Source organism: Paracidovorax oryzae ATCC 19882 (assembly GCF_000687165.1).
Lineage (GTDB): Bacteria > Pseudomonadota > Gammaproteobacteria > Burkholderiales > Burkholderiaceae_C > Paracidovorax > Paracidovorax oryzae.
Genome location: NZ_JMKU01000014.1, coordinates 57,672 through 112,569, shown reverse-complemented (window position 1 = coordinate 112,569; position 54,898 = coordinate 57,672). Strand labels below are relative to the sequence as shown.

Genomic DNA, 54,898 nt, shown 5'->3' with positions numbered 1-54,898 from the left:
GAAAGAAGTTTCTTCATACCGGCCGACGATACTCCGGAAACCGCAGTCAGGGCGCGAGGCGCTCTCGCACCCAGGCGCCGGGAGTTTCCTCCCGGTAGCAGAGCCGGTCGTGCAGGCGGCTCTTGCGGCCCTGCCAGAACTCCCAGCGGTCGGGCTTCAGCCGGTAGCCGCCCCAGTGCGGCGGGCGGGGCGGCTGCAGCAGGAACTGCGCACCGTACTTCGCGGCATTGGCCACCAGCACGCCCCGGCCGGAGATCACCTCGCTCTGCGGGCTCGCCCAGGCGCCGATGCGCGAATCCAGCGGCCGGCTTGCAAAGTACGCGTCGCTCTCCGCATCGCTCACTTTCTCCACCCGGCCCTCGATGCGCACCACGCGCTCGAGCTCGACCCAGTGGAACTGCAGTGCCGCGTACGGGTTGCCGGCCAGCTGCCGGCCCTTGCGGCTCTCGTAGTTGGTGTACCAGACGATGCCGCGCTCGTCGTAGCCCTTGATGAGCACGATGCGCGAGCTCGGACGCAGGTCGGCGCCCACCGTGGCCAGCGTCATGGCATTGGGTTCGGGCACCTGCGCAGCCATCGCTTCCTGCAGCCACTGGTCGAACTGCCGCAGCGGATCGGCATGGGAGGCCTCCTCGCCGAGTTCAGCGCGCTCGTAGCTCTTGCGCAGGTCGGCGATGGAGGACGACAACGGGGAGGAGGGGGAAGACATGCCGCGATTGTGCATGCCTTCCGCCCGCCGCCGTGCCGCGCAGGGGATGCCTGCGTCACACCGGCGCGGAATGGCGGCCCTGGCCTGCCATGCGCTGCAGCAGCGCGCCCGTGTCCACCTGCTCCCCGGGGCGCTCGTCGGGCACGCCGCGCAGGGCGCCCCAGCAGCGCGACACCATGTCGGCCACGCCGTTCATCGTGTTGACGATGGTCCGCCCGGCCGGGAAAGTGAGCGCCAGGGAGGGGTGTTCGATGGCTTGCAGTTCCGCCTCGGTGATCTCGATGCCCCGGGCCCCGCCCGGCTGCGCCTGCCCGAGCCGCTCGACCGCCTTGTGGGCGATGAGCTCGATGATGCGGCGGTTCTTCTCGGCATCCGTGGTGAGCTTGCCGCCGATGCCGCCGAGGTGGTTGCCGGTCAGGATGCCTGCGCCCAGGCTGAGCACTTCCGTGGGCGTGTTGACCATGATGGTGACGATCTTCTGCACCACGGTCGGCAGCACGTGGGCTCGGGCCATGGTGTCGAACGGCAGGAAGCCCGTGAGCAGGCTGATCACCGAGCCGATGCCCATCGAGTTGATGGCCAGCCCGTGCCCAGGCGCCGCCTCCAGCGCGCCCCGCGTGTCCGCCATGGCGTGGTCGGCCAGCGCGCGCCGGGCCTGGGCCTCGCTGGCTTCGGCGGCCGGCTCCAGGCCGGGGGCCGGGAAGAAGCCCTCGTTCATGCGCTCCAGGACCCCCGTCGCCATCTCGCCATGGGCCGCCGCGATTTCCCGCGGTACCATGGCACCCGAGGTGGAGACGGCGATCTGGTTGGTGACCATGCTGACGGGCTCCATGGCCCAGCGCTGTGTCAGGCCGGCCACATTGTTTGGAATGGAGCCGAGGGCCGCGATGGTGCCGGAAATCGCGGAGTCCTTCAGGTCGTCCATGAATTCCGCGAAGGTTTCCGGCAGCAGGGGCTCGTTCTGGAACGTGCCGAGCAGGCGCTTGATGACGAGGGAGTCCACGGTTTCCGCGAACAGGGGCGTGAGCGATGCCAGCAGCACTTCCGTCATGCGGGTCGCGGGATGGTCCTCGCCGAGGGCGGCGGAGACCTGGCCCATCACCGCGCCCCAGGCCACGACGTCCAGCGCATAGGCCAGGCCGCCGCTGCCCACCAGGCTCGCCAGCATGCTCCAGCCCAGGGCGGGCGTGAACTGCTTCTGGGTCAGCACGGCATTGACGGCCTGTGCGCCCATGCGACCGCGGAGCTCGAGGGTGACGGGATCGCTGGCTCCCAAACACCGGTTGACCAGTGCCTGCAGGTCCGCATGGTCCGACTCTGCCTGGTAGCGCACGCCCTGCAGGAAGGCGAACGGGTGCTTTTCCGGGTTCCCTTCCAGCCCGGGAGCCGGCGTGAGGTGCGCGTCCTCCGCTTCGCTGGAGGGCTCCACGTCCTTGAGGCTGACCGGGCGCAGCCGGGCCTCTTCGCCGAAAGCCGCCGCCCCCTTCTTGATCGCCTCGCGCGCCGCATAGGTGGAGAGATCGATGTCGGCTTCCTCCGTGCCGCCGTCGGCCAGGTGGATTTCCCGTACCTTGCAGCCTGCGGAGAACTCCCAGGCGTTCAGGAGGATGTCGGCCTCCAGCGGCAACCGCAGTTCGGTGGTGCCCTGCAGGTCGAGGCGGGCGGCCTCTTGCGGATGCTTCGCCTGCACATAGTCGAGCACGGCCTGGATGGCCTTGTCCGGGGAGGCCAGGCGCTGGTCCGGTCCGCGGCCGACGGCGCCCTTGAGCGCCATGGGGTGCTGGAACTGGTCGGTGGAAATCACTTCCTTGAGCCGTGCGACGTAGGCATCCCGCTGCACGCGGTTCAGCCGCACCTGCAGCACGGCCTGGCGCGCCAGCGTGGCCAGGTTCGCCTGCGTGCGGGCGTCGCGGCGGGCCTGGGTGCCGTGCAATGCATCCGCCTGCGCGAGGCGGTGGCCCGCGCGGGTGCGCTCTGCGGCGAGCATCTGCCGCAGCACCGCGCCACGCAGCCGCGCATTGCGGTGCGGCGCACTGGCCGCAGCAGCCGGGGGCGCGCCGTCCGGCTCTTCAGCCGCGCGCTGGCGCAGCAGCGGCTCCGTCAGGCCGCCGGAAGCGTGCCGGCGGCTGCCGGATGACACCGGAGACTGCGAAGGCGAGGCGGCGCCGGAAGACGAGGCTTCTCCGGCGGAGCTGCTGCGGCGGAGAGAGGGGAATTGCAGAAAGGTCATGGTTTTCTTATCGGAAGGATCAGGTTGCGGGGCCGGCCTCGTGCGAGGCGCCGGGGAACGGCCGGACAGGCCGCCACAGCCTTCTGGATGGCCGTTTGCCCCAATCTATTCCGATAGGTGAAATCGCCCCGCAGGCCGGCGAAGCGATGGCCGCCGGAGCGAATGGCGCCGGTGGCGCAGGCCGGTCAGCCGCGGCTGGAATCCTGCGGGGAAAACCGCAGCAGCCGCGCCAGCGCGCGGTCCTCGATGCCCAGGCGGCGCAGGCCGTCGTAGGTGGCCTGGGCATAGTGCAGCGTCGTGCCGTACCGGCCGGTCGCTTCCGAGAAGATGCGCCGGTACTCGGCCTCCGACAGCTCCCCCGTATGGTTGGGGCTGCTGCGCGAGAGCGTGAACGCCAGCGCCCGCACGGTGCCCAGGGGCGTGGAGCAGGGCAGCCAGCGCGGGTCGTACACGCCCGTGGGCATCTCGCGCTGCCAGAGGTCGATCATCACCTGCCGGGCATGCGCGCGCTCCACGCGGAAGACCATGCCCCGGCAGCTGCCGCCGGGGAACATGCCCAGCACCAGGCCCGGGCATTCGGGCGTGCCGCGGTTCACGCGGCTCCACATCTTCAGCGCGCGGTGCCAGCCGTGCACGCGCGCGAGGCGCTGTTCGGCGAACTCGAAATCGGGGCGCCAGATGAGCGAGCCATACCCGAAGATCCAGAGGTCCTGCGTGCCGCCCCATTCGGCGAGGGCGCGCTCCAGCATGGGCGCCGGATCGCGCACCGGCGAGGGCAGGGCGGCCGGGGCCGCGCCACTACAATTCGCGGTTTCGTCCATTCCACCATTATTCATCTACGGAGTTTCCCATCATGGCCTTCAGTTCTTCCGACGACGACAGCCAGCAACGCTTCGCCCTCGGCTTCCTGTTCGCGATCATCGCGATCGTGGTGTCCGCCGTGGTGGGCACCGTGGTGGTCCAGCGCGGCATCGCCCGTCCGGCTGCGGAACCCGCGCCCGCCGCGGAAGTGGTGGCTCCGGCCGGTACGCTCGACATCGCCGGCAACGAGGTCGCACGCGTGGTCGTGGCCGGCAGCGTGGTGAAGTTCTACTTCGCGTCCGGCCGTGCCGACCTCACGGCCGATGCGGCCCCGGCCATCGCCGACGTGGTGCGCGCAGTGAAGGACGGCAACCGCCGCGTGGTGATCTCGGGCTTCCATGACGCCACGGGCGACGCCGCTGCCAACGCCGAGCTGGCCAAGCAGCGCGCCCAGGCCGTGCGCGATGCGCTGGTGGCGGCCGGCGCGCCCGAAGACCGCATCGAGCTGCGCAAGCCCGAACTCGCCCAGGGCGACGGCAATGCCGCCGAAGCCCGCCGCGTGGAAGTGACGCTGGACGCGGCTTGATCAGCCCCGGCCGGCGCGGGAAGCGATCGCGATGATCGCCCTCAGGGCCTCGAAAGCGCTCCTGGTGCTGCTGGTGGCGCTGTTCTGCCTGCTCGTCGGCTACAACAACATCGTCGATTACGGGTCGAACTTCGAGTTCACCCGGCACGTCCTGCTCATGGACACGACGTTTCCGGGCAACCGGCTCATGGGGCGTGCGATCTCCTCGCCGCTCCTGCACCATGCCGCCTACTGGCTCATCATCGCCGGGGAACTGGTGACCGGAGCGTTGTGCCTGGCCGGTGCCATCGCGCTCTTGCGGCAACTGCGCAGCGCAACTGCGGCCTTCGCGCGGGCCAAGACGCTCGCGGTCTGCGGCCTGACACTCTTCCTGCTCGTCTGGTTCTTCGGATTCATGACCGTCGCGGGCGAATGGTTCCTGATGTGGCAGTCGCCGCAGTGGAACGGCGTCGAATCCGCCTTCCGCTTCATCGTGTGCATCGGCGTGGTGCTCATCTACGTCGCGCAGAACGAAAATACCTAGCGGTACGGCCGCCAGAGCAGAGTCGTGAACACCACAGCCCGGTCCGCCGGGCTTTTTCTTTTCCGCGCCCGAAGCGAAGGCTCCGGCCTCGATCCGATCAAGTGCTCGGGATGAACGGCCGACGCGGAAGCGCTTCTGGTACGCCTGTGCCAAGCTGGCAGTGGGACTCGGCAGGGCGTATCTATTTTTTGCAACCATCCGAGCAGATCAGTACCGCCGCCATGACCGCCGTTCAGCAGTGAGCGGCGTATGATGTGATTAAATCCTATCGAACGGAAAGGAATGGCCATGCGGACGACGCAACAGATGAGCATCACACTGCCTATCAGCATAGCGGCAGTGGTAAAGGAAAAAGTTGCCAGCGGGGCATATGCCAGCGAGAGCGAGGTGATTCGAGAAGGATTGCGTGCGCTGCTGGCGCGTGATCGCGCTGTCGAGAGCTGGCTTCATGGCCAAGTCGGCACGGCCTACGATGCGCTGGCCGCAGATCCGGGGCGCGGACTCTCCGCTGACAGCATCCGCGCGCGCCTTGCTGCGGAACGCCTCAAGGAATGACGCACCAAGTTGTTTTCTCTCCAGAGTCGCAGACCCAGCTGCTGGAGCTGTACCGCTACATCGCCCGTGTTGCATCCCTCGAGGTTGCCGCGCGCTACACCGATGCCATCGTCGACTATTGCGAGGGCCTCGCGCAGTTTCCACTGCGGGGAACGAAGCGCGATGATGTGCGTCCCGGCCTCAGAGTTACCCACTACCGGAAGCGCTCCGTTATCGCGTTCTCCGTGGACTCGTCACGCGTCTCGATATTGGGAATTTTCTACGGCGGGCAGGATTATGAGAGCTTGCTCCAGGAGGAGCCTGATGACGCCCATCTTGGGCACTAAAAGCGTGGTGAGCGTAGAGGACTTGGCGATAACGAAATCCCAGTGTCCAGCAGCTTTTTTGCAGCACCGGACCAGCGTCAGGTGCTGCCGCGAACAATGAGCTCGTAGTCGAGCGACACACAGTGCCGTGCGGGCGGCGTCCCGTGCATCAACCCCAGCAGCATCGCAGCGCCGGCCCGGCCGACCTCGCCGCGCGGGGTGCGCACCGTGGTGAGGGGCGGCACCATCTGGTCGCTGCCGGCAAGGTCGTTGAAACCGGCGACGGCCACCCGTTCAGGCACCGGCACGCCGCAGCGGCTGGCGGCCAGCAGGCCGCCCTGCGCGATGTCGTCGTTGCAGAAGAAGATCGCATCCACGTCCGGCGCGCGCCGCAGCGTTTCCTCGAACAGGCGCGCCCCGAGCGCGATGGAAGAGCCCTCGGGGCTCAGCGTTTCCAGTTGCGGGTCGTACAGCCCGGCCTCGCGCAGCGTGCGGCGGTAGCCCTCGGCGCGCTGCAGCGTGCGCGGGTCGAGCTGGGCAGCGCAGAACGCGATGCGCCGCCGGCCGCGCTCCAGCAGGTGGCGCGTGATGGCGGCGCCCGCCTCCAGCTGCGAAAACCCCACGCAGTACACGCCGGGCGCTTCGCTGGTCTCCATCAGGTGCACGCAGGGCACGCCACTGCGCGCGATGAGCTGGCGCGCAGCCTCGCTGCGGTCGAATCCGGTCACGAGCAGGCCGGCGGGCCGGTGCGGCAGGTAGGTGCGCAGCAGCACCTCTTCCTCGGCCGCATCGTAGTGGGTCACGCCGATCAGCGGCAAAAAGCCCTGCGGGAACAGCGTGCGGTGCACGGCCTCGAGCAGGTCCACGAACAGCGTGTTCGACAGCATGGGCACCAGCACGAGCACCTGGGTGCTGCGCTGCGAGGCGAGGGCGCGTGCGGCCGGATCGGGCACATAGCCCAGTTCCTGTGCGGCGGCCTGCACGCGCTCGGCCAGGGCCGGGTCCACGCTGCGCTCGCGGCGCAGCGCGCGCGAGACGGTGATCGGGCTCACACCCGCGAGCCGGGCCACGTCATCCAGGGTGACCCGGCCGCTGGCGCGGCGGGCCCGTCGGGGGCGGGGCAGGGCGGAATCGTTCAAGGGTTAATCCGGATCGGTCTGGCCGCCATTGTGTTCTAGGATAGCGCTATCTTGCTCAGGGTTAACGACAGGGCAAGGCGATTTACCTCATCCATTCGACGGAGACGACGCGGCTGGCTTCCGAAAAGAGGCCTTCGCGATTTTTATGAACTCAACGGATAGCGCTATCCAAAGCAAAACGCTGCCCGCCGTGGTGGTGATGGGCGTTTCCGGCTGCGGCAAGTCCAGCGTCGCGGCCGAGGCCGCCGCACTGCTGGGCTGGACCCTGCACGAAGGCGACGCCTACCATTCCCCCGAAAGCGTCGCCAAGATGCGCGCCGGCCAGCCCCTCACCGACGAGGACCGGGCCGGCTGGCTGGACCGGCTTGCCCACCTCCTGGCCCATGCCGTCCACCCCGGCGATGGAGCGGGGCAGGGCGGCATCGTGCTGACCTGCTCGGCCCTGCGCAGCCGCTACCGCGACCACCTGCGTGCCGCGGCACCCGGGCTCCGATTCGCGTTCCTGGAGCTGGACTACGACCATGCGCTCGCGCGCGTCAGCCACCGGCCGGGCCATTTCTTCTCGCCCACGCTGGTCGCCAACCAGTTCGCCACGCTGGAATCCCCGCGTGGCGAGGCCGGCGTGCTGGCGCTGGACGCCACGCGGCCCATCCATGACCTGGGCACCTCCATCGCACACTGGATGCACGGCGACGGCGGCGCAGAGGCTGCCGAGCCATCCCCCCACGCCCCAGGCGCCTCCCGTGCGCCGGCCCCTTCCGGAGACACCGCATGACCGACCACCCCGGCGCTGGCGCACCCGCGCGCCGCAAACCCGCGCTCCAGCGCATCGCGGAGCATTTCATGGTGCTGGCCCTGGCCGGCATGGTCGTGGCCGTGTTCGTCAACGTGGTGCTGCGCTACGCCTTCGGCACCAGCATCGTGTCGTACGAAGAGATCTCGCGGCTGCTGTTCGTCTGGCTGGTGGCCGTGGGCACCATCGTGGCCGCGTTCGAGGGCAAGCACCTGGGTTTCGACATGCTCACCGCGCGCCTTTCGGGCGCGCCGCGCAAGCTGCTCTTCTGGGTGAGCCAGGCGCTGGTGGCGCTCTGCATGGTGCTGCTGCTCAAGGGATCGTGGGCGCAGGTGGTGGCCGGCATGGAGAGCTACAGCACCGTGCTGGGCTACCCGCTCGCCCTCGGCGCGGCGGCCACGCTGGTGCTGGCCGTGGGCCTGCTGGTGGCGCTGGTGCTGGACCTGGTGCGCGGCCGGCCGGCCGGCGACGATGCGGGCGGCGACGCCACCATCGAGTGAAGGAGCCGCCATGGTCGTGACCCTTATCTTCCTCGGCGTGCTGATCGGCGGCATGGCCATCGGCATGCCGATCGCCCAGTCGCTGATCCTGACCGGCGTTGCCCTGATGTGGCACCTGGATTTCTTCGATTCCCAGCTGCTGGCGCAGAACCTGCAGGCGGGCTTCGACAACTTCCCGCTGCTGGCGGTGCCCTTCTTCATCCTGGCAGGCGAGCTGATGAATGCGGGCGGGCTCTCGCGCCGCATCATCGACCTGGCGCGCGCCTTCGTCGGCCACATCCGCGGCGGGCTGGGCTTCGTGGCCATCGGCGCGGCGGTGCTGCTCGCGTCGATGAGCGGATCGGCCATCGCCGACACGGCGGCGCTCGCCACCATCCTGCTGCCGATGATGCGGCAGCAGAACTACCCGTCCAGCTACAGCGCCGGCCTGCTGGCATCGGGCGGCATCATCGCGCCGATCATCCCGCCCTCGATGCCGTTCGTGATCTATGGCGTGACCACCAACACCTCGATCAGCAAGCTGTTCCTGGCGGGCGTGTTCCCCGGGCTGATGATGGGCATCTTCCTCATCGCCGCCTGGTGGTGGATCGCGCGCAAGCACCAGCTGGCGGCGATGGAGCGCGTGGCATGGGGCGCCCGGATGCGCGCACTGCTGCACAGCTTCTGGGCCATGATGATGCCGGTCATCATCCTGGGCGGGCTCAAGGGCGGCATCTTCACGCCCACCGAAGCCGCCGTGGTGGCAGCCGTGTATGCGCTCATCGTCTCGATGTTCGTCTATCGCGAAATGACGTGGGCCCGGCTCTACGAGGTGTTCCTGGCAGCAGGCAAGACCACCGCGGTGGTGATGTTCCTCTGCGGCGCGGCCACCGTCACCGCCTACATGATCACCCTGGCCGACCTGCCCAACCTGCTGGCCGGCAGCTTCGCCGGCGTCATGGGCAACCCCGTGCTGTTCATGGCGCTCATGATGGTGTTCCTGCTGGTGGTGGGCACGGCCATGGACCTCACGCCCACCATCCTGATCTTCGGCCCCGTGTGCGTGCCGCTCGCCGTCAAGGCCGGCATAGACCCGGTGTACTTCGGCTTCATGTTCATCTATGTGGGCTGCATCGGCCTCATCACGCCGCCCGTGGGCACCGTGCAGAACGTGGTGGCCGGCGTGGGCCGGCTGCGCATGGAGACCGTCATCCGCGGCACCACGCCGTTCCTGCTGGTGTACGTGCTGCTGCTGGTCCTGTTCGTCATCTTCCCGCAGATGATCACCGCCCCGCTGGGCTGGCTGCACTGAGCCTGCATGCCGTCCATCACGCGTAACGATCCGCTTTTCCCGTTTTCGCTGCTTTCCCACTTTCATCCAGGAGACAAACACCATGCGCATCCGTTTCGCCCTCGCCACGCTCGTGGCCGCCATCGCCGCCAGCGGCGCGTCCGTCGCCCAGGCCCAGGATTTCAAGCCGCGCATCGTGCGCTTCGGCTACGGCCTGGTGGACAACTCCAACCAGGGGCGCGCCGTGCGCTTCTTCGCCCAGGAGGTCGAGAAGGCCACGGGCGGCAAGATGAAGGTGCGCGCCATCGGCAACGCCTCGCTGGGTTCCGACACGCAGATGCAGCAGGCGCTCATCGGCGGCGCGCAGGAGATGATGGTCGGCTCCACCGCCACACTGGTCGGCATCGTGCCCGAGATGGCCGTGTGGGACACCCCCTTCCTCTTCGCCAACGTGAAGGAGGCCGACGCAGTGCTCGACGGCCCCGTCGGCGAGAAGGTGAAGGCCAGGCTCGAACCCAAGGGCCTGGTCGGCCTGGTCTATTGGGAGAACGGCTTCCGCAACCTCACCAACAGCAAGCGTCCCGTCACCAAGCTGGAAGACATGGGCGACATCAAGCTGCGCGTGATGCAGAACAACGTGTTCCTCGACAGCTTCAAGGCCCTGGGTGCCAACGCCGTGCCGCTGCCGTTCTCCGAACTGTTCACCGCGCTGGAGACGCGCGCCGTCGATGGCCAGGAAAACCCGTTCAACACGGTGGTGTCGAGCAAGTTCTACGAAGTGCAGAAGTACCTCACCGTCACCAACCACGTCTACAGCCCGTGGATCGTCACGGTGAGCAAGAAGTGGTGGGACACCCTCAGCCCCGCAGAGAAGAAGGTGCTGCAGGATGCCGCCGTGAAGAGCCGCGATTTCGAGCGCAAGGATACGCGCGAGGAAGCCGCCAAGGCCCTGGCCGACCTGAAAACCAAGGGCATGCAGGTCAACGAACTGCCCGCGGCCGAGGCCAACCGCATGCGCGAGAAGCTCACCTCGGTGAACGCCGGCATCGCCAAGTCGGTGGGCCAGGAGACCTGGGACGCGGTGCAGGCCGCCGTCAAGCAGGCCCGCGGCGGCCAGTAAGGCGCGGGGCGCAGGCGGGGCAGGGCGCGCGCGAACCAGCCATGCGGCCGACCCCGGCCGCATGCGTCCGCGGCCCTCGCCTCGGCCTACACTCGCGGGTCACACGAAAGGCGTACGATTCCAGCCATGGGAGCCGCGGCCCCGCCTGCGTTCTCCCGCCCCCCCTCCCACGTCGATCCTGCAAGGCACCGCCCCACACACCGCCATGCCACTCCACGATACCGTCCACTCCGTCACCGAACGCATCCGCGAGCGCAGCGCGCCCACGCGCGCGGCCTATCTCGCCCAGCTCGATTTCCATGCGCAGCGCGACCGCGGCGCCGACCGCCTGGGCTGCGCCAACGTCGCCCACGCCTTCGCGGGCATGCCGGGCAACGACAAGTTCCGCGTCGTCGCCGAGCGCGCGCGCAACATCGGCATCGTCAATGCCTACAACGACATGCTGTCGGCCCACGCGCCGCTGCGCCACTACCCCGACCTGATCAAGGAGGTGGCCCGCCAGCACGGCGCCACGGCCCAGGTGGCCGGTGGCGTGCCGGCCATGTGCGACGGCGTCACGCAGGGCACGCCCGGCATGGAGCTGTCGCTCTTCAGCCGCGACGTGATCGCCATGGCCACCGCCGTCTCGCTGTCGCACGACGTCTATGACGCCGCGCTCATGCTCGGCGTGTGCGACAAGATCGTGCCCGGCCTGCTGATCGGCGCGCTGCACTTCGGCCACCTGCCCACGGTGTTCGTGCCGGCCGGGCCCATGACCTCGGGCCTCTCGAACAGCGCCAAGGCCAAGGTGCGCGAGCAGGCCGCCCAGGGCCTGGTCGGCCGCGAAGAGCTGCTCGCCGCCGAATCCGCCGCCTACCACGGCGAAGGCACCTGCACCTTCTACGGTACCGCCAACAGCAACCAGATGCTGATGGAAGCCATGGGCCTGCACGTGCCCGGCACCGCCTTCGTCAACCCCGGCGAGGCACTGCGCACCGAACTCACGCGCGAGGCCGCCCGCACCGTGCTCGGCCAGCCCGGTGCGCCGTGCGCGCCCATCGGCCGCATCGTGGACGAGCGCTGCATCGTCAACGCCATGGCGGCGCTGCTCGCCACCGGCGGGTCCACCAACCACCTGATCCACTGGGTGGCCGTTGCCCGCGCCGCGGGCATCGCCATCGGCTGGGACGATTTCGCGGCACTGTCGGCGGTGGTGCCGCTGCTCGCGCGCGTCTATCCCAACGGCAGCGCCGACGTGAACCAGTTCCAGGCGGCCGGCGGCCCCGGCTACGTGATCCGCGAACTGCTGGACGCCGGCCTGATGCACGAGGACGTGCTCACCGTGCGGCCTGGCGGCCTGCGCGAATACACCCGGCTACCGGTGGAAGACGCCGCTGCCCCCGGCACCGGAAAACTCACCTGGGCCCCCATCGGCGCCAGCGGCGACGACGGCGTACTGCGCCCGGCGGATGCACCGTTCAGCCCGATCGGCGGGCTCAAGCTGCTCGACGGCAACCTGGGCCGCAGCGTGATCAAGGTCTCGGCAGTGCCAGAAGACCACCACGTGATCGAGGCGCCTGCGCGCGTCTTCGCCTCGCAGGCCGAGCTGCAGCAGGCCTTCCAGGCCGGCGAGCTGGACCGGGCCTGCGAAGCGCACCCGTCGAAGGGGCTGGTCTGCGTGGTGCGCTGGCAAGGCCCGCGCGCCAACGGCATGCCCGAGCTGCACAAGCTCACGCCGCCGCTGGCCGTGTTGCAGGGCAAGGGCTACCGCGTGGCGCTGGTCACGGACGGACGCATGAGCGGCGCCTCCGGCAAGGTGCCGGCCGCCATCCACGTCTCGCCCGAAGCGCTGGCAGGCGGGCCGCTGGCGCGCGTGCAGGACGGCGACATCGTGCGGTTGGATGCCGTGGCCGGCACGCTGAATGCACTGGTCGATCCGGCCGAGTGGGCGGTCCGCGTGCCGGCCACCCAGCCCGAGGAACTGGCCCGTGCCGACGGACACGGCTGGGGCCGCGAACTGTTTGCCGGATTCCGGCGCAATGCGCTCAGCGCGGAAGAGGGGGCCTGCTCATGGCTGTGAACGGACAAGGGACTTTGACCGCGCAGGACGTGATGCGCGACGCGCCGGTGATTCCGGTGATCGTCCTGACCGACGTGGCGCATGCCGTGCCCATGGCGCGCGCGCTGGTGGCCGGCGGCATCCGCATGCTGGAAGTGACGCTGCGCACGCCCCAGGCCCTGGCCTGCATGGAAGCCATTGCCAAAGACGTGCCCGAGGCCGTGGTCGGCGCCGGCACCGTGCGCAGCGCGGCCGATGCCCAGGCCGCCGTCAGCGCGGGCGCGCGCTTCGCCGTGAGCCCGGGCTTCACGCCCGCCGTGGGCCGCGCCTGCCGCGACCTGGGCCTGCCGCTTTTGCCCGGCGTGGCCACCGGCAGCGAGATCATGATGGCGCAGGAAGAAGGTTTCAACGCCCTGAAGTTCTTTCCGGCCGTGCAGGCCGGCGGCTTGGCCATGCTCAAGGCATGGCAGGGGCCATTCGGCGACGTGGTGTTCTGCCCCACGGGCGGCATCCAGCCGGGCAATGCTGCGGACTTCCTGGCGCTGGGCAACGTGGCCTGCGTGGGCGGCTCGTGGCTGGTGCCCGGCGACGCGCTGGCCGCGGGCGACTGGGCACGCGTCACCGAACTGGCCCGGGCCGCTGCGGCACTGCGTCCGGCACGCTGACGACAGGAAAGGAAATGTCGCCAGCCCGCGCGGTTGGCGATACTGTCGCCATGAAGACCATCGACGAGATGCTGAACCTCGAGTTGCTCACCCCAGAGCAGCACCACCAGATCGACGCCTGGATCGCCCAGGCCGATTCGCCGGAGGACATCCTGCGCATGCCGGCGCCGCTCTGGCAGGCGGTCGAGCGCGCCAGCGAGGCCATGGGGGTCAATGCGGACCTGCTGCGCCCGCCGGCGCTCGACGCGGGGCACACCCTGTGAAGCGTGCCCCGCGGCGATAGAGCGGCTAACACGACCCAGCGAAGCGGTTCTGGCTAGGCGCCGTATCGCAGGCAGTACGGGTAGTACGACAAGATGCGGCAACGACGCCAGAAGGGTCGTGTTAGCCGCTCCTGGAGACCGCGTCAGCGCAGGCCGGTGCCAGCGCCCACGTCGCTCTTGCGCTCGATCAACTCGATCTTGTAGCCGTCCGGGTCCGTCACGAAGGCGATCACTGTCGTGCCGCCCTTGACCGGACCGGCCTCGCGCGTGACATTGCCGCCCGCGGCCTTGATCTTCTCGCAGGCCGCATAGGCGTCCGGCACGCCCAGGGCGATGTGTCCGTAGGCCGTGCCCATGTCGTAGCTCTCGGTGCCCCAGTTGTAAGTGAGTTCGATCTCGGCCTGGCCCGGGTTGCCGCCGTCGAAGCCCAGGAACGCCAGCGAGTACTTGTACTCGGGGTTCTCGGATGTGCGCAGCAGTTGCATGCCCAGCACCTGGGTGTAGAAGTCAATCGAGCGCTGGAGATTGCCAACGCGCAGCATCGTGTGGAGGAATCGCATGCGCCGATTGTGCCGCGAGATCGAAAACCTGGCGCTCAGCCGCCCACGGGCACGGTGTAGTTGAGCGTCATGCGCCCGCCGTCCACCGTGACGATCTCGCCCGTCACATAGCTGGCGGCATCGCTGGCCAGCCAGGCCACCACATCGGCGATTTCGCCGGGCTCGCCCAGCCGGCCCATGGGCGTGCGGCTCATGATGCGGGCGCGGGCATCGTCGCTGGTGAGCACGGCCTGCGCGGCCAGCTCCGTCGCGATGGTGCCCGGGGCCACCGCATTCACCCGCACGCCGCGGCCTGCCAGCGCCAGGGCCATCACGCGCGTGAGCTGGTTGATGCCGCCCTTGCTCACGTTGTAGCTGGCGATGGTGGGGATGGCCAGCACGCCGTTCACCGAGCTCATGTTCACGATGGCACCGCGGCCCGCCGCCGCCATCGCACGGGCCACCGCCTGGCCCACCAGGAACGAGCCCTTGAGGTTCACGCGCAGCACCGCGTCGAAGTCTTCCTCGCTCACGTCCAGGAAATCCGCCGCCCGGAAGATGCCGGCGTTGTTCACCAGCACGTCGATGCGGCCGTGGGCCTCCAGCACGCGGGCGACCAGCGCATCCACCTGGGCCTTGTCGCCCACGTCGCAGCGCACGTACAGCGCCTGCGCAAGCTCCGCGGCCAGGGCGCTGCCGCGCGCGTCGTCCACGTCGGCGACGACCACCCGCGCGCCTTCGCGGGCGAAGCGCCGCGCGCAGGCTTCGCCGATGCCCTGGGCGCCTCCGGTAACGATGCAGATGCGGTCCGCGTGGCCGAAGGAGACCGCGCCGGAAACGTGAAAGTTCGTATGAGCTTTGTGCATGGTGCGATGTTAGCGGGCGGCATCGCACTGCATGGTGCATCCCATGGCGTGCGGCGCCATCCGTTCCAGGTTTCATCGAGATGGCGAATGGTATGCATAACGTTCGCTCCCAGCACGACAGTACGCGGGCGCCCTTTTCGTATCCATACTGGCAACGCCCCATTCATCGGGGTGTTTTTCCAACCCAAAGGAGCAAACGAATGAGCACTAGCTTGGTTTCCAAAGACGACCTGGTCGAGCGCGCCCTGCGCCGTGCGCTGGCTGCATCCGACGTAGCACAGGCCACCCAGCAGCTGCAGGCAGAACTGGACGCCCAGACACGCCGCGAAGTCACCGACGTCTTCGTTGACGTCGTCACCGGGCCGTAAGCCTGCCGGGATGGGGGTCACCCCATCCCTTTCATCCATCCCGCCACATCCATGCAATCGACCATGCGCCCCCTGCAGGCATCGCTGATGCGCATCGCTGCCATCAGCGTGCGCCACCTGGTGGTGCTGCTGCGGTCCTGGCCACGATTGGTGGAGTCCGTGTACATGCCTACCGCCACGCTGATGCAGTGGGTCATCTTCAAGAACTACCTCAGCGCCAAGTCCCTGCCCACGTTGGGAAGCACATTGCTCGTTTCCTACCTCATGTGGGAAATCATCTTCAGGTTCAAGCAGGGCACTGTCATGTCGTTGTTCACGGAGATGTGGGGCCGCGCTCTGCCGCAACTCTTCACAACGCCTCTGACGCCGCTGGAAATGATGTTCGGATGTTTCATCGTGGGACTCGTGCGCGCGGTGCTCGGAATCGGCATTGCCGTGGCCGTCGCCCTGGGCGCAGGCTGGTCCGACTACATCGAGCTGCGCGGCTCCGTGCTGGTCGTGACCGTATTCGCGTTGATGTCTTCGGCAGCCGTGTCCCTGATCATGTCCGGTGTCATCCTGCGCTGGGGCATCGCCGCAGAGATTCTTTCGTGGGCCCTGGTACTGACGCTTGCCCCGCTGTCCGGTGTCCTGTATCCCACCTCCGCGCTTCCCCTGGGGCTGCAATGGGTGTCCGCACTGCTGCCGACGACCTACGTCTTCGACTGCGTCAGAGAGCTGCTCGCCACGGGGGCCATCATGGACGGCACCCTGACCATGGTCGCTGCCACCGCCAGTGCCTGGCTTGCCATCGGCCTGACGCTCTTTCTCGCGATGTTCGAGAACACCCGAAAAAGCGGATTGCTGGACGGAGGTCCCGTTGACTAGTTTCAGTCTGCACCATCCCGACTGGGCATGGGGCCTGTCCAGCGGCTGGCGGCGCTCGCGCTCCCTTGTCGAATCCTGCGACTGGCCGGATTTCGCATTTCGCCGGCGGGTCGTGCTCGGCATCTCCCTGCAGGCACATTTCGTGCAAGCGCGGGGCGCTGCCGCACAAGACGATGCGATGCGGCAGGTGGTCCGGTTGGGCGGCTTGCCCATCAAGGGAAAGGCCGTGCCGCCGTGCATGGCAGATGCGACGGGGCTCTCCAGCGGGGCGGGCTCCGCGCTGCTGCCCGGACCGTCGTCGAGTCTCAAGATCAAGCGATGCGGGTTTGCGGACCTCGGGCTGACTGGCGAGCACGTGGTGCCTGCGGGCGATGCGGCCCGCGGATGCGCAGACCTCGCCTTCGCGGGCCTCATGGGACTTTCAAGTGCTGCGGTGGAACTGCTCGTGGCCGAGCAATTGCGGGCGGAGGGGCTGCTGACGGCATACCGGCCCCTGGGAATTTTCGTGGTGACGGAGCCGCTCGATGGCGATCAGGGCCAGCACCGTTTCGGCGCAATCGTGTACGAGGCCAGCAGCGATGTGCGGGCGGACGAGGTCGTTCTCCAGGCCGCGTCGTGCGCACTGGCTGCTCAGATCGAGGCGCGCCGGCTGACATTCGACCGCCAGCGCAATCTGTTCATGGAGGTGCCTCAACGATGCGGTGGGGCACCAACCTCCTTTCGCTGCGACGAAACGCTCGTCGCGCAAACGGCCCAGGCGTCGGGTTCAGCCTATCGAAAGCTGCACGACGCCGGCTATGTCCGTGGACGCGGTAGTGCGTGGTTCGGCAATGACCTCGTCACTCCCGCCGGACGGATCGAGTTGATCGATTACGACGGAGGCTTTCGCAAACCCGATCCATCCGAACCCTTCGAACTGCTGTGCGACATCGAACTGGCCGAATACAGCGCCAGCACGATCGGCTACCTCTCATGGGGGCAGTCGCACGACATGGCGAAGCTGGCGCTTTTCTACGACCAGGAATTCCGCTCCGCGTACCGAGCGGCACGAGACCAGCGAGTGGACTGCCATCTGCTCAGACGCACCGTCGAATTGAACCGCCATGCCCATGCCACCCTGCGCGAGGCTTTGAAAAATGAAGACACCCCCTGACCGGAACAAGGTATTGATTCTCGGCGCATCCCGCGGCCTGGGCCGCAGCCTGCTGGGCGCCTTCGGCGCGGACGGCCACACCGTGACCGCCGTCGCCAGGCGCTTCGACGGCAACGACGCCGAGCAGGCCGGACGCATCCTGACCGCAGACCTCACGCAGGAGGCAGGACTGGCGTCGGTGACCGCCGATATGGAGCGGGCCGACTACGACTGCATCATCTATGTGGCGGGCATCTGGGAGCGGCAAGGCTTCGAGCGCGCTTCTGAACAGGAGGTTCGCGGCATCGTCGCCACGAACATCACGGCACCGCTGATCATCGGCCAGCGGTTGCTCGCGCTGTGCGCTGCAATGCCACCCCGCCGGCGCCACTATTTCCTTATCGGATCAACCAGCGGCCTCGACAACTCCGGCAGCACGTCATGTGCGTATGTCGCATCCAAGTTCGCGTTGCGCGGCCTGACGCATTCGCTGCGCGAACAGGGAAGGCCGTTGCGCCTGCATGTCACCTGCCTGTCTCCGGGATCGATCCGCAGTGACCAGAGCGGCCAGTCGTCCCACCCGGCGCGCATACCGCCGGACGACATTTACCAATTGATCCGCTGCATTCTCTCGCTGGACGACCCGACCCTGGTGAAGGAGCTCGTCGTCCCGGCCATCGAAGACACCGACGTCTAGGAGGATTCCATGCCGAACATCGCCATCATTCGTCCACCGCACACCTATCGGTACAACGATCTCGACGTGCGGGAGGACGCCATCATCTCCTACTGGCTCGGCTACCTGGACGCGACGGGATGCGTGGCTCCCAGGGTTTACGATTTCCACATCGATCGCACGCTGAGCCTGGAGAAGATCGTCGAAGCGTCCGCCGCGACGCACTACGTCGTTTCCTGCCGGGAAACGGGCGACAACGTGTTCTATGCATTGAGGATCGCCAGCGGCCTGCTGGAGCAGACCGATGCGCAGGTCATCCTCTACGGGCAGACAGGGCGGCTTCCGGACAACGGAGAGTTCCGGCGTCTCGGCACCGCATTCGGGGATCGGCTCCGGACATCGATCCACGACGAGCGGTCGCTTGCCAGGATGCTCGGGATCCCCGATGACGGCCCGGCCTTCGACGGTGATCTCCAGCTCAGGCCGTATCTGTCCACCCAGGCGGTCCAGCCTGACCATCTGCCTCGGGTCAAGGCCTCGATCGAGACGACACGGGGATGCCATTTCCCCTGCAGGTTCTGCTTCATCAACTCCGGGGTCAACTACCCGAAACGCTGGACGCGCAGGCCCGTCTCTCGTGTCCTGGCCGACATCCGGGCCTACTACGACCTCGGCGTTCGCCACTTCGTCTTCAACGACTCGGAGTTCTTCGGCGCCGATCAACGCGACTATCCGCAGATCTCCGAACTGCTGGAGAACATCGCGGCGAGCTTTCCTGCCATCGGCTTCAAGATCTATGCGAGGGCAGACACCTTGTCGAACTTCGGCGACTTCGCGTTGCTGAAGCGCGCGGGACTGGTGAGCGTCTTCATCGGTGTCGAATCGCTGCTCGACGAGGACCTCGCCGTGCTGAAGAAGAAGACCACCTCGGAGATTCTTCGTCGCACGATCCGCCACCTGGCCGGCAGCGGGATTTACATGGACCTGAGCTTCATCCTGTTCAACCGGAACACAACGCTCGAAAGCCTGGCCCTGAACCTCGATCGCATCGCCGAAATCTACGAGCGCAACCAGCGGTTCCTCGGCATGCCGTTCTTCTCGTTCAGTTTCGAAAGCAGCTGGAAGGCCGAGGATGCACGGCCGATGTCCCCGAGAACCTATGCGGCGCTGGACGTCGCCATCAAGGCGCCTGCTGCGCGCGGAGCGGTTTTCGATCCTGCGCTGGAACCACTCATGGAGATCTATCGACTGCTGGCTTACGAGTGGAGCGCAAAGGTCACCGAGCTCAATGGCCTGCGGCGGCATTGCACGCAGGGCGATCAGCAGCGCATCGAAGACTGGTTCAGCGTATTGCCCTACTTCTGCCTGGAAGCGATGCAGCACTTCCTGCAGCAGGCACGTGCGCGAGAGCTCACGCTCGACATGCTCAACAGCGCCCGGGACGAACTCTTCGACCTCATCGGCGGCTTCTACAAGCGGCTGCTGCCGCCTGCACTGTGTGCCTTCGCCACCTATGAGGGACATGCGAGCCAACTGGACTACCGCCAGGAGGTCCGGAAGCTCGAACCCGCCGAGTACTGGGACGATGTCATCCCGCCCATCCCCGCGGATTACTGGACGGGACACACTCAAAAATACATTTCGATCCATGCAGCCCGTTGACATCGACGAACTGTACGGCGCCTTCGCCGATGCCTACGCCCGTTTCTCGAAAGACCGCGATTTCACCGCCCAGATCCGGCGGATTGTCGAGATGCACGGTAGGCGTGCGGGCAGCCTGCATGCCCTGGAGCTGTTCGCCGGGCCTGCCGAACATTCCCGCGCGTTCGTTGCCGAAGGCTTCGGAGCGGCGACGGCTATCGACAGCGCTCCCGCGATGGCCGAGCTGGCTGCCGGTGCCGCGCCTTTGCGGTACCTGATCTCACGCCTGCCTTCTCTGCCGGAGGAGGTCGGGGCGGGCTCCATGGACATCGTCATCGCTCCGCGGTATTCGCTGGGCTACCTTTCGAACGATGAAGCAGCGACCCTGCTGCATGCCTGCGCGAACGTCCTGCGCCGCGATGGCCTCTTCGTCGCGGAGCTGCATGACCCCCGGAAATTCCTCAATCACCTGGATGACCTGGACATCAAGACGCGGCGATTCCACACGGCTTCCGGTGCCCGGGGCAGCGTCGAGTGGCCGTTCGGGCCGGTCCGCCTCCGGCAGGAAGGCTGGATCGCGGAGATGGATGTCCGGCTGGAGGTGGATGACCACCCCGAGCCGCGGATCTTCACATCGGTGGAGCACCTGCATACGCAGGAGTCTCTGCGGTTCGCCTGCCGGGGCGTGCCTCATGTCGCGTTCGCGGAGGCGCCGTTGTCGGTCGAGGAGTTTCCGGGCTCGTTGCTCGCCATCTTCAGAAAGATCGCCTGATCCCGCGATCCGTATCCACCACGAAGGAGGAAATCTTGCGATACCAATACGATAGGCCCCTGCATCGCAGCGAAGTCGTTGTTTGCGCGGCGTTCCCGGCCGACGGCAGCCGTGAGCAGTTGCGAAACAAGCTGTTCGAGAACTCCGACAAGTACGGGTTCTCGTTGTCCACCTGCCTGTTGGGGGAGGGCGGGCAGCCACCACCGTGCGACGTGCGCCATTCGCTGGCCATCATCGTTGCCGACAGGCCGTTCGACACCACTGTCGAACCTGTCATCGCCCGCCACCTCGAGAGCTACACGCAGGTCAGCATCGCACTCGCCTATAGGGACGAGGCCGAGATGCTGTCGATGCGCGACACGATCGAGGCGGCGAAGGTCAGGTACGCGGATCGCGTGAATTTTCTGCGGCCCGACCGCTTCGACGCATCGCGTGCCTGGGTGTCCGACCAGAAGATCGCGGACAACAGCGTGTGCGACTCGGTCCGCATCAAGTATGCGGCGCAAAGGCAGCCCGGCAGCGTCGAACTCACCCCGCGCGAGCGCAGATTCTTCGAGCAGGCGTCCCGCATGTTTGACGAGCACCACCTCTACCACCGGTCGGCCTCGGACGGTTACTTCCTGGTGCGTCGCGGCGACGGTTTCCTGATCACCGCCACCAAGACATACAAGGATGGGCTGGATCTGCGGCGGATCTCCTGGGTGACCGGCTATGACCGCGTCCGCAACGCCATCCAGTATGTCGGAGATTTCCTCCCGTCCTCCGATGCCGTCGAGGCAGCGGTGCTGCTGGAAAGACGGGCCGATGTGACCGCCGTCATCCACACGCATGCGAGCGACCGCTGGACACGCAATGCTGCATACGCCGAGTGGTGCCGTGTGCCGGAGATGCCTTATGGCGAACCGGCCCTGGGCGATGTGCTCTCCGAGCAGATCACGAGCGAGGGCGAGGGCTTCGTCATCATGGAAGAACACGGAGAAGTGTTCTGGGGCCGCGGCCCCGCAGCCGACACGCGGTTGCTGGATTTCCTTGCCGGCTGCTGCGAGCGGAGCGGGCCGCGCAAGCAGGATGGCCTGCCCGGGAAGGCGCTTTGAGCCGCGCCGTCCGTGGACGCCTCAGCGGTGCGTACCACCGGTGACGCAGATCGCCCTGTAAACGCCATCGGCCAGTTCACCGATCCGGGCGAGCGTGTCGCTTGCGAGCGGTTCAGCCATCACGTCCCGCTGCATCGGGATCTCCAGCACGATTGCGGGGCAGCCATGGGTCTGGTGGACGTGGTAGGCGCCCAGACCGCGTGTGAGCCCGCCTGGAGCTTCGTCGTAGGTCGCGAGCGGTGCACCACCGAGGGCACGTTCGAGCGCCAGCTTGAACGCGCGCTCGCGCTGCGCCGCCGGCGACGCAGGCGCCGCGTTCACCGCTCCCAGGTGCAGGTAGGGCTGCGCGCACTGCTCATCGGCATGGACATCCAGGAAGAAGTGGCATCCCAGTTCCCTCATTCCATCGAGCAGGTGGCCGACCTCCCTCGGTTGCCCCGGCACGCCCCAGCACCGGTTCATGTCGATCCCTTGCCCGTTCAGCCGGGACGTGCCGAGGCGGCAGCCTTCCGGATTGGCAACCGGCACGACGGCCCATGTCCAGGGCGGCACGGGGCTGTCGGCGTGGATTCTTGCCTGCAATGCCTGCGCGAAGTGCGAAGCCAGCGTTTCCACGGGGTGCTGCCTGCAGACGACCCAATGGGTGGTCTCCGGCCGGCCGGCCGCTCCACGGAGCACGGAGATTCTTGGCAGCTCGGCTTGCTCCGGCCTGTCGAAAATCCACTGCCACGCCGTGGTGGCGGCAGCGGGCGCGGAGTAAGGGATCGAATGGGCGATCTCGACTTCGGTCGTCTCCTTGTCCAGAGTGAAAGCCAGGCCATCCTGGTCGATCGCCCGGCCATCCAGATTCCGCCATTCGCCCGCAGGCAAGCGGGCCACCGCGGTCATGCGCGGCGTAGGTTCCGCAAAGAGCAGTTCCCCCGCGTTGGTCAGGACCACACGGTCGAAGCAGTGGCTGCTGGAAATTCTCCAGTGGAACCAGCGCCGGTCTGCCAGGGGCTGGCTCTGCAGCCGGGCAAAGACGGTGCGGCCATGCTGCGCCATGTGTGATGCGGTGCCATCGAAGCAAAGCCCATTGGAAACCATGACGATACGTCCTATTGTGTTGCGCGGACTCGGAAAGCGCTATGGCAACCACGTTGCCGTCCACGGTCTCGACCTGGAGGTCGACAGCGGCAGGTGCCTTGGACTGATCGGCCACAACGGCGCCGGGAAGACCACATCATTGTGCATGCTGGCAGGCCTGGTCGTGCCTACCTGCGGCACGGCAACGATCCTGGGAAAGAATATCGCGAAGCGGCCGAAGGACATCCTGGCGAGAATCAATTTCATGTCCGCATACATGGACCTGCCAGGCGGGCTGAAAGTCCGGGAATTGCTGCTGCTCTTCGCTCGCCTGTACGGTCTGGATCGCGTCCGGGAGCGGGTGGAGCAAAGCATGACCGACTTCGGGGTCGATCCGTCGCTCGGGGACCGGTTCGTCAACACGCTGTCGGCCGGTCAACGGGCCAAGGTGCTGCTTGCCAAGGGATTCGTGAACGCTCCGCAGGTCGTGCTGCTGGACGAGCCCACCGCGGCGCTGGATCCGGTAAGTGCCAGATCCGTACGGGCATCCATCGCCAATGCCAAGCGGATCGGCGGCACCACGGTCGTGCTGGCCTCGCACAACATGCGCGACATCGGCGAGTTGTGCGACGAAGTGCTGTTCATCGCGCGAGGCCGCGTCGTCGCTTATGGCGCGCCCGAGGTGCTCAGGCAGCGGTACGGCTGCGCGGACCTGGACGAACTCTACATACGGCTGTCCACCTCCGAGGCCTGGCCGGTGCCCGCGAACCCGTAGGGAGCGAACCGGCTGTGGTGCTCGTCCACCTCCAGCGCGCGGCCCACGTAAGGGAATGCGCGCTGGGGGCAGGCTTCGCGCTCGCACACCTTGCATCCCATGCCGATGGGCGTGGCCGCTTCAGGGCCCTGCAGGTCCAGGCCCTTGGCGTACACGAGGCGCGGCGCATGCCGCACGTCGCAGCCGAGCCCGATGGAGAAGGTCTGGCGCGGCGAGCCGTAGCCGTGCTGTCCGCGCGAGACGGTGCGCGCGATCCAGAGGTAGCGCCGTCCATCCGGCATCGCCGAGAGCTGGGCCAGGATGCGCCCGGGCTGGCCGAAAGCCTCGTACACGTTCCACAGCGGGCAGGTGCCGCCCGTGCGGCTGAAGTGGAAATGGGTGGCCGATTGCCGCTTGGAGATGTTGCCGGCCCGGTCCACCCGCACGAAGAAGAACGGCACGCCGGGCGCGCCCGGCCGCTGGAGCGTGCTGAGGCGGTGGCAGACGGTCTCGAAGCCGACCCGGAAGCGCTGCTGCAGCAGCTCGATGTCGTAGCGCAACGCTTCTGCGGCTTCCAGGAAGGGGCCGTAGGGCAGGAGCAGGGCGCCAGCGAAGTAATTGGCCAGGCCGATGCGGGCCAGCTTGTGCGATGCGGCATCGCCGGCGAACTGCGGCAGGTCGATCAGCCGGTCGATGGCGCCGGCATGCTCCAGCAACGCCAGCTGGGTGCCCAACTGGAATGCCCGCTGCGCATCGTCCAGCCCCGGCGCGAGCTGCAGGATCTGGCGCTCGGGAGAAAAGCTGCGCTTGCTGTGCCGGGCATCGTCCGCGCGCTCGACGCGCACGCCCCGTTGTCCGAGCCGCCGGACCAGCCATTCGGCCAAACTTCCGCCTTCGGCGCGGGCTTCGGCTGCCAGGGATTCGGCGACACGGTCCAGCGCATCGAAGTGGTTCTGGTGGGCGAAGAAGAAGTCCCGCACCACTTCGAACGGCATCGCGACGGGCAGGGCGGCGTCCGGGCGTCCGTCTCCGAGCCGCAGCGACAGCATCTCGTTGCGCTCGACGGCCTCGAGTTGGCGGCGATGCAGCGCCAGCACGGCGCGCCCGAGTGCCGGCATCTGTGCCGCGACCTCCTGCAGCTCGGGCAGTGCGATGGGCTCGGCGGCGTCCGCCAGGGCCTGCCGGAGCCCGGCGACGAGCCGCGCCTCTTCGTCCTCGGAGAACTCCTGGATGTCCACCCCGAGCGTGCGGTGAATCTTCAGCAGTACCGATACGGTGAGCGGCCGCTGGTTCTGCTCGAGCTGGTTCAGGTAGCTGGGAGACAACCCGAGCGCATGCGCCAGAGCGATCTGCGACAGCCCGTGCTCGGCGCGCAGCTTGCGCAGCTTCACGCCCATGAATGTTTTCTTCATCGCATGTGTTCCAGGTATCTCGTGGTGGTTCGCAAGATTCGCAACCGCAAGCAGCTTGTTCGCAAAAATTCGCTTTTTCAGCCCTGTTCCAGCGACCAGGTTCTGCGTAAATTGCGAATCATGCCAACACCCCAGAGAACTGTCGAATGGCGGGCGAACCCATCGACCGTTCCTGCCTGAACTGGAGACACACCCATGAGCATGAGCACCACGACCGCGGAAACCGGCACCGTCGCCGCCTTCAAGCCCAAGAAGTCCGTCGCCCTCTCGGGCGTCACTGCCGGCAGCACGGCGCTGTGCACGGTCGGCAGGACCGGCAACGACCTTCACTACCGCGGCTACGACATCCTGGATATCGCCGAGGTCTGCGAGTTCGAGGAAATCGCGCACCTGCTGGTGCATGGCACACTGCCCACGCGTGCCGAACTGAAGGCCTACAAGGCGAAGCTGAAGGCCCTGCGCGGCCTGCCCGACGCCGTGGTCGGCGCGCTGGAAGCCCTTCCCGCGGCGGCCCATCCCATGGACGTGATGCGCACCGGCGTGTCCGTGCTGGGCTGCGTGCTGCCCGAGAGGGACGACCACAACCTGCCCGGCGCCCGCGACATCGCGGACCGGCTCATGGCGTCGCTGGGTTCGATGCTGCTTTACTGGTACCACTTCTCCCACAACGGCAGGCGCATCGACGTGGAGACCGACGACGACTCCATCGGCGGCCACTTCCTGCACCTGCTGCACGGCCAGCCGCCGGGCGACGGGTGGGTGCGTGCCATGCACACCTCGCTCAACCTGTACGCGGAGCACGAGTTCAACGCATCCACCTTCGCCTCCCGCGTGATTGCCGGCACCGGCAGCGACATGCATTCGGCCATCGCCGGTGCCATCGGCGCGCTGCGCGGCCCGAAGCACGGCGGCGCCAACGAGGTGGCGTTCGAAGTCCAGAAGCGCTACGACACCCCCGGCGAAGCCGAAGCGGACATCCGCCGCCGCGTCGAGGCACGCGAGGTGGTGATCGGCTTCGGCCACCCGGTGTACACCGTGAGCGACCCGCGCAACGTCGTCATCAAGGGCGTGGCCCGGCGTCTCTCGCAGGCGGCCGGTTCGACGAAGATGTTCGACATCGCCGAACGGCTGGAATCCGTGATGTGGGAGGCCAAGCGCATGTTCCCCAACCTGGACTGGTTCAGCGCCGTCAGCTACCACATGATGGGCGTGCCCACCGCGATGTTCACGCCGCTGTTCGTCATCGCGCGCACCAGCGGCTGGGCCGCGCACGTGATCGAGCAGCGCCTGGACAACAAGATCATCCGCCCCAGCGCCCACTACACCGGCCCGGAAGACCGCACCTTCGTTCCCATCGAGGCACGCGGCTGAGCACGCCCCATGATGAACACAGCCCATCGCAAGCCCTTGCCGGGCACGGACCTGGAATACTTCGATGCGCGCGAAGCCGTCGATGCCCTCCGGCCGGGCGCCTGGAACAGCCTGCCCTATACCGCACGCGTGCATGCCGAGAACCTCGTGCGCCGCGCCGATCCGGCCCGGCTCGAAGGCTACCTGCGCCAGCTGATCGAGCGCAGGCGCGACACCGACTTCCCCTGGTATCCGGCGCGTGTGGTGTGCCACGACATCCTGGGCCAGACCGCGCTGGTGGACCTGGCCGGCCTGCGCGACGCCATCGCGGAGCAGGGCGGCGACCCGGCGGCGGTGAACCCGGTCGTGCCGGTGCAGTTGATCGTGGACCACTCGCTGGCGGTGGAGTGCGGCGGCTCCGACCCCGACGCCTTCCGCAAGAACCGCGAGATCGAAGACCGCCGCAACGAGGACCGTTTCCATTTCATCGAGTGGACGAAGAAGGCGTTCTCCAACGTCGAGGTCATCCCCGCGGGCAACGGGATCATGCACCAGATCAATCTGGAGAGGATGTCCCCGGTGGTCTGCGTGCAGGAGGATGGGAAAGGGCGGGTGGCCTTCCCCGACACCTGTGTCGGCACCGACAGCCACACGCCGCACGTGGATGCGCTGGGCGTGATCGCCGTCGGCGTGGGCGGCCTGGAGGCCGAGAACGTGATGCTGGGCCGCGCCTCGTGGATGCGCCTGCCCGAGATCGTGGGCGTGGCGCTCTCGGGCAGGCGCGCGCCGGGCATCACCGCCACCGACATCGTGCTCGCGCTGACCGAGTTCCTGCGCAACGGCAAGGTAGTGGGGGCCTACGTCGAGTTCCACGGCGAAGGGGCCGAGAGCCTGTCGATCGGCGACCGCGCCACCATCTCGAACATGTGCCCCGAGTACGGTGCCACCGCCGCGCTGTTCGCCATCGACGCGCAGACGCTGGACTACCTGCGGCTCACCGGCCGCGATGCGCATCACGTCCGGCGGGTCGAAGCCTACGCCCGGGCAGCCGGGCTCTGGGCCGACAGCCTGCGGGGCGCGCGCCATGACCGGGTGCTGGAGTTCGACCTGTCGACGGTCGTGCGCAACATGGCCGGCCCCTCGCAGCCGCACCGCCGCCTGCCCACGTCCGCGCTGGCGGAGCGCGGCATCGCCGGCGCGCCGCAGCTGCAGGCGGCCCGTGCGCAGGAGGCGCAGGGACTGATGCCCGACGGTGCCGTCATCATCGCCGCCATCACCAGCTGCACGAACACCAGCAACCCGCGCAACGTGATCGCCGCGGCGCTGCTGGCGCGCAATGCCAACCGCCTGGGCCTGGCGCGCAAGCCCTGGGTCAAGACCTCGCTCGCGCCCGGATCGAAAGCCGTGGAGCTGTACCTGCAGGAAGCCGGGCTGCTGGGCGACCTGGAGGCGCTGGGCTTCGGCATCGTCGCGTTCGCCTGCACCACCTGCAACGGCATGAGCGGCGCACTCGACCCGAAGATCCAGCAGGAGATCATCGACCGCGACCTCTACGCCACGGCCGTGCTCTCGGGCAACCGCAACTTCGACGGCCGCATCCACCCCTATGCGAAGCAGGCCTTCCTCGCCTCGCCACCGCTGGTGGTGGCCTACGCCATCGCGGGCACGGTGCGCTTCGACATCGAGCGGGACGTGTTCGCCGTAGTGCAGGGCCGGGAAATCCGCCTGGCGGACCTCTGGCCGGCCGACGAGGAAATCGACGCCGTGGTGCGGGCCGCCGTCAAGCCTTCGCAGTACCGCGCCGTGTACGAGCCGATGTTCGCCCTGCATGGCCAGGACGGCGGACGCGTGGCGCCGCAGTACGATTGGCGCCCCATGTCCACCTACATCCGCCGCCCGCCGTACTGGGATACGGAGGGCGTGGGCGCCCTGGCCGCCTTTCCGCGCACGCTCCGGGGCATGCGGCCGCTGGCGCTGCTGCCCGACAACATCACCACCGACCACCTGTCGCCATCGAATGCCATCCTGCCGGACAGCGCGGCGGGCGAATACCTGGCGAAGATGGGCCTGCCGGAAGAGGACTTCAACTCCTATGCCACGCACCGCGGCGACCACCTCACGGCCATGCGCGCGACCTTCGCCAACCCGCAGCTCGTCAACGAGATGGCCGTGGTGGACGGCGCGGTCCGCAGGGGTTCGCTGGCGCGCATCGAGCCCGAGGGCAGGGTGGTGCGCATGTGGGAAGCCATGGAGACCTACCTGGAACGCCGCCAGCCGCTGATCGTCATCGCCGGCGCCGACTATGGCCAGGGCTCCAGCCGCGACTGGGCGGCCAAGGGCGTGCGCCTGGCGGGCGTGGAGGCGGTGGTGGCGGAGGGCTTCGAGCGCATCCACCGCACCAACCTGATCGGCATGGGCGTGCTGCCGCTGGAATTCAAGCCGGGCGTGAACCGCCGCACGCTGGGCCTGGACGGCACCGAGACCTACGACGTGGCCGGCGAACGCACCCCGCGTGCCGACCTCGTGCTGGCCATCCACCGCAGGAACGGCGACACGCTGCAGGTGCCCGTGACCTGCCGCCTGGACACGGCCGAGGAGGTTTCGGTCTATGAAGCGGGCGGCGTGCTGCAGCGCTTCGCCCAGGACTTTCTCGCCAGCCACGGCACAGGAGCATGAATGACTTTCGCACCGCAGACCAGGATTGCGGCCACCTACATGCGCGGGGGAACCAGCAAGGGCGTGTTCTTCCGCCTGCAGGACCTGCCTGAATCCGCGCGGCAGCCCTGCGCCGCGCGCGACGCGCTGCTGCTGCGCGTGATCGGCAGCCCGGACCCTTACGGCAAGCAGATCGACGGCATGGGCGGGGCCACCTCGTCCACGTCCAAGGTGGTGATCCTCTCACCCTCGGCCCGGCCCGGCCATGACGTGGACTACCTGTTCGGGCAGGTGGCCATCGACAGCGCCTTCGTGGACTGGAGCGGCAATTGCGGCAACCTGTCGGCTGCCGTCGGGCCCTTCGCCATCGCGGGCGGGCTGGTCGCCCCGGAGCGCATTCCGGCCAACGGGACCTGCACCGTGCGCATCTGGCAGGCCAACATCGGCAAGACGATCGTGGCGCACGTGCCCATCGCCGGCGGCCAGGTGCAGGAGACGGGCGACTTCATGCTCGACGGTGTGGCTTTTCCGGCGGCGGAAGTGGCGCTCGAATTCCTGGACCCGGCGGAGGAAGGCGGGGAGGGCGGCGGGGCGATGTTCCCGACCGGCAACGTGGTGGATGTCCTGGAGGTGCCGGGTGTCGGCAGCTTCCGCGCCACGCTCATCAACGCCGGCATTCCCACGATCTTCCTGGACGCGCGCGACATCGGCTGCACCGGCACCGAACTGCAGGGGGACATCAACGAGGACCCGGCCGCTCTGGCGCGCTTCGAGGCCATCCGCGCCTGGGGCGCCGTGAAGATGGGCCTCATCCGGGACGTGGCCGAGGCGGCCCGGCGCCAGCACACGCCCAAGATCGCATTCGTCGCGCCGCCCGCGGGCTACGTGGCGTCCAGCGGCAAGGCCGTGGAGGCGGCGGACATCGATCTGCTGGCGCGTGCCCTCTCCATGGGCCGGCTGCACCACGCCATGATGGGCACCGCGGCCGTGGCCCTCGGCGTGGCGGCGGCCGTGTCCGGCACGGTCGTCCACCGCGCCGCCGGTGGAGGCACGCGCGATGCAGTCCGCTTCGGCCATCCCTCGGGCGTGCTCCGCGTGGGCGCCGAGGCCCGGCAGGAGAACGGCCGGTGGACCGTGGCCAGGGCGCTCATGGGCCGAAGCGCCCGCGTACTCATGGAAGGCTGGGTGCGCGTGCCCGGCGATGCTTTTTGAATCACGGAGGCTACGGCGCATGTCCACCCGCAAACGACTCAAGCAACTCGCCGAGGCCCGCAGCGGCCTCATCGTGCCCGGCGCCTTCAACGCGCTGTCCGCCAGGGTGATCGCCGACCTGGGCTTCCAGGCGATCTACGTCACCGGCGCCGGCGTGACCAACATGTGGTTCGGCATGCCAGACCAGGGCTTCATGGGCCTGGCCGAGATCGCGGACCACACGGCCCGCATCCGCGACGCGGTGGACGTGCCGCTGCTCGTCGATGCGGACACGGGCTTCGGCAACGCGCTGAACGTGGTGCACACCGTGCGCACGCTGGAGCGCGCGGGCGCGGACTGCATCCAGCTCGAGGACCAGGTCGCACCCAAGCGCTGCGGCCACTTCTCGGGCAAGGAAGTCATCGCGCTCGACGAGGCCGTCGGCAAGATCAAGGCCGCCGTCGATGCGCGCCGCGATCCCGACCTGCTCATCATGGCCCGCACCGACGCCGCCGCCACGCACGGCTTCGAGGCCGCCGTGGAGCGCGCGCAGCACTTTGCCGAGGCGGGCGCGGACATCCTGTTCGTCGAAGCCGTGACACGGGCCGAGGAGGTGCGCGCGCTGCCGCAGCGCCTGGCCAGGCCGCAACTGATGAACATGGTGATCGGCGGCAGGACGCCGATCTTCAACGCCGAGCAACTGGGCGCCATGGGCTTCGGCATCGTCCTGTACGCCAACGCGGCCCTGCAGGGCGCTGTGGCGGGCATGCAGAAGGCCCTGACGGTGCTGCGCGACGACAGGGAAGTGCAGGAATCCGGCGGCCTGGTGACGCCCTTCGAGGAGCGCCAGCGCCTGGTCGGCAAGCCCGCATGGGACGCGCTGGAAAAGCGCTACACCTGAACGCCCCCCGCTTCAGCGGCCTCCCCGTGCCAGCTCGATGAAGGCCCGCACGTAGTCGATGGCGGTATCCGCCTCGCGCGCGCCCAGGAAGATCTGCTTGGCGATGCCGCGCGCGCCCAGCCGCACGGGCACCACGTCCATCCTGGCCGCGTATTCCTCGACCAGCCAGCGCGGCAGGGCGGCCACGCCGCGGCCGCTGGCCACCATCTGCAGCATGATGTCGGTGGTTTCGATGGCCTTGTGGCGCCGGGGCGTGACACCGGCCGGCAGCAGGAACTGGTTGTAGATGTCCAGGCGCTCGATGTCCACGGGGTAGCTGATGAGCACTTCCCCGGTCAGTTGCTGCGGTTTCACCCAGGCCGCCGAAGCCAGGGCATGGCCCCGTGCCACGACCAGCACCTGCTCATAGTCGAACACGGGCTCGAACTTCAGCCCGGGCTTGTACAGCGGATCGGGAGTGACCAGCAGGTCGATCTCGTATCCGAAGAGGGCGCCGATCCCGCCGAACTGGAACTTCTGCTTGACGTCCACATCGACGTCCGGCCACGCGGCCAGGTAGGGCGAAACCACCTTGAGCAGCCACTGGTAGCAGGGATGGCATTCCATGCCGATCCGCAGCGCGCCGCGCTCGCCCTGCGCGAACTGCCCCAGCCGCTCTTCGGCGAGATGGAGTTGCGGCAGCACCCGGTTGGCCACCGCCAGCAGGTACTGGCCCGCCTGCGTCAGGCGCAGGCTGCGGCCTTCGCGCAGCCAGATGTCGGTGCCCAGCTGCTGCTCGAGCTTCTTCATGCTGTGGCTCAAGGCCGACTGGGTGAGGTTCAGCACGCCTGCGGCCGCCGTCAACGAGCCTTGCTTCTCGACCTGCTGGACGATGCTGAGGTGGATGCGCTCCAGCATTTCAATGAGCCTTATTCATGGATTGTTGAAATAAAACCATTTTACTTCATTGATGGAGATCCCTAGCATCCCTCCTCGAAGCATTCACAGGAAGGACAACATGACACGCCCACTTCGCCTGGCAGCAGTCTCCGGCGGACTGCAATCCCCCTCCAGGACGGCCACGCTGGCAGAGCACCTGATGGACCTGATCGCCCATGCGGTGCCGTGTGAACAGCATCTGGTCGAGCTGGGCCGGCTCGCGCCGCAGTTCGCAGGCGCAGTCCGCCGGTCCGAACTGCCCGATGCGGTGGAGCGGGAGCTCGCGGCCGTGGAGCAGGCCGATGCCCTGGTGGTGGCGACACCGGTGTACCGCGGCGCCTACAGCGGCCTGTTCAAGCACTTCTTCGACTTCATCCACCAGGACGCCCTGATCGACAAGCCGGTCCTGCTGGCCGCCACCGGCGGCAGCGAACGCCATGCGCTGGTGATCGACCACCAGTTGCGGCCGCTGTTCAGCTTCTTCCAGGCGCGCACGTTGCCGCTCGGCGTCTATGCGACCGACAAGGATGTCGTGGACTACCGGCTGCGCGACGAAGCCCTGATCGCGCGGGCCCGGCTGGCCGTCGAAAGGGCATTGCCGTTGCTGGAGTGGGCGCGCGCGGCCAGGCCCCTCGCGGCCGAAGCACTGGCCGCGGCCTGAAGCACGAACCCACCCATCCCCCAGGAACCTGTCCACTGGAACCGCGATGCACCAGGAACTCCAATTCACGCTCAAGAGCATCTGTTTCGATGAGGATTACCAGCCATCGGACAGCACGCGCATCACCACCAACTTCGCCAACCTGGCCCGGGGAGCGAACCGGCGGCAGAACCTGCGCAACACGTTGAGGATGATCGACAACCGCTTCAATGACCTCGCGCATTGGGACAACCCGACGGGCGATCGCTACGCCGTCGCACTGGAGATCATCTCCGTCGAGATGCGCATCGGTGCCACCGGCAACAACTGCACGTTCCCGTTGATCGAGATCCTGAAGACCAGCATCCTGGACAAGCAGGCGAACCGGCGCATCGAGGGCATCGCGGGAAACAATTTTTCCTCGTACGTCCGTGATTACGACTTCAGCGTCCTGCTGCCGGACTACAACGCCGGCCGTGCCGAGTTCGGCACCCCGGACGACTTCGGGGACCTGCACGGGAAGCTGTTCAAGCAGTTCGCCCGCTCGGAGACCTACCGCGGGCACTTCACCAAGCCGCCCGTCATCTGCATCAGCGTATCGACCAGCAGAACCTACCGCCGTACCGGCAACCGGCATCCCGTGCTGGGCGTGGAGTACCAGCAGGACGCGCTGTCTTCGACCGACCGGTACTTCGCCAAGATGGGCATGCAGGTCCGCTTCTTCATGCCACCGGGCAGCGTGGCACCGCTGGCGTTCTATTTCCACGGCGACCTGCCGAACGACTACACGGACCTGGAACTGATCGGCACCATCAGCACCATGGATACCTTCCAGAAGATCTACCGCCCGGAGATCTACAACGCCAACTCGGCCGCCGGGGCGATCTACCGACCGAGCCTGAACAACCAGGACTACTCGCTGACGCAGATCGTGTATGACCGGGTCGAGCGCAGCCAACTGGCCGCCAAGCAGGGGAAGTTCGCGGAGGAGCATTTCATCAAGCCGTACCGGAACGTGCTGGACCGGTGGGCGGCAGCCTGCCCCCTCTGAACGCCGCCCTTGCCATTCTCTTTATTTGAAAGGAATCCCCCCGATGTTCGAAACCTCGATTGCCGGCAGCCTGCCCAAGCCCGCCTGGCTGGCCGAAACCCACAAGCTCTGGCCCCAGTGGAGGGCCGAGGGCGAGGCGCTGCGCCAGGCCAAGGCCGACGCGACCCTGCTGTGGATCAAGGCCCAGGAAGACGCAGGCCTGGACATCGTGTGCGACGGCGAGCAATCGCGCCAGCACTTTGTGCACGGCTTCCTCGAGCAGGTCGAGGGCATCGACTTCGAGCACAAGGTGAAGATGGGCATCCGCGACAACCGCTACGACGCGATGGTGCCGCAGGTGGTCTCCAGCCTGCGCCTGAAGGGCCGCGTGCATGCCTTCGAGGCGCAGCTGGCGCGCGCCCACACGAAAAAGAAGCTGAAATTCACCCTGCCGGGGCCGATGACCATCGTCGATACGGTGGCGGACCGCTTCTATGGCGACAAGGTGAAGATGGCCTTCGCGTTCGCGGAACTGCTCAACCAGGAAGCGCTCGCCCTGCAGGCCGATGGCGTGGACATCATCCAGTTCGACGAGCCGGCCTTCAATGTCTACATGAAGGATGCCGCCGACTGGGGCGTGCAGGCGCTCGAACGCGCGGCGCAGGGCCTGACCTGCACGACGGCCGTGCACATCTGTTACGGCTACGGCATCAAAGCCAACACCGACTGGAAGAGCACCCTGGGCGATGAATGGCGCCAGTACGAGACGGTGTTCCCCGCGCTGGCCAAAAGCCGCATCGACCAGGTGAGCCTGGAATGCATCCATTCCCACGTGCCGCCCGACCTGATGCGGCTGCTGGCCGGCAAGGACGTGATGGTCGGCGTGATCGACGTGGCCAGCGACGTGGTCGAGACCCCCGAGGAGGTGGCCGACACCATCGGCCGCGCCCTCGAGTTCGTGCCGAAGGAGCGGCTGTTCCCCTGCACGAATTGCGGGCTGGCGCCGATGGGGCGCGACGTGGCGTGGCGCAAGCTGCAGGCGCTGGCGGAAGGCACGAAGCTGGCGAAGGAGCGGCTGGCCGCGGCGTGACGCCCCGTGGATGCTCTCAGCAGGCGCCTGCCCGCTGTGCATTGCGCCGGGCCAGGGCATCCTGCAGCGCGGCATGGAAGCGCTCGGCCGCCACGTCGAGCGGCCAGGGCTCCCACGGGGTGTCGCCGTACCGGGCCGCCAGCGGGTCCGTGCCCATCACGGGCGCATCGATGCGCAGGATGTCGCGCACCTCTTCGTGCGTCCAGCCCACGCAGTGCACGGCTTCGCTGGCTGCGGCGGCCAGATCCGCCGCCTTGTGCAGCCGGTGGCCCTCCGGCGTCCAGTCCGGCAATCCGTAGCGCTGCGCGACTGCCTGCATGAGCCGGTCCGCCACGGCGCGGAAGGGTTCGCCCAGCACGGCCTTCAACGGCGAGATGCAATCGAACCCCAGGAAACCTTCTTCCGCGTCGTGCAGGATTTCCTGCAGTTCTTCCCCGGCGCTCAGCGGCGCCGGGGCGGCGGCCCGCCGGAGCTCCAGCACCAGCAGCGAATGCTGCGCGACCGACAGCGGCAGCGGCCACGCCGACTCGCCGCCCCAGCGCGCCGTGCGCGACAGCCGCGCCGCCAGGTCCCCATCGGTCCACGCGCCAGGGTCCGGATCGATCAGGTCGAGGTGCGCGCCGGAGGGAAGCCGCATCCAGGCGCGGGGGAGCAGGGAGCCGGAATTCATGCGTGCATTGTGCGGGGCACTCAGGAGCGGCCGTGCGGCGCCTTGGGGTCGAGCAGCCGGGCCGCCTGGCTCGATCCGGTCGAGCGGAAATACCCCATGACGGTCGCTACGCTGCGGTGTCCCGTCATGGCCATCGTATCGGCCAGGGGCACGTTCTGGGAGGCCGCCTCGGTGACGAACCCCGAGCGCAGCGAATGCGCGGAGTAGTCTTCGGACAGCCCGGCGGCCCGCGCACGCTCCTTGACGATGTCGCGCACCGCGGCAGGCGACAGCGCATCGGCCAGCTTGCCGCCCTTCAGGACCCGCCGGAACACCGGCCCCTCCGTGATGCGCGCGGCCTCCAGCCAGGCCTGCAGGGCTTCCCCGGCCATGCCTTCGATGGGTTTGTAGTTTTCCGGCCGGTCGGCCGCGTGCTGGTTGGTCTTGGAATGGGCCAGCACGAACGTGAACGACGACACCCCATGGCGCCGCAGGTGCTTCATGTCGGCGCCGGCGACTTCCGAACGGCGCCGCCCGCCGCTGGCGAACGCGAAAAGGAGCAGGGCACGGTCCCGCAGGCCCTTGAGCGTTGACGGGTCGCAGGTTTCCAGCATGGCCATCAGCGGGTCCTTCGTCAGCGCGTCCTTTTTCCTGGGCAGGTCGCCGCGCTTGCCGTAGGCCCGGCGTGTCTTGGCCAGCAGGTCGCGGACTTTCGCGTCCTGGCAGGGATTCTCGGCGTCCTTGAGCTGGTGGGTCTTCGAGAGCACCGCGATCCGGTGCACCAGCGTGTTGAGGGCCATGGGGCCCGGCTTGCCCTTGAACCGGGCCTGCACCAGGACCGCATCGATCGCGGGCGGCAGCTCGTGGAGCAGCCCGTCGGCCGAGCTGCGCTGGGCGTGGTCCACGATGAATTGCAGCACCGCGGCCGGCGGCACGGGAAGCGTGATCGGCTGCCCGTAACGCAGGTTGAACCAGGCCGCCCAGTACCGCAGGGCAGAGCGGTAACTCGCCAGGGTGTTGGCCGACTCGCCTTCGCGCATCAGCTCATCGACGGCCTGCGCGGTGGCGTCGGACAGCATTTCCGGCTGCAGCGCGGGCAGGTTTCCCGGACTGGGCAGGGCCATCGGCAAGCCAGGATCCGGTGATTTGCGTTTTTTCATACATACAATGTATTGTTTTATACATTGTATGCCACATCAGTCTCGATAAAAGAACCTCTTATCGTGGGTAATTTAAAGAAGGGGAGAGGACCATGGCAGCCAAAATGCTGAGAGGGCCGCGCGGCGTGCAGATGGAAGAGGTCTGGGCCGCTGCCGATGCGGTGCTCGCACTGGGCGAGCGTCCCACCGTCGAAAGGGTGCGGCACCAGTTGGGCAGGGGTTCGCCGAACACGGTGGGGCCCATGCTCGATAGCTGGTACGCGACGCTGGCCAGGCGGTTGCAGGCGCCGGCAGACACCTCGAACCTTGCGGAAGACGCCGAGGAGGCCTTGCCCGCACCCGTTGTCCGGGCGGCGAAAACGCTGTGGGCCCGGGCGTTGCAGCAGGCGGACGAATCGGCGGCCGCCCGTCTCGCCCAGTCCCGCGCCGGACTGGATGCACAGGCAGAAGCCCTGCGCCTGGTCGAGGACGAGCTGGCGCGGGAAAAGCAACGCCTGGACGACCGTGGAGAAGCCTACGTGGTCGCCCTGCAGGCCCGCGATGGCCAGATCGCCGAAGCAGCACGGCAAGCCCAGGAACTGCAGCAGCAACTCCTGGCCTGCCAGCAGCAGCTGGACTCGGCCCGTTCCGACAACACGCAGCTGCGCAAGGCCGCGGACGCGGACCGGAAACGCCAGGAAGCCCGGGACGCAGACCACCAGGCCGAACGTGCCCGCCTCGAAGAACGGGCCCAGGCACAGGAACGCCGGCTCCACGCCGAGGTGGACCGGGCCCGCCAGGAATCCCGGCGGCTGGCGCTCCAGTTGGAAGCCGAGCAGAAGAAATCCGCCAAGGCGCTCTCCGATGCCCAGGACCGGGCGCGGGCACTCGAAGCCCAGGTCGGCACGCTGCACGCCGACAACGCCAAGCTGGCGGAGGACCTGCAGGCGGTCCGGGATGAAGCCCGGCAACTCCAACTCAAGCTCGACGACCGCAGCAGCGAGATGCTGGCCATGCTGAGCGAGTTGAGGGACAGGTTGCCGGCCAGCCCGCCAAAAAGGAAAGCGATCTCGGCCAGGGTCAGGAAGGCGAAAGAGTGAGGAGGCCTGGAAGGCGAGCCGGGCGCAACGGCCCGGCCTCGTCCTCGTTCAACATTTGCTATTTGACATAATATACATCGTGTCTACTAACAGAAGTTTTGAAGAAGGCCGCTGCCGGCCCTCGAAACGTCTGCTTACACGGTGTGTGGTCGATCCCTGGAACTCCGTTGACGCACGCTGCGGACTCTAAGTACGTTTGCGTGGAGTGTCAACTCTAGGACTTGTGGTGTCGAGCCGACGCAGGCCCAGCGCCACGATCGCGCGCTACAAAACTACAAGCAACATCCGCCGCAATCACTCGTGCTCCTCAACCGATCCGCAACCCAGCGGGCACGAATCGAACGGCAGGAAATGGGCGCACCGGCCAGGATGCGGTGCCTCCGCAGCGAGCACCTCGCGCGTTTCGTACCCGAAATCCCGTGCGATCTCGGCGGCTCGCTGGCGTGCTGCCGCAGGCACCGTCGGCATCACTTCATCAACGTCCGCGCTCAAATTGCGCACGTACAGCTCCCACACGGCTCCGCTGCGGCCGCGAGCGCGCGCAGCGAGCTCCGCGCACCGGTGCGCCCACAACGTCTCATCGAATCCAGTCGGCCCATGGTCATCAGCAGCACTCATCGCGTGGCATCCTTTTGATCGCGCGTCGCCCAGCGCGACATTCCATTGCCGGCTGCTATAGCCAGCGAGTTCCTCACCTCGCGCGCCACCGGCGCCGCCGACAGCATCCAGACCTGGTCGAGAATGGCCGAAAGCTCGGGCGACGTTGACTCGACCTCGGCCTGCAGGGCAGCCTGGTCCATGGGCCCGACGTATAGCGTGATCACGCCGTGCAGGCGTAACCTCCGGATGCCGTCAGCGAGGTTCTTGGCATTGCGATCACCGGCCGCCGCGTTCGCGCAGCCCAACCGGCCTTCGAGGTCCTCGATCTGCGCCTGCAGGCTGTTAATTACGCCGATCGGGTTGTCGAGCGCTACCATTGCGTTTGCTTCTTTCATACGTCCGGTCAATGTCTTGTGCGCCACCTTCACTCGACGTCGCCGCAGCCGACCGGACACCACTTAGGCGGAATGCCGTGATGGCAATAGTCGTTGCCACCCACAGAATCCGTCGATGAGGCAGCGGCCTCTTCCGAGGTGATGTAGCCATAGGCACGGGCGAGCGTTACGGCCTCGTCTCGATCCGCTTGTGGTACAGCGCGCAATGCATGTTCGATCGACGCGCACAGCCGCTGCTCGAAAACCTCATAGACGAGTCCGCAGCCGACATTTGCCGACTCCGCCATGGCACGGCATTGCGCCCGCCACGCATCTCTATCGAATTGCTGCTGCATGTTCAAACCTTCCCCTGTGAAGACACCAATCCGGAACCTCCTTCGCCGTGGCGGCTGAAGCCGCGGAACTCGCTCCAGCTGAGGGACGTACCGTAGCCACCTGACACTCGAGCTGACGACGCTCCTCGCGGATGGAGCGCATCTCCTGCTGCCACAGGTAGGCGAACATCTGGACGGTGCATGCGATGACCAGGAAAAACAACACAATTCGAATGGCAAATCTTCGGCGAGGCCGAAGCGCGCGATCGCCTATACGTTGCTGATGGCGCATCCGTGCTGCGGCGTTGACGCGCAGAACAACCGGTGCCGACCTGTTTGATTTCTGGTCCATATTCGATCTCCTCCTCGACTAAACGACCTTGAGAACGGGGTTGCTCGGCGGCACCGGCTGCACCCAGCGGGAGGGATCGACCAAGACGACACAAGACAGGTGCCCGGCCACGCCGCCGCGGCTGTGGATCGCGAAGCGGACGATGTTCGTGCGGTTGGGCCCAGGCATGTGCCAGCCGCACTTGATGACCTCGCGCTGCACGCGCGCGCCGAGCTCCTGGGCCTGGTCCTCGCCCACCGTCTCTCGTGCATACATCCTGAAGATCAGCGGAGACACCAGTGCCATGCCTTGCTCCACGAAATGCACCGCCGCGCCTGGCTCGTTGTATTTCAGCTCGCGTGACACCAAGCTCTGCTGGATCCACCGCAGAAAGGACACTGCGAGTTCGCTGGGCTCGGCCACGGGCTTGTCGCTCTCCCGCGCAAGGCTCGGGAGCTTCTGCGCCAACAGCACTGGCTCTGGTGCCGCAGGCGAGGTCGATGAAGTGGATGGCGCGCTGCGGGGCATGATCTCCGGCAGATCCTCCAGTTCATCGGCCATGCGACGAAACTCGGCGCTCACGCTCTCGCGCCTTGGCAGCGAAGCGTTTTTGGAGCTCGCGGCGTCCGGGACGGACGCCTTCGTCGCCGGCGCCGCCGGCCGCCCCTTTGGCTCAGGCGCGGGCATGCCTGCGCCATCCTCGCGAGGTAGGCTTGGCGTCGTGCCCAATGTTGGAGAAGGCGGTGACAACGCAGGTCGTGCGCCTTTCTGACGCTTCAGCGCTGCCGCAGATTCCATCGGGTCGAGAAAATCCGAGGCGTCGACCAGGTATGCCGCCTCGTCGGGCTCAATGGCCGCGGGCCTTGCTTGCCTGAGAACTGGCGCATCCTCGGGTGCGCGCACAGTTGCTGCAGGCTCTGCAGGTGCTGGCGCCCTCCCTCCCCTCGGTTTGGCCTCGTTCGCCGATTGCGTTGCTCCAGGCGTCGGAGCAGCTGGCCGCGACACGGGCGGTGGATCAGCTTCACCAGGCCGACTCGCATTTGCGGCAGGCTTGGCTGGCTTGGGCTTGTTGAAGGCAGGCTCGCGCATCGCTGCGGCAAGCTTCGCGGACCTCCCATCAGTCTTCGGCGCTGCAGCAGCTGGAGGCTGCTGTAGGGGCGCGTTCGCCGGATCTGCGGCAGCTTCGGATGGGCCTTGCGATGGCGCAGTCGGCGCGCCTTTGGGTTCAGATGCAGCAGGCTTGCCTGGTGGGTCCCCATCCGATGCTTCAGCTTTGCGCTTCTCGCGCAACTGCAGATGTCCGCGCATTGGTGCAGGGTACTTGCCTGCATCGGGGAAAAGCTTGGCCAGCGGGAACCGCAGCATCGCGAGCTCGTGCACGTAGCCGCCCTGCTCCGAGGCCTCGCTGCCCTCCTCCGCGTTGCCATGCACGGTCACATACCAGATCGCCTGTCCCGTCGCCGGGTTGAGCTCGATGGCGCCGTACTCCTGCCAGGTGTCGAAGAGCCGGTCGTTCTTGGTCTCTCCGGGCACGGCCTCGTCCGGTTCGTGCGTCTTGATCCACTCGCGCACCGCGTCGGCCAGTCGCTTGGCCACGAACCAGATGGCGCCGTCGTAGACCCAGCCCGCCGCGCCGCTGCGATTGAGCGGGAGCGTGGATCCAGAACGCAGCATCGACGCCATGGCCTGCATCAGCAGATCGATCAAAGGAACGGCCTTCGCCGTTGAGAACCGCGCCTTGTGGCCGCTCAGGAGAGCCCGTTGCGTGGAGAGCTTGTCGGCCCGCTTGACGATCTGTGCGACGAGGCTGTCCTTGTCCTGGCCGCTCAGGTACTTCTCCAGAGCATCCAGGGCCGCCGGCGTGTAGGCGAGAAACTGCAGGGCTGATTCAGGTGCGATGCGTGGGAGCAGCAGCAGCGCCAGGCGACCGTGCGCGCTGTAGTCACGCTGGCTTTTTGGAGCGAAGTCCACCAGGTACTCGGCGGCCGGGCGCCGTCCGGCGATCTGGACCAGGCTACCGCCCGTTGCAGCCCAGCGGATCGAGTCCGCCATGCCGTCGCATCGCCATTGGATGCGCAGGTCCGTCATGGGCTTCGCGATGTCGTGCAGCAGCGCGGCGAAGAACACAACGTAGGTCCACTGGTCGCGCTGTGCGTCCACCTCCTCGATCTCACTTCCTCCGGGCAGCAGATGAGCATTGCGCCAGGTCATCGCGGCCAGCAGCATCTCGATGGTGTGCGACAGCAAGCCGCCAGCGTGCGCGTGGTGATGGGCCTCGGAAGCGGGCATCAGCTGAACGAACTCGGCATAGCGATGAATGGCTGGCAGCAGATCCCGCTCCCACGTTTCACGCGATTGGTTCGACTTGCGCCAGATCTCTTGGATGGCCCGCGACGCCTGCACTGTGGTGAGCAGCTGCTCGGCGTCGAGCACTCGCAGCCAGCCCGGTTGGCTGCCTGCCACCAGCGGAAAGGTCGGCGCCGCACTGCCATCGCCTGCTGGCGGTTGGCCGGAAGAGGTCACCACGGCCCCGGCCCCTGCATTGGCCGATGTGGCAGCAACCGCCCTACTCCATGGCAGGAGGCGTAGAAGTCGCGCTGCGACGGATTTCACAGCGTGCCTTGACCCTGCGCCAGCAGCTGGATGGAAGAGCGCCGGGCGCGATCGGGATTGCCGTCCTCTGGCATCCACGTCGCCATGTCTTCACCTTCGCGACCCTCGGCCAGGAACTCAAGGAACGGCTGAGCCAGTGGATCCCACACCACCCTCGGCCGGAGATCCGGCCCGCTCCAGTCGCTGCAGGTGTGGACGAAGGGTTGCTCCAGGATGGCGGCCACGATATTGCGCCACGACGAATCGCGCGACGATGCCGCTTGCCGAGCAGCAAGCGGCGTTTCTGCAGCCTGCTGGAGGACGATCTGGCGCACGCACAGGGTGGGATCAAGTTCCTCCTCCAGGTGCTTCTCCAAGCCCTCGAAGCGTCCGAGCCAGTGCAGCAGTGCCGCAACCTTGTCGGCAAGGCCCAGCTGGGCCAGCCCATCAACAATGGCGTACACGGCGCAGCCGCGATCCATGACGTCGCGCCCCAGGTACGGCGGTTCCTCGGAAGGCCGCACGGGCATGTGCTGGGAGAAAAGGGAGGGGTGGCGTGCGGGCTCGTCCATCCTTGGACGATATGACGCGGTGCTAACGGTGTCGCTGGTAAACCCGGTGAACTTGCTTCACGGTTCTCGCTTGAATCATCGATGGTAATGTGGTAGCCCTGCCAGCGGAGCACATTCTCCTTTGTTGAGACGCTGTAGATGCCGGGGTTGGTCGCCTAAGCGCCTCAGTTTGTCGCCATATTCAGTTCTTGCAAGCTTCCGGCGCTTTGATGGATCATTTCTAACTCAGCGGAGATGCTTTATAGATTGTCCGCGTTGTCCGCGCTGCCCAGCGCTTCGGAGATATTCAGCTCCAGTGCCGGTAGCGCAGCCTTCACTACCGGCGCCCCTTCAAATTCCGGAAAATTTTTCACGAGGAACTGTGAGAGGTTCATGAATGAGGTCTGGGGGTCGGAAACTTGCTCAGCGATTTGACGAAAAACTGTGGGAAGGTGAGCGTCTCCGCGTCTCACCGCCTCCATTAGATGTTCGTACTCACCGATTGACGCAACAACGATGTGGTTTGGAGGAAGCATCCTGATTTGCTCGGCAGTTGGAATCGCCTGGTTCGCTCTCCGTAGTCTTTCTTGGTCAAACACGTCACGACCAAACCAGCGTCGGAAGTGTTCGCCACTTACGCATTCCATTGACTGGCTTGTCACAATCAACAGAAAATTTTCTTTTGCTGCGCCCCACGCTCCCTTTTCTGGTATTTCTTCTTTAAGGATCGAGCATACCGACCAGCCTTGCCGCATTGCCTCATAAATACGTTTAAGCCCTCTCCATACTCTCCCGGACTCACCACTAATGTTAACAATTTCTGAATATGCCGTCAGCTTCGCCTCGACTAGAATGTTCACTCCGCCTTGAGTGATTACCGCTTCTACGGCCTTACGATCCCTCCTCGCCATCTTCTTATAGTTGCTTTCAGAAAGATAACCCGTCGCCGTCGAATCTAAAATCTCGAGCACGTAGGCTTCAAAGACTCGACTAAAGTTCAGCGAGTACTCAGAAGCACTATCAGATAAGCGGCGATGTACCGCATTTTCGAGACCTCGCGAAAACACGTGCGGATGCCACACTATATATCTGTCCTCGGCAAGCCTGATAAGCGGAAATCTCTGTAACCAGGGCTCTTCATTGTACTCGTAAACTGGACGGATCGACTCCCCGACTTGTTTCCGATGCTCCCTTTCCTTTTGCAGTTCGGAGCGCAGTTCGTCGAAGGTCCGCGCGAAATCCGCGAAAAATCTTATTACTGCTCCGTTAAAATATTTATCCAGGTCTGCATAATATTTTTTAGAGAATTCCGTTACTCCTTCGAGGACACCCGCAAGGACGCAGAAGCTGACACACATAAATACGTGCGGATCCATCCCAAATTTTTCGTTAAATAGGATGTGCGTTGGATGCCTCGAATCCAATCGATCAATCAATGCGGCGAATCTTAGGAAATCCCAGCTGGCCAAGCGTTGGAATACGACCTGCGGAGGCAGCATCGCTCTCATTTGCAAAAAGACATTGCCCTGAGCTGTTAGTCTGTCACGCCCAGCTTGCGCGTCCCAAAGCGCATTCAAGCACTTGTCAAATACTTTGATCGAACACTCTTTCCCCGACAACTTTATTGCATCGTCTTCAATTACGAGTTTAATAATCAGGCAACTGAGCCAAGGCCATGATTTCAGATGAGTCAGGTAGTCTTCTCGGTAGGTATGCAGTTTATTCAGCGCGACTTTTATAATTGATGATGCGCTAAATGGGCGAAGCTGGTTTCGTACATACCTCGCTGCTTCCGCGTACGTCCGAGTATTTGTGCCCTCAATACGACCTAGGAGGCGGCTGGGCCATAATCCGGTGCTTCTATTATTCAGCATAGTGCGTTACGACCGTCAAACCATTCAGGGTAGGTACTAAAGCGTCTAGCCCTTCCGTGACGATCCCCTCTCTCCAGATCATATCTGCAACGCTACTTCAACGTCTATCAAACCGGGAATTCAAGCGGGATTTATCGCACGCGTTCACCTCCTTTATGTTGGGGAAGCGGGCTCTGCAGCCTGTACCGTAGCCCGTAGCCCGTAGCCCTTTGTCCCTTGGCCCTCCTGTACCAGTAAGTCCTTTGCGCATGCTCCTCAACTATGAGGAGCATGCGCGCCCTTTGGATTGGGCCCCTAACCTGTAGGAGGCCTTTCCCCGTAGCAAGCAGCCCTCTGCTTGCCACCGTTTCTTTCGTTTCCGCCCAGCCATTTCCGCTCCTGGTTGTCAAGCGTAAATCGTGCGCCATGCAAAGAAGGGTTCTCGATTGAGGGGACAGGTCCGCATGCGGAGGATTCAACCCTGGAAACGCAATGCGAATCCCCCGGGCCGCCGCTTCTCCCTCCCTCTCCTCCCCATGTATTGGCGGCCCGGGCTTCTTTTATTCCCAAGGAATTGCCCTGACCCATGACACGGCACCTGACCCGTTGCCTCGCGTCCGGCGTGATGCTGCTGCTGCAGTCCGCCGTGACGCACTCGTCTCCCGCTCTCGTGGACGGCAACACGCGCGTGATGCTGGGCCGCTACTCCACCGCCGAGGCAGTACCTCAGCAGAGCCTGAGCGAGCCGCTGGAGCTCGTGGCGCAGATCACCTTTCCTCGCGAGCAGGTGACGACGATCGGTGACGCGATTGAGTACACGTTGCTGCGGACCGGCTATGCACTGCCGGACAGGAAGGGCCTTCCGGCCGATGCACAGCAATTTCTCGCTCTGCCGTTGCCCGAGGCTCAGCGCACGCTCGGCCCCTTCAGCGTGCAGGACATCCTGAACGTCCTCGTCGGCAAAGCCTGGCGGTGGCAGACCGACCCGGTGACACGCCGCGTATGGTTCACGTTGGTGAACGGACCGACGCCACGGCAGCTCCAGCCGATCGTGTCGCCCGCGCCCGTCGCAAAGCCGTAGGGAGGCAGCGATGACCGCAAACGACGACTTCGACCGGACGCAGGAGCAGCGCCGACTGGACGACGAGCGGCGCCGCCAAGAAGAGGCGCTGCCCATGGCACCGCCGGATCATTTGTGGCTGCACGATGCCGAAGGCAGCGTTGCGCACGGTGATGCACGCCGTTCGCTGCGTGCGGATCCGGAACTTGGCGCCGAGGCCACCCCGGAAGAACCTGCCCCAGCAGCGCAGTCCTCGAAGGCCAGCGAGCGTCCCGTGAAGGCGGTCGCCGCCACGGCGAAACGGACCCTCGGCATGCGCACTCTGCTGGTCGCGAGCTTGTGCGGCATCGGCCTTCTCATCTACTTGCAGACGGCCCCGAAGCCCGCGGCGACCGTCGATCTGTTGGGCTCATCGCTTCCTTCGGGCGGGCTGCCTGAGCCCACCTCGGTAGAAGTCGATCCGGCATTTGATCCACGCCTGGGGGGCCCTGAAGCGCGCGTCCCCCGCGCCCTCCCAGCTGCGATCGACCTCGGTCATTCGGGGGGGCCGCCGCCCGCAGAGGCACCCACCACGGGCCCCAGGCCGGCAGCGTCCAGGCCTGAGAGCCAGCAACGCGCTGCACCCGCGGAAGAGCTCGTGCAAAGCCCATCTGTTGCAGCGCCTCCTGCCGCATCCGCGCCGCCGGCGAAATCGCCGTCATCCGAGGCCACAACGACCGCCGAACTTCAGGAGCAGTTGCGTACCACGCAGGCGCTGGTGGCGGCCCTGACCAAGCAGCTGGCTGACCTGCAGAAGGCGCAAGATGTACGCGCTCCTGCGCGCCCTGCCGTGGAGGCCGCGGCGCCCGCGCCCGTGGTCGCAACAGCATCCCCGACGCGTGCTGTGGCGCAGCCTCGGCCCGCCACGCAACGTGCTGCGCGTGCCAGCACGCGCGCTGCTGCCGCAAGGCCTGCCGTCGCCGAAGCTCCGCAGTCGCCGGCGACGGCCCAGGCCAAGCCCGCTGTACCGCTCGGCGGGCAGCTGGTCGCCGTGGACATGTGGAATGGTGAGCCGTCGGTGGTGGTCGCTTCGGGCCTGGCCGGCGATCGAAGACTCCGCGTACTGCGGCCTGGTGATGTCGTCAACGGGCTTGCGCTCAAGTCCGCGGATCCCGTGTCGAAATCCGCGACGTTCGCCGCGCCCGGCAGCGCCGGGCTCACCCTCTACGTGAGCCAGGGCGGATGACCATGCGCAGCTTCATCGCGATGACGATCGCCGCCGCCGCCACCCTCATCGGCTCTTCACCCGCGTCGGCGCAAGTGCGCACCGGCCGGACCGCAGAAGCGAGCTCGACTGCCTCGGCATCGTCCACGTCGCGCACGCAGGCCGACTCCACGGACCTGCAGGTGCAGCAGATCTGGGGCCTGACGGCAGAAGAGATGCGCCGCGCCAAGGTGCTGGCACTCGGGCCACGCGGCAGTTTTTCCGTGGACAAGCTCAGTCCGCTGGAGATCCTCGGAATACATGCTCGCACGGATGCGGAGCGGCGGCAGTACGCTGAGCGCCTGGCGCGCATCTTCCACGAGGACGTTGCGCGGTCCATTGCCTGGGAGCGCGAAATGTCCGCTGCCATGGCGCGGCTGTACCCCAACGAGCCCATGGTCAGCTACGAAGGTCTGCCGCGGGTGCAGAGTTCCGTGGGCGCCGCGGACGTCGCCAATGTTCCGCGTAGCCAGATCCTGGAGCAGCCGTCGCTTTCGCCGCGCGTGCCCGCCCGCCGATGACGATGCAACGGAGACGCATTCTTCGCGCTGCTGCATTGCTGGTCGGGCACCTGCCCGGCCTGGCCGCTGCTGCAGCGCAGGACCGCGATGGCGCAGACGTCGCCCTGCAGATCATCCACGACAGCGGCCGCGGCGTTCCGATGGCCCCTTACCTCGCCCAGCTGGCCGGCGATGCCGATGACCCCGGCGCCCTCTCCGGTGTCCCCTTCCCATTCGTGACCCGCCGCCTGCGCGGCGGCGTGCTGCAGGTTGAGGGCACGGCGGTGTTCCAACCCGAATGGCTGACCGAGGCCGTGTTCGTGGTTGCCGCCGACGACGTGTCGTTCCGGTGGCTTGCGTTCAACCATGCCCGCCTGGTGCAGATGCAGGCAGTCGGGGTGGTGGTCCAGGCCGGGACCGCTGCCGCCTACCAGGTGATGCAGCGGTTGGCCCGCCCAATGCGCCTGGCTCCGGATTCGGGCGAGTGGGTGTCCGAGCGGCTGGCCGCCGCCGGCGCCGGCGTCTACCCGGTCCTGGTGCAGACCGATGGTCGCGCGTACCAGATCCTGACGCAGGACACCGGGCCCGCTGCTTCGGAACGGTCATCGCTGGGGCAGCCGATGCCTGCCCTCGTCCAGAAGCTACCCCGGCAGGTGGGAGGGCGTCGATGAGCGAGGCCGTCATGGAAGGCCTGCTGCGGCCTCCGGTCGAGGGTTGGAGCGCCGCCACGGCCTTCGGCATCGCGGGCGTGGCAACGGCCGCGCCTTGGGCACTGATGATGCCGCAGCCGCTCGGCCTGGTGACCGGTGCCATCGCCGCCGCGTTCGGCACCGTCCGGGCCCGCGAGGCGCTGCATGTGTATCGATACCAGCGCGGCCTGAAATTCACCAAGATCACGCGCGTCGCCCCGCACAGGCTCCCCGTGACACGCGAGCACCTCTACCTGGGCGAAGGCTTCGAGTGGACGCAGAAGCACACCCAGCGCAAGCTCGACACCCAGGCCAAGAAGGTGCAGGAGTACGTCAGGCCGAGCGGCATGGAGCGGCAACTGGCGGAGGCGGGCGAGCGCATCCGCCAGTGGGTGGACTCCAAGCCCAAGGATCCTGTCCGAAAGGCGGTGCGCGCTGCGGTAGACCTGGGCGGCACCGCCAATCCGTTTGCCACGGGCGTGGACTTGGGTGGGAACCCTATTTTGCACGGCGTTGGCGTGCTCGAAGAGCGTCCGGTCAAGCTGCGGCAGGGCTCGCGGTCGGGCCACATGCTCGTGATGGGCACCACGCGGGTCGGCAAGACCCGGCTGCTCGAACTGCTCTCCACCCAGGACATTCATGCGGGCTATGTGGTCATCGTGATCGATCCGAAGGGCGATGCCGAGCTCATGCTCCGCATGCAGGCGGAGGCGCGCCGCGCCGGCCGCGAAGACAGCTTCTACCTGTTCCACCTCGGGTATCCGGAGATCAGTGCCCGGTACAACGGGATCGGCAATTTCGCGCGCATCACCGAGGTGGCAGGCCGGGCAACGAACGCCCTGCCCTCGGCCGGCAACTCTGCGGCGTTCAAGGAGTTCTCCTGGCGGTTCACCAACATCGTTGCGCAGGCGCAGGTGGCGCTGGGCCGCATCCCGACTTACGAGACGCTGCTCAAGGATGTGACCGGGATCGACCCGCTGTTCATGGACTACGCGAACATGGTGTTTCGCAAGCTGGCGGCCGAGGGGCGGTTCGCCGACTATGAAGACCGGCTGCAGGATCTGCAGAAGGCCATCCAGGCGAAGAAGGCGCCGGTACCGCGCAGCCTCGCCGACCGCGCCCCCGAGCTCGTGGCCATGTACCTGTGGATCAAGGAATCCCGGCTCGAGGACAAGGTGCTGCTCGGCCTGGCCGCGGCGTTCTCCTACGAGCGGTCCTTCTACGAAAAAATCGTCGCTTCCCTGGGCCCGTTCCTGGAAAAGCTCACGTCGGGCGCCGTGGGCAAGCTCATCTCGCCGGACTACTTCGACCCGGACGACAAGCGTCCCATCTTTGACTGGATGACGGTGTTCCGCCAGGGCGGCATCGTCTATGCCGGGCTGGATGCCCTGTCCGACTCCGTGGTGTCTTCGGCCGTGGGCAATTCGATGCTCTCCGATCTGGTGTCCACAGGCGGCAAGCTCTACAAGACCGGCCTGAACCCGCATAGCCAGGACGGCAAGCTCCAGCTGCCCACGGTGTGCTGCCACTTCGATGAAGTGAACGAAATCGCCGGTCCCGAGTTCGTGCCCATGGTGAACAAGCTGGGCGGCTCGGGCTTCAGGATCACGGCCTACACCCAGTCCATGTGGGACATCGAGGCCAAGGTGGGCGACAAGGCCAAGGCCGGCCAGATCATGGACAACTTCAACCACCTGGTCATGCTCCGCGTGCGGTCCGTCGCCACGGCCAACCTCATGGCCGAGCAGCTGCCGCAGGTGAACGTGGTCCACCTCACGCCGATGAGCGGCGTGAGCGACACGGCGGCCAAGGGCGACGGCGTGGACTTCCTGTCCCGCAACGACGACATCGTGACCTCGGTGAAGTCGCCGCTCTTCGAGGCCTCGGACATCCTGGAGCTGCCGCAGGGGCAAGCATTCGCGCTGCTCGAAGGCAACAGGCGTTTCAAGATCCGCATTCCGCTGGCGGACACCACCGACGACCCCTTCATCCCCCAGTCCCTCAAGGTGGTCGCAGAGGACATGAAGCGCCGGTACCGCACCAGCGAGCGGTGGGCCGCGGAAACCGACTGGCTGGGCACTCAGCCGCTGGGCGCCGGCGCCGCCGGGCTCATCGACACGCGTCTGGCCGACGACGACGGTGATGACGACGCGGGCACTGCGGCAGTCCATGGCACGCACGGATCGGCGTTGTCGCACAGCGCGGTGATGGGCAACCTCATGGGGCACCAGCAATGACGCCAGCGCCGCCTCCCAAGCCGCAGGCCGTGGGGCCCATCGGGCTCGCGTTCAGCGTCTCCTTCGGCCTGGTCAGCGTGGCCGTGGGCGCCTGGATCGTCGGCATGCTCATCGAGATCGGGGGCGGCTATTTCCTGTGGAAGGGCCAGGGGATCCGGCACGCCCAATCTCTGGTCCAGCAGGACCTGGAGTACATCGCGGCCGCGCCGCGCAGCCTGCTGGTGCGCGACACCGTGGCCTTCTCGCTGCAGCTTGCCGGGTGGGTGCGCATGCCCTACGAAAAGCTCGGCGTGCTGCGGTGGTACCAGCGCATGCATGCACCGACCACGGCAGCGCCGGCGGCGATGCCGCTCACCGGCCAGACGGTCGCCCCCCAGCTGCGCGGGATTGGCGTGGCCACGGCGGACGCCGCGCGCGTCCTGTCCGAATGGCTCGTCATCAGCATGTTCGTGGCTCAGGACGTGCTGCTGCGCATGGCGATCGGCGCATTCGCCATGCCGGCCTTCGTGCTGGCCTGCCTCATCGGCGTGGTCGATGGCCTGGTGCGCCGCGACCGCCGGCGCTGGACCGGGGGCCGCGAGTCGTCCTTCGTCTACCACCACGCCAAACGCTACACCGGCTGGGCCCTCACGGGGGGCTTCGGCCTCTACCTCTCTTGGCCGTTCGGCGGCTTCAACCCCGCGCACATGGTGCTGGTCTTCACGGTCCTGGTGGCCGTGACGCTCTCCACCACCGTGGGCGCTTTCAAAAAGTACGCATGAAGAAGGAGAAACCCATGAAACCCGCCCGCAAGCTCTTCGCCCTGATCGCGGCCGGCATCCTGGTCACCACGGCGACCGCCTGGGCCGGCGTGAGCGACGACGAGCTCGAACGGGAGCGCCTCTCGCGCATCGCGGCCGAGATCGAGCAGGTCCAGGCCATGGTGAGCGAGGCCGAGCGCTCCGCCCCGACCGGCCAGCGGGTGAAGTTTCGCTACGACTGGCTGCTGCGCGACCTGGAAATGCTGCGCCAGGGCATCGTCACCCACGTCGACACGCCACGCCAGCCACGGCCGGTTACGCCGCTGCGCGGCGACTACCGCCAGTGAGACGAGCACAGGACCTGATCCATGTACGGCGACATGAAGGCGGCATTCCTGCAGGGCGCTGGCGTCGATCCAGGCCAATTGAAGGCCGTGCTGCTCTCGATCGTCTTCGCGGCGATCTTCGTCGTCGCGGGCTGGATCGGGCAGCAGCTCGCGGAGGCCTACGGCGACGGTCAGTTGGACAAGTCCGAGTTGTACCAGGCGCTCATCGCGATCTGCGTCCTGCTGCTGGTCATTTTTTCGTTCCTTGCCTGGCTGTGAGTCAGGCCCGTTTTTGTTCTTGAAGGGGGTCCCATGAAATCCATCCGCCAAGTTGCCAGCATTGCCTGCCTGGTGATCGCAACCTGCGCCCAGTCCGTTGCAATGGCTGCTCTGCCCAATATTCCGAAGCCCTCCGGCGGCGGTATCGGTGGCCAGTCGGTCCCAGACGGGGATTGGCTTGCACTGATCGGGTCGTACTTCAAGGCAGGGTTCACCATCCTCGGCCTGGTGCTCGGCTCCATCGCCTTCTTCGCTGTCATCGGGGGCTCGCTCAAGAAGTGGAAGGAGTACAGCGATGGCCGCGCTCACCTCGCGGATTTCAAGGAATTCCTGATCGTGGGCATCGTCTTGCTGGTGTTCATCATCATGCTCGCCAACTACGCGATGCAGACGATGGCTTGAGCGGACATGGCTGCAGACGACGTACGGCCGCCAGGCAGCAGCGCCGCGGCCCCATTGACCGATCGCGTGAACACCGAGCCGCCCATCATCAACGGGATGTCCGCCACCGAGGGCGGCTATGTGGCCGCGATCTCGTTCGCGTTCTTTCTCGTGGTCGGCTTCCTGCTGTACCTGGTCACAGGCTACTGGCATTTCATCTTCGCGAGTGCCGTCATCGGGCCGTTCGCTGTTCTGTGGCAGGCGTCTCTGTACCTCCAAACGGTGAAGCGCAACAAGCCCGAAGGCTGGTACGTGCAGGCGGCGCGCCTCTGGCTCGAAGACCATGGCCCGGGCCGCAAGCGCTACCTCCGGCACCACGGCTACTTCGAGCTCGGCCGGCGGCTCGACCTCGATGCCGCGTCCCCGAATAGAAGCTCGGGCGCCGATCGCGCACGCAGCACCAGCACCCCAACTCCCCAACAGCCATGAGCAGTGGTCAATTTCTCGACGCTCTTGCGTCCGAGCGGCGTCACAACGACCGACTCACGAAGACCATGGCGGGCGTGATCGCGCTCGGCATCGTCAGCACCTGGTTCGCCTGGCGCCAGCCGAAGTCGGTGGATGTCCACCTGGCCCCCGACGTGCGGGCGGGTGACACGGTCCGCGTCAGCGATGGTCGATCGCCGGTGCCGTCGCCCAACGTCTACGGTTTTGCCTACTACATCTGGCAGCAAGTCAACCGCTGGCAGACAGATGGTGCCCAGGACTATGGGCAGCAGATCTTCAACATGCAGTACTACCTCACGCCGCGCTGCCAGGCCCAGCTGCAGGCGGACATGGAGCTGCGGCAAGGCAAGGGCGAATTGCGCCGGCGCACCCGGCAGATCTCCGAGATTCCCGGCTTCCCCTACTCCGAAAACCGCGTGCTTGCGGATGGGCCCGATGCCTGGACCGTGCTCCTGGACATGCAGGTCACCGAGACGTTCGGCGGGCAGGCGGTGAAAGACGTCTTCATCCGCTACCCGCTGCGCGTTGTGCGTTTCGACGTAGACCGCGAACGCAATCCCTGGCATCTCGCGCTGGACTGCTTCGGCGCCAACCGCCCTGCCCGCCTCAACCCGGCGGATCTCAAGGCCGGGACCGATGTGCGTATCAGCGTGCAGGCGCCTCGGCTGCCCGGAACGATCTCCCCCTCCAGCCTGCCGCGGGACACAGCCGTTGATTGAGGCCGCAGACTGACCATGCTCCATCCTCATCACCGAACCTATCGCCCCCTGCTCGCGCTCATCGTCGCGTGCACCTCGGCTCAGTTGCACGCGCAGCAGGTCGAGCCACTGAATGTCGGGGCGCCTCCGCCCGATCTCATCAACTCAGGACGGCCCACCACGCAGAACAACGCGCCTGTGGAAGCCGTGGACCTTGGGCAGGCGCCGGCCGCCGCAGCGAAGCCCGCGCGCCCCGCGCAGAACACCGTCGCCGGCATGAGTCTGCCGGCGCCCCTGGCCGGCGCCGGCGGGCCATCAATCGCTCGCGCCGCCGCCGCGCGAGCGACCCTGCGAAGCGTGGGGCCTGCGCCGCTCACAGGTACCGCGTCTGCTCCTGCGGAACGCGCTGTTTTCGCGCGAGAGCCGGTGCGGGTGAACCTGACCGTGGGCCAGGAGCGCCTTGTCACGCTGCCGGCTGACGCCCTGTTGCATGTCCCGAGCGACATCGAGGCCGTTGCCCGTGTCGAGTCGATTGGTGGAACGCTGTACGTGACGGCCCTGGTGCCGTTCACGCCCATTCGCATCGTCGCCGAGCTCGTGGACAGCGGCCAGCAAATCCCGCTGGATCTGGTGGCCACCAAACCGTCCGGCGCCGGAGCGGCGGGCGGCGAATTGCAGGTGTCCGTCGTTGAGCCTGGCACGGTGGCGCAGCCGACCGCCGTGGACGGTGTGGCAGCCGGGCCCCGGGCCGCCGCGGGACCGGAGGTGGACATGGTGCAGCTGACCCGGTACGCCGCTCGCCAGCTGTATGCGCCGCGCCGGCTCGCAAGCCCTATCGCGGGCGTGAGCCAGGTCGCCGTGACCAGCGACGAGTTGGCCGGCCTGGTGCGCGGCGCAGCCGTCCAGGCCGTGCCCGTCGGACAGTGGCGGGCCGGCGGGCTGACCGTCACCGCTGTACGCATCACCAACCGTTCCCGCTTCCCGGTGGAAGTCCCTCTGGAAAGCCTGCGGGGGCGCTGGCTGGCGGCGACCGCTCAGCACGGTCGCATCGGGCCTGCTGGAAGTGATACCGACACCACTGCCATCTACCTGGTGTGCGAACGCGCGTTCGAATCCTGTCTGTGAGGTAGCCCATGGCCGTCAAGAGCAATCGATTCATCCCGGTCCTGGCGATCGTCGCCATTGCGATCGTCGGCACCATCTTCATGATGAACCGCAATCCATCGCCCGCCTCGGAGCCGATGAAGGCTGTTCCGCTGCCCAAGACGGCAGGAGCCGACGAGGACACGCCGGCAGAGACCCTGGCCACGGTGGTCGCGTCGAATCGCGAACTGCGGCAGTGGGCGGAGCGTGTACTCCGCGAGAACGAGGAACTGAGGCGGCAGCTCAAGCTGGGCGGAATTCCATCGCAGGCCGTCAGCGCAGAACCGAATGCGGCTACGGGCGCTCCAGACCAACCAGCACCGCCCCGCCAGGCGAAGGCGGGAGGCGCTGCCAATTCGCCCGTCGACGTCATCGCGAATGCCTGGGGCAATGCCACAGACACGCTCGACTCCCTGGGCAGGCATCCGGCCGCACCCGTCGATGGCGCTGTAGCGCAGGACATGTCCGCGGATGGCGCCGCGGGCGCAGTGGGCTACAAGGTCGTGCCGCCGATGGGGTATGTCGCGCAGACACAAAGCAACCAGGGAATGACCACCACGCGCTACGTCCGCAGCCCGGGCAGCGCGACGGCTGCGGCCGCAGCGGCCGCTGGCGCAGGTGGATCCACTGGCACGGGCAGTGCGACGCGCGCCGCCCAGGCGGCGTCCGAGAAGCCGGAGGCAGAGCCGTATTTCACGCTTCCGGAGAATTCCACGCTCACCGGCGTGACCGCCATGACGAGCCTCATCGGCCGCGTGCCGGTCAATGGCCGGGTGACCGACCCGATGCAGTTCAAGGCGATCGTCGGGCGCGAGAACCTGGCGGCCAACGGTTGGGAGCTCCCGGAAGATCTGGCGGGCATGGTGGTGACCGGCGTGGCGATCGGCGACATGGCGCTGTCCTGCACCGAGGGCAAGGTGCGCAGCATGACCTTCGTCTTCAACGACGGAACGATCCGCACGATCTCCGCTCGCCGCTCGGGGGCATCCACCAACGGGGGAATCGGCTCTGGCGGTACGAGCGATCTCGGCTTCATCAGCGACTTGCACGGCAATCCCTGCATCCAGGGCAAGTTCGTCACGAACGCCCCGGCCTACCTGACCGACATCGTGG

Annotated in this window: 58 protein-coding genes (2 of these 58 only partly in view); 40 read left to right on the top strand and 18 right to left on the bottom strand. The window is 66.7% G+C overall.

The window, feature by feature from the left end:
- From T336_RS0113700 to T336_RS0113685, 4 genes are all read right to left on the bottom strand, one after another.
- On the bottom strand, positions 1–17 hold the start of the coding sequence (locus T336_RS0113700) for a M20/M25/M40 family metallo-hydrolase (RefSeq protein WP_051647210.1). The gene continues 1,510 nt to the left of window position 1, outside the view; only the first 17 of its 1,527 coding nucleotides appear in the window; it begins with the start codon at positions 15–17; its stop codon lies beyond the left edge, outside the window.
- A gap of 29 nt (positions 18–46) precedes the next feature.
- Entirely contained in the window at positions 47–724 is a 678-nt protein-coding gene (gene pdxH, locus T336_RS0113695) for a pyridoxamine 5'-phosphate oxidase (RefSeq protein ID WP_051647208.1), read from the bottom strand.
- A gap of 40 nt (positions 725–764) precedes the next feature.
- Positions 765–2,939, bottom strand: coding sequence for a hypothetical protein (locus tag T336_RS0113690; RefSeq protein ID WP_026432984.1), 2,175 nt, complete (start codon positions 2,937–2,939; stop codon positions 765–767).
- A 185-nt stretch (positions 2,940–3,124) separates the two neighbouring features.
- Positions 3,125–3,775, bottom strand: coding sequence for a gamma-glutamylcyclotransferase (locus T336_RS0113685; protein ID WP_084151432.1), 651 nt, complete (start codon positions 3,773–3,775; stop codon positions 3,125–3,127).
- A gap of 17 nt (positions 3,776–3,792) precedes the next feature.
- On the opposite strand from T336_RS0113685, the gene T336_RS0113680 reads away from it, so the two are divergent.
- From T336_RS0113680 to T336_RS0113665, 4 genes are all read left to right on the top strand, one after another.
- Positions 3,793–4,326, top strand: coding sequence for an OmpA family protein (locus tag T336_RS0113680; RefSeq protein WP_019700216.1), 534 nt, complete (start codon positions 3,793–3,795; stop codon positions 4,324–4,326).
- Between the two features lie 31 nt (positions 4,327–4,357).
- Complete coding sequence (locus T336_RS0113675) at positions 4,358–4,849, top strand: DUF2165 family protein (protein ID WP_035226020.1); 492 nt, start codon at positions 4,358–4,360, stop codon at positions 4,847–4,849.
- Between the two features lie 288 nt (positions 4,850–5,137).
- Positions 5,138–5,404, top strand: coding sequence for a ribbon-helix-helix domain-containing protein (locus T336_RS0113670; RefSeq protein WP_026432981.1), 267 nt, complete (start codon positions 5,138–5,140; stop codon positions 5,402–5,404).
- The gene (locus T336_RS0113665) at positions 5,401–5,730 is read left to right on the top strand and encodes a type II toxin-antitoxin system RelE/ParE family toxin (protein ID WP_026432980.1); all 330 of its coding nucleotides are present in this window, start codon (positions 5,401–5,403) and stop codon (positions 5,728–5,730) included. The genes T336_RS0113670 and T336_RS0113665 overlap by 4 nt, the downstream gene beginning before the upstream one ends.
- Positions 5,731–5,807: 77 nt before the next feature.
- Here the strand turns inward: T336_RS0113665 and gntR are convergent, their stop codons facing one another.
- Positions 5,808–6,848, bottom strand: a complete 1,041-nt coding sequence (gene gntR, locus T336_RS0113660) for an HTH-type transcriptional regulator GntR (RefSeq protein WP_019700220.1) — start codon at positions 6,846–6,848, stop codon at positions 5,808–5,810.
- A 145-nt stretch (positions 6,849–6,993) separates the two neighbouring features.
- Between gntR and T336_RS0113655 the strand changes: the two genes are divergently transcribed.
- The 7 genes from T336_RS0113655 to T336_RS0113625 all read left to right on the top strand — a co-directional run bounded on the left by T336_RS0113655 (position 6,994) and on the right by T336_RS0113625 (position 13,497).
- On the top strand, positions 6,994–7,623 hold the full coding sequence (locus T336_RS0113655) for a gluconokinase (protein ID WP_026432979.1): 630 nt from the start codon (positions 6,994–6,996) through the stop codon (positions 7,621–7,623).
- Positions 7,620–8,141, top strand: coding sequence for a TRAP transporter small permease (locus T336_RS0113650; RefSeq protein WP_019700222.1), 522 nt, complete (start codon positions 7,620–7,622; stop codon positions 8,139–8,141). The genes T336_RS0113655 and T336_RS0113650 overlap by 4 nt, the downstream gene beginning before the upstream one ends.
- A gap of 10 nt (positions 8,142–8,151) precedes the next feature.
- A complete protein-coding gene (locus T336_RS0113645) occupies positions 8,152–9,432 on the top strand; it encodes a TRAP transporter large permease (protein ID WP_026432978.1) in 1,281 nt (426 codons plus the stop codon).
- Between the two features lie 82 nt (positions 9,433–9,514).
- Positions 9,515–10,531 (top strand): TRAP transporter substrate-binding protein, encoded by a 1,017-nt coding sequence (locus T336_RS0113640; RefSeq protein ID WP_026432977.1) that lies wholly within the window; start codon positions 9,515–9,517, stop codon positions 10,529–10,531.
- A gap of 205 nt (positions 10,532–10,736) precedes the next feature.
- Complete coding sequence (gene edd / locus T336_RS0113635; RefSeq protein ID WP_026432976.1) at positions 10,737–12,590, top strand: phosphogluconate dehydratase; 1,854 nt, start codon at positions 10,737–10,739, stop codon at positions 12,588–12,590.
- Positions 12,581–13,234, top strand: coding sequence for a bifunctional 4-hydroxy-2-oxoglutarate aldolase/2-dehydro-3-deoxy-phosphogluconate aldolase (gene eda, locus T336_RS0113630; protein WP_026432975.1), 654 nt, complete (start codon positions 12,581–12,583; stop codon positions 13,232–13,234). The genes edd and eda overlap by 10 nt, the downstream gene beginning before the upstream one ends.
- Before the next feature lie 50 nt (positions 13,235–13,284).
- Positions 13,285–13,497, top strand: coding sequence for a hypothetical protein (locus tag T336_RS0113625; protein WP_026432974.1), 213 nt, complete (start codon positions 13,285–13,287; stop codon positions 13,495–13,497).
- Between the two features lie 143 nt (positions 13,498–13,640).
- Here the strand turns inward: T336_RS0113625 and gloA are convergent, their stop codons facing one another.
- Together gloA and T336_RS0113615 are read right to left on the bottom strand one after the other, a co-directional pair.
- On the bottom strand, positions 13,641–14,057 hold the full coding sequence (gloA, locus tag T336_RS0113620; RefSeq protein ID WP_019700228.1) for a lactoylglutathione lyase: 417 nt from the start codon (positions 14,055–14,057) through the stop codon (positions 13,641–13,643).
- 35 nt (positions 14,058–14,092) lie between these two features.
- On the bottom strand, positions 14,093–14,902 hold the full coding sequence (locus tag T336_RS0113615; protein WP_026432973.1) for an SDR family NAD(P)-dependent oxidoreductase: 810 nt from the start codon (positions 14,900–14,902) through the stop codon (positions 14,093–14,095).
- 200 nt (positions 14,903–15,102) lie between these two features.
- Between T336_RS0113615 and T336_RS26700 the strand changes: the two genes are divergently transcribed.
- Genes T336_RS26700 through T336_RS25195 form a run of 7 tightly spaced genes read left to right on the top strand, consistent with a single transcriptional unit; the run spans position 15,103 to position 21,452 of the window.
- Positions 15,103–15,270 carry a hypothetical protein gene (locus T336_RS26700; protein WP_017438123.1) on the top strand — a complete coding sequence of 56 codons (168 nt, stop codon included), beginning with the start codon at positions 15,103–15,105 and terminating at the stop codon, positions 15,268–15,270.
- Between the two features lie 51 nt (positions 15,271–15,321).
- Entirely contained in the window at positions 15,322–16,137 is an 816-nt protein-coding gene (locus tag T336_RS0113605; protein ID WP_244883945.1) for an ABC transporter permease, read from the top strand.
- A complete protein-coding gene (locus T336_RS25200) occupies positions 16,130–17,290 on the top strand; it encodes a hypothetical protein (RefSeq protein WP_244883943.1) in 1,161 nt (386 codons plus the stop codon). The genes T336_RS0113605 and T336_RS25200 overlap by 8 nt, the downstream gene beginning before the upstream one ends.
- The gene (locus T336_RS0113595) at positions 17,274–17,966 is read left to right on the top strand and encodes an SDR family NAD(P)-dependent oxidoreductase (RefSeq protein ID WP_035207278.1); all 693 of its coding nucleotides are present in this window, start codon (positions 17,274–17,276) and stop codon (positions 17,964–17,966) included. The genes T336_RS25200 and T336_RS0113595 overlap by 17 nt, the downstream gene beginning before the upstream one ends.
- Before the next feature lie 9 nt (positions 17,967–17,975).
- Positions 17,976–19,607, top strand: coding sequence for a B12-binding domain-containing radical SAM protein (locus tag T336_RS0113590; protein WP_026432971.1), 1,632 nt, complete (start codon positions 17,976–17,978; stop codon positions 19,605–19,607).
- Positions 19,594–20,358, top strand: a complete 765-nt coding sequence (locus tag T336_RS0113585) for a class I SAM-dependent methyltransferase (protein ID WP_019700234.1) — start codon at positions 19,594–19,596, stop codon at positions 20,356–20,358. Before T336_RS0113590 ends, T336_RS0113585 begins: the two co-directional genes overlap by 14 nt.
- A gap of 35 nt (positions 20,359–20,393) precedes the next feature.
- On the top strand, positions 20,394–21,452 hold the full coding sequence (locus T336_RS25195; protein WP_035226017.1) for a class II aldolase/adducin family protein: 1,059 nt from the start codon (positions 20,394–20,396) through the stop codon (positions 21,450–21,452).
- 21 nt (positions 21,453–21,473) lie between these two features.
- Here T336_RS25195 and T336_RS0113575 read toward each other — a convergent pair whose 3' ends face one another.
- Entirely contained in the window at positions 21,474–22,538 is a 1,065-nt protein-coding gene (locus T336_RS0113575; RefSeq protein ID WP_244883942.1) for a M14 family metallopeptidase, read from the bottom strand.
- On the opposite strand from T336_RS0113575, the gene T336_RS0113570 reads away from it, so the two are divergent.
- Positions 22,537–23,292, top strand: coding sequence for an ABC transporter ATP-binding protein (locus T336_RS0113570; protein WP_035226014.1), 756 nt, complete (start codon positions 22,537–22,539; stop codon positions 23,290–23,292). The two genes, T336_RS0113575 and T336_RS0113570, sit on opposite strands and share 2 nt — an antisense overlap.
- Here T336_RS0113570 and T336_RS0113565 read toward each other — a convergent pair.
- A complete protein-coding gene (locus T336_RS0113565; RefSeq protein WP_026432968.1) occupies positions 23,241–24,683 on the bottom strand; it encodes a short-chain fatty acyl-CoA regulator family protein in 1,443 nt (480 codons plus the stop codon). The two genes, T336_RS0113570 and T336_RS0113565, sit on opposite strands and share 52 nt — an antisense overlap.
- Before the next feature lie 201 nt (positions 24,684–24,884).
- Between T336_RS0113565 and prpC the strand changes: the two genes are divergently transcribed.
- The 4 genes from prpC to T336_RS0113545 are packed head-to-tail and all read left to right on the top strand — an operon-like array spanning position 24,885 to position 30,780.
- Complete coding sequence (gene prpC, locus T336_RS0113560; RefSeq protein ID WP_026432967.1) at positions 24,885–26,054, top strand: bifunctional 2-methylcitrate synthase/citrate synthase; 1,170 nt, start codon at positions 24,885–24,887, stop codon at positions 26,052–26,054.
- 12 nt (positions 26,055–26,066) lie between these two features.
- Complete coding sequence (gene acnD / locus T336_RS0113555; protein ID WP_026432966.1) at positions 26,067–28,709, top strand: Fe/S-dependent 2-methylisocitrate dehydratase AcnD; 2,643 nt, start codon at positions 26,067–26,069, stop codon at positions 28,707–28,709.
- Positions 28,710–29,900, top strand: a complete 1,191-nt coding sequence (gene prpF / locus T336_RS0113550; RefSeq protein WP_026432965.1) for a 2-methylaconitate cis-trans isomerase PrpF — start codon at positions 28,710–28,712, stop codon at positions 29,898–29,900.
- 19 nt (positions 29,901–29,919) lie between these two features.
- Positions 29,920–30,780, top strand: a complete 861-nt coding sequence (locus tag T336_RS0113545) for an isocitrate lyase/PEP mutase family protein (protein WP_019700242.1) — start codon at positions 29,920–29,922, stop codon at positions 30,778–30,780.
- 12 nt (positions 30,781–30,792) lie between these two features.
- Here the strand turns inward: T336_RS0113545 and T336_RS0113540 are convergent, their stop codons facing one another.
- Positions 30,793–31,677, bottom strand: a complete 885-nt coding sequence (locus T336_RS0113540) for a LysR family transcriptional regulator (RefSeq protein WP_026432964.1) — start codon at positions 31,675–31,677, stop codon at positions 30,793–30,795.
- 100 nt (positions 31,678–31,777) lie between these two features.
- On the opposite strand from T336_RS0113540, the gene msuE reads away from it, so the two are divergent.
- Genes msuE through T336_RS0113525 form a run of 3 tightly spaced genes read left to right on the top strand, consistent with a single transcriptional unit; the run spans position 31,778 to position 34,458 of the window.
- A complete protein-coding gene (gene msuE, locus T336_RS0113535) occupies positions 31,778–32,359 on the top strand; it encodes an FMN reductase (protein WP_026432963.1) in 582 nt (193 codons plus the stop codon).
- A gap of 46 nt (positions 32,360–32,405) precedes the next feature.
- Positions 32,406–33,389 carry a DUF1852 domain-containing protein gene (locus tag T336_RS0113530; RefSeq protein WP_026432962.1) on the top strand — a complete coding sequence of 328 codons (984 nt, stop codon included), beginning with the start codon at positions 32,406–32,408 and terminating at the stop codon, positions 33,387–33,389.
- A 43-nt stretch (positions 33,390–33,432) separates the two neighbouring features.
- Positions 33,433–34,458: a methionine synthase gene (locus T336_RS0113525; RefSeq protein ID WP_019700246.1), complete on the top strand. Its 1,026-nt coding sequence runs from the start codon at positions 33,433–33,435 to the stop codon at positions 34,456–34,458.
- A 16-nt stretch (positions 34,459–34,474) separates the two neighbouring features.
- On the opposite strand, the gene T336_RS0113520 is transcribed toward T336_RS0113525, so the two are convergent.
- Both T336_RS0113520 and T336_RS0113515 read right to left on the bottom strand, forming a co-directional pair.
- Positions 34,475–35,128, bottom strand: a complete 654-nt coding sequence (locus T336_RS0113520; RefSeq protein ID WP_026432960.1) for a phosphohydrolase — start codon at positions 35,126–35,128, stop codon at positions 34,475–34,477.
- A gap of 20 nt (positions 35,129–35,148) precedes the next feature.
- Positions 35,149–36,231: a site-specific integrase gene (locus tag T336_RS0113515; protein ID WP_019700248.1), complete on the bottom strand. Its 1,083-nt coding sequence runs from the start codon at positions 36,229–36,231 to the stop codon at positions 35,149–35,151.
- Between the two features lie 128 nt (positions 36,232–36,359).
- Here T336_RS0113515 and T336_RS27510 point away from each other — a divergent pair, with 128 nt between their 5' ends.
- Positions 36,360–37,346, top strand: coding sequence for a DNA-binding protein (locus T336_RS27510; protein ID WP_019700249.1), 987 nt, complete (start codon positions 36,360–36,362; stop codon positions 37,344–37,346).
- A gap of 294 nt (positions 37,347–37,640) precedes the next feature.
- Here T336_RS27510 and T336_RS26110 read toward each other — a convergent pair whose 3' ends face one another.
- The 6 genes from T336_RS26110 to gapS1 all read right to left on the bottom strand — a co-directional run bounded on the left by T336_RS26110 (position 37,641) and on the right by gapS1 (position 44,003).
- Positions 37,641–37,964, bottom strand: a complete 324-nt coding sequence (locus tag T336_RS26110; RefSeq protein WP_026432959.1) for a hypothetical protein — start codon at positions 37,962–37,964, stop codon at positions 37,641–37,643.
- The gene (locus T336_RS0113500; RefSeq protein ID WP_026432958.1) at positions 37,961–38,323 is read right to left on the bottom strand and encodes a hypothetical protein; all 363 of its coding nucleotides are present in this window, start codon (positions 38,321–38,323) and stop codon (positions 37,961–37,963) included. Before T336_RS0113500 ends, T336_RS26110 begins: the two co-directional genes overlap by 4 nt.
- 47 nt (positions 38,324–38,370) lie before the next feature.
- On the bottom strand, positions 38,371–38,676 hold the full coding sequence (locus tag T336_RS26695) for a hypothetical protein (RefSeq protein WP_156957862.1): 306 nt from the start codon (positions 38,674–38,676) through the stop codon (positions 38,371–38,373).
- 349 nt (positions 38,677–39,025) lie between these two features.
- The gene (gene mobH, locus T336_RS0113495; protein WP_404821587.1) at positions 39,026–41,512 is read right to left on the bottom strand and encodes a MobH family relaxase; all 2,487 of its coding nucleotides are present in this window, start codon (positions 41,510–41,512) and stop codon (positions 39,026–39,028) included.
- Between the two features lie 83 nt (positions 41,513–41,595).
- Complete coding sequence (locus tag T336_RS0113490; RefSeq protein WP_026432956.1) at positions 41,596–42,150, bottom strand: hypothetical protein; 555 nt, start codon at positions 42,148–42,150, stop codon at positions 41,596–41,598.
- Between the two features lie 239 nt (positions 42,151–42,389).
- Positions 42,390–44,003, bottom strand: a complete 1,614-nt coding sequence (gene gapS1 / locus T336_RS26690; RefSeq protein WP_439822737.1) for a GapS1 family protein — start codon at positions 44,001–44,003, stop codon at positions 42,390–42,392.
- A 565-nt stretch (positions 44,004–44,568) separates the two neighbouring features.
- On the opposite strand from gapS1, the gene pilL2 reads away from it, so the two are divergent.
- The 13 genes in view from pilL2 to T336_RS0113425 are tightly spaced (at most 33 nt apart) and all read left to right on the top strand, a layout consistent with a single transcriptional unit that may run on beyond the window.
- Positions 44,569–45,063 carry a PFGI-1 class ICE element type IV pilus protein PilL2 gene (gene pilL2 / locus T336_RS0113485; RefSeq protein WP_026432955.1) on the top strand — a complete coding sequence of 165 codons (495 nt, stop codon included), beginning with the start codon at positions 44,569–44,571 and terminating at the stop codon, positions 45,061–45,063.
- Positions 45,064–45,073: 10 nt separating this feature from the next.
- Entirely contained in the window at positions 45,074–46,267 is a 1,194-nt protein-coding gene (locus T336_RS27385; protein ID WP_244883941.1) for a hypothetical protein, read from the top strand.
- 2 nt (positions 46,268–46,269) lie between these two features.
- The gene (locus tag T336_RS0113475; protein ID WP_156957860.1) at positions 46,270–46,806 is read left to right on the top strand and encodes an integrating conjugative element protein; all 537 of its coding nucleotides are present in this window, start codon (positions 46,270–46,272) and stop codon (positions 46,804–46,806) included.
- Complete coding sequence (locus T336_RS0113470) at positions 46,803–47,456, top strand: PFL_4695 family integrating conjugative element protein (protein ID WP_026432952.1); 654 nt, start codon at positions 46,803–46,805, stop codon at positions 47,454–47,456. The genes T336_RS0113475 and T336_RS0113470 overlap by 4 nt, the downstream gene beginning before the upstream one ends.
- Positions 47,453–49,711: a type IV conjugative transfer system coupling protein TraD gene (gene traD, locus T336_RS0113465; protein WP_035226009.1), complete on the top strand. Its 2,259-nt coding sequence runs from the start codon at positions 47,453–47,455 to the stop codon at positions 49,709–49,711. Before T336_RS0113470 ends, traD begins: the two co-directional genes overlap by 4 nt.
- A complete protein-coding gene (locus T336_RS0113460; protein WP_019700258.1) occupies positions 49,708–50,472 on the top strand; it encodes a TIGR03747 family integrating conjugative element membrane protein in 765 nt (254 codons plus the stop codon). The genes traD and T336_RS0113460 overlap by 4 nt, the downstream gene beginning before the upstream one ends.
- A 14-nt stretch (positions 50,473–50,486) precedes the next feature.
- Positions 50,487–50,798, top strand: a complete 312-nt coding sequence (locus T336_RS0113455) for an integrative conjugative element protein, RAQPRD family (protein WP_011795852.1) — start codon at positions 50,487–50,489, stop codon at positions 50,796–50,798.
- Positions 50,799–50,819: 21 nt separating this feature from the next.
- Positions 50,820–51,056 carry a DUF3262 family protein gene (locus T336_RS0113450; protein WP_019700260.1) on the top strand — a complete coding sequence of 79 codons (237 nt, stop codon included), beginning with the start codon at positions 50,820–50,822 and terminating at the stop codon, positions 51,054–51,056.
- 33 nt (positions 51,057–51,089) lie between these two features.
- Positions 51,090–51,458 carry a TIGR03745 family integrating conjugative element membrane protein gene (locus T336_RS0113445; protein ID WP_026432950.1) on the top strand — a complete coding sequence of 123 codons (369 nt, stop codon included), beginning with the start codon at positions 51,090–51,092 and terminating at the stop codon, positions 51,456–51,458.
- Between the two features lie 6 nt (positions 51,459–51,464).
- Positions 51,465–51,926: a TIGR03750 family conjugal transfer protein gene (locus tag T336_RS0113440; RefSeq protein WP_026432949.1), complete on the top strand. Its 462-nt coding sequence runs from the start codon at positions 51,465–51,467 to the stop codon at positions 51,924–51,926.
- Positions 51,923–52,663 (top strand): PFL_4703 family integrating conjugative element protein, encoded by a 741-nt coding sequence (locus T336_RS0113435; RefSeq protein ID WP_026432948.1) that lies wholly within the window; start codon positions 51,923–51,925, stop codon positions 52,661–52,663. The genes T336_RS0113440 and T336_RS0113435 overlap by 4 nt, the downstream gene beginning before the upstream one ends.
- Positions 52,664–52,678: 15 nt before the next feature.
- Complete coding sequence (locus tag T336_RS0113430) at positions 52,679–53,767, top strand: TIGR03749 family integrating conjugative element protein (RefSeq protein WP_026432947.1); 1,089 nt, start codon at positions 52,679–52,681, stop codon at positions 53,765–53,767.
- 8 nt (positions 53,768–53,775) lie between these two features.
- On the top strand, positions 53,776–54,898 hold the 5' portion of the coding sequence (locus T336_RS0113425) for a TIGR03752 family integrating conjugative element protein (protein ID WP_026432946.1). The gene runs 332 nt beyond the window's last position; only the first 1,123 of its 1,455 coding nucleotides appear in the window; its start codon is at positions 53,776–53,778; the stop codon falls past the right edge of the window.

Excerpts from the sequence above, each read along its gene's own strand:
- pdxH (WP_051647208.1), bottom strand. The coding sequence starts at position 724 with ATGCACAATCGCGGCATGTCTTCCCCCTCCTCCCCGTTGTCGTCCTCC.
- T336_RS0113690 (WP_026432984.1), bottom strand. The coding sequence starts at position 2,939 with ATGACCTTTCTGCAATTCCCCTCTCTCCGCCGCAGCAGCTCCGCCGGA.
- T336_RS0113685 (WP_084151432.1), bottom strand. The coding sequence starts at position 3,775 with ATGAATAATGGTGGAATGGACGAAACCGCGAATTGTAGTGGCGCGGCC.
- T336_RS0113680 (WP_019700216.1), top strand. The coding sequence starts at position 3,793 with ATGGCCTTCAGTTCTTCCGACGACGACAGCCAGCAACGCTTCGCCCTC.
- T336_RS0113675 (WP_035226020.1), top strand. The coding sequence starts at position 4,358 with ATGATCGCCCTCAGGGCCTCGAAAGCGCTCCTGGTGCTGCTGGTGGCG.
- T336_RS0113670 (WP_026432981.1), top strand. The coding sequence starts at position 5,138 with ATGCGGACGACGCAACAGATGAGCATCACACTGCCTATCAGCATAGCG.
- T336_RS0113665 (WP_026432980.1), top strand. The coding sequence starts at position 5,401 with ATGACGCACCAAGTTGTTTTCTCTCCAGAGTCGCAGACCCAGCTGCTG.
- T336_RS0113655 (WP_026432979.1), top strand. The coding sequence starts at position 6,994 with ATGAACTCAACGGATAGCGCTATCCAAAGCAAAACGCTGCCCGCCGTG.
- T336_RS0113650 (WP_019700222.1), top strand. The coding sequence starts at position 7,620 with ATGACCGACCACCCCGGCGCTGGCGCACCCGCGCGCCGCAAACCCGCG.
- T336_RS0113645 (WP_026432978.1), top strand. The coding sequence starts at position 8,152 with ATGGTCGTGACCCTTATCTTCCTCGGCGTGCTGATCGGCGGCATGGCC.
- T336_RS0113640 (WP_026432977.1), top strand. The coding sequence starts at position 9,515 with ATGCGCATCCGTTTCGCCCTCGCCACGCTCGTGGCCGCCATCGCCGCC.
- edd (WP_026432976.1), top strand. The coding sequence starts at position 10,737 with ATGCCACTCCACGATACCGTCCACTCCGTCACCGAACGCATCCGCGAG.
- eda (WP_026432975.1), top strand. The coding sequence starts at position 12,581 with ATGGCTGTGAACGGACAAGGGACTTTGACCGCGCAGGACGTGATGCGC.
- T336_RS0113625 (WP_026432974.1), top strand. The coding sequence starts at position 13,285 with ATGAAGACCATCGACGAGATGCTGAACCTCGAGTTGCTCACCCCAGAG.
- gloA (WP_019700228.1), bottom strand. The coding sequence starts at position 14,057 with ATGCGATTCCTCCACACGATGCTGCGCGTTGGCAATCTCCAGCGCTCG.
- T336_RS0113615 (WP_026432973.1), bottom strand. The coding sequence starts at position 14,902 with ATGCACAAAGCTCATACGAACTTTCACGTTTCCGGCGCGGTCTCCTTC.
- T336_RS26700 (WP_017438123.1), top strand. The coding sequence starts at position 15,103 with ATGAGCACTAGCTTGGTTTCCAAAGACGACCTGGTCGAGCGCGCCCTG.
- T336_RS0113605 (WP_244883945.1), top strand. The coding sequence starts at position 15,322 with ATGCAATCGACCATGCGCCCCCTGCAGGCATCGCTGATGCGCATCGCT.
- T336_RS0113595 (WP_035207278.1), top strand. The coding sequence starts at position 17,274 with ATGAAGACACCCCCTGACCGGAACAAGGTATTGATTCTCGGCGCATCC.
- T336_RS0113590 (WP_026432971.1), top strand. The coding sequence starts at position 17,976 with ATGCCGAACATCGCCATCATTCGTCCACCGCACACCTATCGGTACAAC.
- T336_RS0113585 (WP_019700234.1), top strand. The coding sequence starts at position 19,594 with ATGCAGCCCGTTGACATCGACGAACTGTACGGCGCCTTCGCCGATGCC.
- T336_RS0113570 (WP_035226014.1), top strand. The coding sequence starts at position 22,537 with ATGACGATACGTCCTATTGTGTTGCGCGGACTCGGAAAGCGCTATGGC.
- T336_RS0113575 (WP_244883942.1), bottom strand. The coding sequence starts at position 22,538 with ATGGTTTCCAATGGGCTTTGCTTCGATGGCACCGCATCACACATGGCG.
- T336_RS0113565 (WP_026432968.1), bottom strand. The coding sequence starts at position 24,683 with ATGAAGAAAACATTCATGGGCGTGAAGCTGCGCAAGCTGCGCGCCGAG.
- prpC (WP_026432967.1), top strand. The coding sequence starts at position 24,885 with ATGAGCACCACGACCGCGGAAACCGGCACCGTCGCCGCCTTCAAGCCC.
- acnD (WP_026432966.1), top strand. The coding sequence starts at position 26,067 with ATGAACACAGCCCATCGCAAGCCCTTGCCGGGCACGGACCTGGAATAC.
- prpF (WP_026432965.1), top strand. The coding sequence starts at position 28,710 with ATGACTTTCGCACCGCAGACCAGGATTGCGGCCACCTACATGCGCGGG.
- T336_RS0113545 (WP_019700242.1), top strand. The coding sequence starts at position 29,920 with ATGTCCACCCGCAAACGACTCAAGCAACTCGCCGAGGCCCGCAGCGGC.
- T336_RS0113540 (WP_026432964.1), bottom strand. The coding sequence starts at position 31,677 with ATGCTGGAGCGCATCCACCTCAGCATCGTCCAGCAGGTCGAGAAGCAA.
- msuE (WP_026432963.1), top strand. The coding sequence starts at position 31,778 with ATGACACGCCCACTTCGCCTGGCAGCAGTCTCCGGCGGACTGCAATCC.
- T336_RS0113530 (WP_026432962.1), top strand. The coding sequence starts at position 32,406 with ATGCACCAGGAACTCCAATTCACGCTCAAGAGCATCTGTTTCGATGAG.
- T336_RS0113525 (WP_019700246.1), top strand. The coding sequence starts at position 33,433 with ATGTTCGAAACCTCGATTGCCGGCAGCCTGCCCAAGCCCGCCTGGCTG.
- T336_RS0113520 (WP_026432960.1), bottom strand. The coding sequence starts at position 35,128 with ATGAATTCCGGCTCCCTGCTCCCCCGCGCCTGGATGCGGCTTCCCTCC.
- T336_RS0113515 (WP_019700248.1), bottom strand. The coding sequence starts at position 36,231 with ATGGCCCTGCCCAGTCCGGGAAACCTGCCCGCGCTGCAGCCGGAAATG.
- T336_RS27510 (WP_019700249.1), top strand. The coding sequence starts at position 36,360 with ATGGCAGCCAAAATGCTGAGAGGGCCGCGCGGCGTGCAGATGGAAGAG.
- T336_RS26110 (WP_026432959.1), bottom strand. The coding sequence starts at position 37,964 with ATGAGTGCTGCTGATGACCATGGGCCGACTGGATTCGATGAGACGTTG.
- T336_RS0113500 (WP_026432958.1), bottom strand. The coding sequence starts at position 38,323 with ATGGTAGCGCTCGACAACCCGATCGGCGTAATTAACAGCCTGCAGGCG.
- T336_RS26695 (WP_156957862.1), bottom strand. The coding sequence starts at position 38,676 with ATGCAGCAGCAATTCGATAGAGATGCGTGGCGGGCGCAATGCCGTGCC.
- T336_RS0113490 (WP_026432956.1), bottom strand. The coding sequence starts at position 42,150 with ATGGACGAGCCCGCACGCCACCCCTCCCTTTTCTCCCAGCACATGCCC.
- gapS1 (WP_439822737.1), bottom strand. The coding sequence starts at position 44,003 with ATGCTGAATAATAGAAGCACCGGATTATGGCCCAGCCGCCTCCTAGGT.
- pilL2 (WP_026432955.1), top strand. The coding sequence starts at position 44,569 with ATGACACGGCACCTGACCCGTTGCCTCGCGTCCGGCGTGATGCTGCTG.
- T336_RS27385 (WP_244883941.1), top strand. The coding sequence starts at position 45,074 with ATGACCGCAAACGACGACTTCGACCGGACGCAGGAGCAGCGCCGACTG.
- T336_RS0113475 (WP_156957860.1), top strand. The coding sequence starts at position 46,270 with ATGCGCAGCTTCATCGCGATGACGATCGCCGCCGCCGCCACCCTCATC.
- T336_RS0113470 (WP_026432952.1), top strand. The coding sequence starts at position 46,803 with ATGACGATGCAACGGAGACGCATTCTTCGCGCTGCTGCATTGCTGGTC.
- traD (WP_035226009.1), top strand. The coding sequence starts at position 47,453 with ATGAGCGAGGCCGTCATGGAAGGCCTGCTGCGGCCTCCGGTCGAGGGT.
- T336_RS0113460 (WP_019700258.1), top strand. The coding sequence starts at position 49,708 with ATGACGCCAGCGCCGCCTCCCAAGCCGCAGGCCGTGGGGCCCATCGGG.
- T336_RS0113455 (WP_011795852.1), top strand. The coding sequence starts at position 50,487 with ATGAAACCCGCCCGCAAGCTCTTCGCCCTGATCGCGGCCGGCATCCTG.
- T336_RS0113450 (WP_019700260.1), top strand. The coding sequence starts at position 50,820 with ATGTACGGCGACATGAAGGCGGCATTCCTGCAGGGCGCTGGCGTCGAT.
- T336_RS0113445 (WP_026432950.1), top strand. The coding sequence starts at position 51,090 with ATGAAATCCATCCGCCAAGTTGCCAGCATTGCCTGCCTGGTGATCGCA.
- T336_RS0113440 (WP_026432949.1), top strand. The coding sequence starts at position 51,465 with ATGGCTGCAGACGACGTACGGCCGCCAGGCAGCAGCGCCGCGGCCCCA.
- T336_RS0113435 (WP_026432948.1), top strand. The coding sequence starts at position 51,923 with ATGAGCAGTGGTCAATTTCTCGACGCTCTTGCGTCCGAGCGGCGTCAC.
- T336_RS0113430 (WP_026432947.1), top strand. The coding sequence starts at position 52,679 with ATGCTCCATCCTCATCACCGAACCTATCGCCCCCTGCTCGCGCTCATC.